Source organism: Ruegeria sp. CDSC042 (genome assembly GCF_059610745.1).
This window is the reverse complement of sequence record NZ_JBXWOF010000015.1, coordinates 1-56,822: the sequence shown is the minus strand read 5'-3', so window position 1 is coordinate 56,822 and position 56,822 is coordinate 1. Positions and strand designations below refer to the sequence as shown.

50 protein-coding genes and 1 tRNA gene (1 of these 51 running past the window's edge) are annotated in these 56,822 nt (G+C 58.4%); 29 read left to right on the top strand and 22 right to left on the bottom strand.

What is annotated here, in order from left to right:
* Positions 1-1,354, bottom strand: partial view of a sensor histidine kinase gene (locus AC2FHX_RS20680; RefSeq protein WP_496703586.1) — the 5' portion only. It extends 44 nt beyond the left edge of the window; the window shows 1,354 of its 1,398 coding nt (coding positions 1-1,354); it begins with the start codon at positions 1,352-1,354; its stop codon lies off the left edge, out of view.
* The gene (locus AC2FHX_RS20675; protein ID WP_281973876.1) at positions 1,347-2,018 is read right to left on the bottom strand and encodes a response regulator transcription factor; all 672 of its coding nucleotides are present in this window, start codon (positions 2,016-2,018) and stop codon (positions 1,347-1,349) included. The genes AC2FHX_RS20680 and AC2FHX_RS20675 overlap by 8 nt, the downstream gene beginning before the upstream one ends.
* Positions 2,019-2,165: 147 nt before the next feature.
* Here AC2FHX_RS20675 and AC2FHX_RS20670 point away from each other — a divergent pair, with 147 nt between their 5' ends.
* From AC2FHX_RS20670 to AC2FHX_RS20650, 5 genes are all read left to right on the top strand, one after another.
* Entirely contained in the window at positions 2,166-3,134 is a 969-nt protein-coding gene (locus AC2FHX_RS20670) for a Bug family tripartite tricarboxylate transporter substrate binding protein (RefSeq protein ID WP_142637503.1), read from the top strand.
* 86 nt (positions 3,135-3,220) lie between these two features.
* Entirely contained in the window at positions 3,221-3,652 is a 432-nt protein-coding gene (locus AC2FHX_RS20665) for a tripartite tricarboxylate transporter TctB family protein (RefSeq protein ID WP_496693124.1), read from the top strand.
* A gap of 10 nt (positions 3,653-3,662) precedes the next feature.
* A complete protein-coding gene (locus AC2FHX_RS20660; RefSeq protein WP_142637508.1) occupies positions 3,663-5,201 on the top strand; it encodes a tripartite tricarboxylate transporter permease in 1,539 nt (512 codons plus the stop codon).
* A 144-nt stretch (positions 5,202-5,345) separates the two neighbouring features.
* Entirely contained in the window at positions 5,346-5,798 is a 453-nt protein-coding gene (locus AC2FHX_RS20655; protein ID WP_142637510.1) for an SRPBCC family protein, read from the top strand.
* A gap of 91 nt (positions 5,799-5,889) precedes the next feature.
* Positions 5,890-6,864 (top strand): hypothetical protein, encoded by a 975-nt coding sequence (locus AC2FHX_RS20650; RefSeq protein WP_496703587.1) that lies wholly within the window; start codon positions 5,890-5,892, stop codon positions 6,862-6,864.
* 41 nt (positions 6,865-6,905) lie between these two features.
* Here the strand turns inward: AC2FHX_RS20650 and nadC are convergent, their stop codons facing one another.
* Genes nadC through nadA form a run of 3 tightly spaced genes read right to left on the bottom strand, consistent with a single transcriptional unit; the run spans position 6,906 to position 10,384 of the window.
* Positions 6,906-7,760: a carboxylating nicotinate-nucleotide diphosphorylase gene (nadC, locus tag AC2FHX_RS20645; RefSeq protein WP_496703589.1), complete on the bottom strand. Its 855-nt coding sequence runs from the start codon at positions 7,758-7,760 to the stop codon at positions 6,906-6,908.
* A complete protein-coding gene (locus AC2FHX_RS20640) occupies positions 7,757-9,325 on the bottom strand; it encodes an L-aspartate oxidase (protein WP_496702958.1) in 1,569 nt (522 codons plus the stop codon). Before AC2FHX_RS20640 ends, nadC begins: the two co-directional genes overlap by 4 nt.
* A 6-nt stretch (positions 9,326-9,331) precedes the next feature.
* Complete coding sequence (gene nadA, locus AC2FHX_RS20635; RefSeq protein WP_496693120.1) at positions 9,332-10,384, bottom strand: quinolinate synthase NadA; 1,053 nt, start codon at positions 10,382-10,384, stop codon at positions 9,332-9,334.
* 575 nt (positions 10,385-10,959) lie between these two features.
* Here nadA and AC2FHX_RS20630 point away from each other — a divergent pair.
* The 10 genes from AC2FHX_RS20630 to AC2FHX_RS20585 all read left to right on the top strand — a co-directional run bounded on the left by AC2FHX_RS20630 (position 10,960) and on the right by AC2FHX_RS20585 (position 22,200).
* Entirely contained in the window at positions 10,960-12,903 is a 1,944-nt protein-coding gene (locus tag AC2FHX_RS20630; RefSeq protein ID WP_496703628.1) for an AMP-binding protein, read from the top strand.
* A gap of 78 nt (positions 12,904-12,981) precedes the next feature.
* On the top strand, positions 12,982-13,800 hold the full coding sequence (locus AC2FHX_RS20625; protein WP_142637523.1) for an ABC transporter ATP-binding protein: 819 nt from the start codon (positions 12,982-12,984) through the stop codon (positions 13,798-13,800).
* 77 nt (positions 13,801-13,877) lie between these two features.
* Positions 13,878-14,864 (top strand): branched-chain amino acid ABC transporter permease, encoded by a 987-nt coding sequence (locus tag AC2FHX_RS20620; protein ID WP_142637525.1) that lies wholly within the window; start codon positions 13,878-13,880, stop codon positions 14,862-14,864.
* A 251-nt stretch (positions 14,865-15,115) separates the two neighbouring features.
* Positions 15,116-15,373, top strand: coding sequence for a hypothetical protein (locus tag AC2FHX_RS20615; RefSeq protein ID WP_496693118.1), 258 nt, complete (start codon positions 15,116-15,118; stop codon positions 15,371-15,373).
* A gap of 3 nt (positions 15,374-15,376) precedes the next feature.
* On the top strand, positions 15,377-16,453 hold the full coding sequence (locus AC2FHX_RS20610) for a branched-chain amino acid ABC transporter permease (RefSeq protein WP_142637529.1): 1,077 nt from the start codon (positions 15,377-15,379) through the stop codon (positions 16,451-16,453).
* 73 nt (positions 16,454-16,526) lie between these two features.
* Positions 16,527-17,810, top strand: a complete 1,284-nt coding sequence (locus AC2FHX_RS20605) for an ABC transporter substrate-binding protein (protein ID WP_271950686.1) — start codon at positions 16,527-16,529, stop codon at positions 17,808-17,810.
* 107 nt (positions 17,811-17,917) lie between these two features.
* Positions 17,918-18,751 carry an ABC transporter ATP-binding protein gene (locus tag AC2FHX_RS20600; protein ID WP_496703592.1) on the top strand — a complete coding sequence of 278 codons (834 nt, stop codon included), beginning with the start codon at positions 17,918-17,920 and terminating at the stop codon, positions 18,749-18,751.
* Positions 18,752-18,770: 19 nt separating this feature from the next.
* On the top strand, positions 18,771-19,991 hold the full coding sequence (locus AC2FHX_RS20595; protein ID WP_496703594.1) for a phenylacetate--CoA ligase family protein: 1,221 nt from the start codon (positions 18,771-18,773) through the stop codon (positions 19,989-19,991).
* Positions 19,992-20,110: 119 nt separating this feature from the next.
* Complete coding sequence (locus tag AC2FHX_RS20590) at positions 20,111-21,778, top strand: ABC transporter permease (RefSeq protein WP_271950692.1); 1,668 nt, start codon at positions 20,111-20,113, stop codon at positions 21,776-21,778.
* Positions 21,779-21,849: 71 nt separating this feature from the next.
* Positions 21,850-22,200 carry a DUF2794 domain-containing protein gene (locus tag AC2FHX_RS20585; protein ID WP_496703596.1) on the top strand — a complete coding sequence of 117 codons (351 nt, stop codon included), beginning with the start codon at positions 21,850-21,852 and terminating at the stop codon, positions 22,198-22,200.
* On the opposite strand, the gene AC2FHX_RS20580 is transcribed toward AC2FHX_RS20585, so the two are convergent.
* The 3 genes from AC2FHX_RS20580 to AC2FHX_RS20570 all read right to left on the bottom strand — a co-directional run bounded on the left by AC2FHX_RS20580 (position 22,197) and on the right by AC2FHX_RS20570 (position 24,766).
* Positions 22,197-22,934, bottom strand: a complete 738-nt coding sequence (locus AC2FHX_RS20580) for a C40 family peptidase (protein WP_496703598.1) — start codon at positions 22,932-22,934, stop codon at positions 22,197-22,199. The genes AC2FHX_RS20585 and AC2FHX_RS20580 overlap by 4 nt on opposite strands.
* Complete coding sequence (locus tag AC2FHX_RS20575; RefSeq protein ID WP_496703600.1) at positions 22,931-24,313, bottom strand: leucyl aminopeptidase family protein; 1,383 nt, start codon at positions 24,311-24,313, stop codon at positions 22,931-22,933. The genes AC2FHX_RS20580 and AC2FHX_RS20575 overlap by 4 nt, the downstream gene beginning before the upstream one ends.
* Positions 24,314-24,376: 63 nt before the next feature.
* Complete coding sequence (locus AC2FHX_RS20570; protein WP_496690522.1) at positions 24,377-24,766, bottom strand: hypothetical protein; 390 nt, start codon at positions 24,764-24,766, stop codon at positions 24,377-24,379.
* Positions 24,767-24,910: 144 nt separating this feature from the next.
* On the opposite strand from AC2FHX_RS20570, the gene AC2FHX_RS20565 reads away from it, so the two are divergent.
* The 3 genes from AC2FHX_RS20565 to AC2FHX_RS20555 all read left to right on the top strand — a co-directional run bounded on the left by AC2FHX_RS20565 (position 24,911) and on the right by AC2FHX_RS20555 (position 27,259).
* Entirely contained in the window at positions 24,911-25,561 is a 651-nt protein-coding gene (locus tag AC2FHX_RS20565; protein ID WP_496703602.1) for a carbonic anhydrase, read from the top strand.
* A 104-nt stretch (positions 25,562-25,665) separates the two neighbouring features.
* Entirely contained in the window at positions 25,666-26,196 is a 531-nt protein-coding gene (locus AC2FHX_RS20560) for an SRPBCC family protein (RefSeq protein ID WP_496703604.1), read from the top strand.
* A gap of 163 nt (positions 26,197-26,359) precedes the next feature.
* Positions 26,360-27,259 (top strand): type IV pili methyl-accepting chemotaxis transducer N-terminal domain-containing protein, encoded by a 900-nt coding sequence (locus AC2FHX_RS20555; RefSeq protein WP_496703606.1) that lies wholly within the window; start codon positions 26,360-26,362, stop codon positions 27,257-27,259.
* 164 nt (positions 27,260-27,423) lie between these two features.
* Here AC2FHX_RS20555 and AC2FHX_RS20550 read toward each other — a convergent pair whose 3' ends face one another.
* From AC2FHX_RS20550 to AC2FHX_RS20540, 3 genes are all read right to left on the bottom strand, one after another.
* A complete protein-coding gene (locus AC2FHX_RS20550; protein WP_496693089.1) occupies positions 27,424-28,446 on the bottom strand; it encodes an aspartate-semialdehyde dehydrogenase in 1,023 nt (340 codons plus the stop codon).
* A 111-nt stretch (positions 28,447-28,557) separates the two neighbouring features.
* Positions 28,558-29,592 (bottom strand): glycosyltransferase family 4 protein, encoded by a 1,035-nt coding sequence (locus AC2FHX_RS20545; RefSeq protein WP_496703608.1) that lies wholly within the window; start codon positions 29,590-29,592, stop codon positions 28,558-28,560.
* 23 nt (positions 29,593-29,615) lie between these two features.
* Positions 29,616-30,788 (bottom strand): MFS transporter, encoded by a 1,173-nt coding sequence (locus AC2FHX_RS20540; protein WP_496703610.1) that lies wholly within the window; start codon positions 30,786-30,788, stop codon positions 29,616-29,618.
* A gap of 141 nt (positions 30,789-30,929) precedes the next feature.
* Here AC2FHX_RS20540 and AC2FHX_RS20535 point away from each other — a divergent pair, with 141 nt between their 5' ends.
* Positions 30,930-32,072: a DUF3095 domain-containing protein gene (locus tag AC2FHX_RS20535; RefSeq protein ID WP_271952612.1), complete on the top strand. Its 1,143-nt coding sequence runs from the start codon at positions 30,930-30,932 to the stop codon at positions 32,070-32,072.
* Here the strand turns inward: AC2FHX_RS20535 and AC2FHX_RS20530 are convergent.
* Both AC2FHX_RS20530 and AC2FHX_RS20525 read right to left on the bottom strand, forming a co-directional pair.
* Positions 32,069-32,836, bottom strand: a complete 768-nt coding sequence (locus AC2FHX_RS20530) for an HpcH/HpaI aldolase family protein (protein WP_281973863.1) — start codon at positions 32,834-32,836, stop codon at positions 32,069-32,071. The two genes, AC2FHX_RS20535 and AC2FHX_RS20530, sit on opposite strands and share 4 nt — an antisense overlap.
* Positions 32,837-32,845: 9 nt before the next feature.
* Positions 32,846-34,258 (bottom strand): pyridoxal phosphate-dependent decarboxylase family protein, encoded by a 1,413-nt coding sequence (locus AC2FHX_RS20525; RefSeq protein ID WP_496693084.1) that lies wholly within the window; start codon positions 34,256-34,258, stop codon positions 32,846-32,848.
* A 228-nt stretch (positions 34,259-34,486) separates the two neighbouring features.
* On the opposite strand from AC2FHX_RS20525, the gene hpaR reads away from it, so the two are divergent.
* Positions 34,487-34,939 (top strand): homoprotocatechuate degradation operon regulator HpaR, encoded by a 453-nt coding sequence (hpaR, locus tag AC2FHX_RS20520; RefSeq protein ID WP_496703613.1) that lies wholly within the window; start codon positions 34,487-34,489, stop codon positions 34,937-34,939.
* Between the two features lie 616 nt (positions 34,940-35,555).
* Positions 35,556-36,254, top strand: coding sequence for a fumarylacetoacetate hydrolase family protein (locus tag AC2FHX_RS20515; protein ID WP_496703630.1), 699 nt, complete (start codon positions 35,556-35,558; stop codon positions 36,252-36,254).
* Here the strand turns inward: AC2FHX_RS20515 and AC2FHX_RS20510 are convergent.
* Positions 36,247-37,461 (bottom strand): winged helix-turn-helix domain-containing protein, encoded by a 1,215-nt coding sequence (locus AC2FHX_RS20510; protein ID WP_496703614.1) that lies wholly within the window; start codon positions 37,459-37,461, stop codon positions 36,247-36,249. The genes AC2FHX_RS20515 and AC2FHX_RS20510 overlap by 8 nt on opposite strands.
* A gap of 3 nt (positions 37,462-37,464) precedes the next feature.
* Positions 37,465-38,490 carry a LacI family DNA-binding transcriptional regulator gene (locus AC2FHX_RS20505; RefSeq protein WP_496690504.1) on the bottom strand — a complete coding sequence of 342 codons (1,026 nt, stop codon included), beginning with the start codon at positions 38,488-38,490 and terminating at the stop codon, positions 37,465-37,467.
* A 115-nt stretch (positions 38,491-38,605) separates the two neighbouring features.
* On the opposite strand from AC2FHX_RS20505, the gene AC2FHX_RS20500 reads away from it, so the two are divergent.
* Positions 38,606-38,682 (top strand) — tRNA-Arg (locus AC2FHX_RS20500).
* Positions 38,683-39,113: 431 nt separating this feature from the next.
* On the opposite strand, the gene AC2FHX_RS20495 is transcribed toward AC2FHX_RS20500, so the two are convergent.
* The 4 genes from AC2FHX_RS20495 to AC2FHX_RS20480 all read right to left on the bottom strand — a co-directional run bounded on the left by AC2FHX_RS20495 (position 39,114) and on the right by AC2FHX_RS20480 (position 43,813).
* Positions 39,114-39,401, bottom strand: coding sequence for an HU family DNA-binding protein (locus AC2FHX_RS20495; RefSeq protein WP_142637567.1), 288 nt, complete (start codon positions 39,399-39,401; stop codon positions 39,114-39,116).
* A gap of 130 nt (positions 39,402-39,531) precedes the next feature.
* On the bottom strand, positions 39,532-40,995 hold the full coding sequence (locus AC2FHX_RS20490; RefSeq protein ID WP_496703616.1) for an AMP nucleosidase: 1,464 nt from the start codon (positions 40,993-40,995) through the stop codon (positions 39,532-39,534).
* Positions 40,992-42,794: an adenine deaminase gene (gene ade, locus AC2FHX_RS20485; RefSeq protein WP_496703618.1), complete on the bottom strand. Its 1,803-nt coding sequence runs from the start codon at positions 42,792-42,794 to the stop codon at positions 40,992-40,994. The genes AC2FHX_RS20490 and ade overlap by 4 nt, the downstream gene beginning before the upstream one ends.
* A 143-nt stretch (positions 42,795-42,937) precedes the next feature.
* The gene (locus AC2FHX_RS20480) at positions 42,938-43,813 is read right to left on the bottom strand and encodes a LysR family transcriptional regulator (protein ID WP_281973952.1); all 876 of its coding nucleotides are present in this window, start codon (positions 43,811-43,813) and stop codon (positions 42,938-42,940) included.
* Between the two features lie 116 nt (positions 43,814-43,929).
* Here AC2FHX_RS20480 and AC2FHX_RS20475 point away from each other — a divergent pair, with 116 nt between their 5' ends.
* Positions 43,930-44,685, top strand: a complete 756-nt coding sequence (locus AC2FHX_RS20475; RefSeq protein WP_496703620.1) for a class II aldolase and adducin N-terminal domain-containing protein — start codon at positions 43,930-43,932, stop codon at positions 44,683-44,685.
* Between the two features lie 12 nt (positions 44,686-44,697).
* Positions 44,698-45,687, top strand: coding sequence for a sterol desaturase family protein (locus AC2FHX_RS20470; RefSeq protein WP_496703621.1), 990 nt, complete (start codon positions 44,698-44,700; stop codon positions 45,685-45,687).
* Here AC2FHX_RS20470 and AC2FHX_RS20465 read toward each other — a convergent pair.
* Positions 45,684-46,625 carry a GlxA family transcriptional regulator gene (locus AC2FHX_RS20465; RefSeq protein ID WP_496703623.1) on the bottom strand — a complete coding sequence of 314 codons (942 nt, stop codon included), beginning with the start codon at positions 46,623-46,625 and terminating at the stop codon, positions 45,684-45,686. The two genes, AC2FHX_RS20470 and AC2FHX_RS20465, sit on opposite strands and share 4 nt — an antisense overlap.
* A gap of 77 nt (positions 46,626-46,702) precedes the next feature.
* Between AC2FHX_RS20465 and AC2FHX_RS20460 the strand changes: the two genes are divergently transcribed.
* Genes AC2FHX_RS20460 through AC2FHX_RS20450 form a run of 3 tightly spaced genes read left to right on the top strand, consistent with a single transcriptional unit; the run spans position 46,703 to position 50,654 of the window.
* Positions 46,703-47,863, top strand: coding sequence for an acyl-CoA dehydrogenase family protein (locus AC2FHX_RS20460; RefSeq protein ID WP_496690501.1), 1,161 nt, complete (start codon positions 46,703-46,705; stop codon positions 47,861-47,863).
* Positions 47,860-49,878, top strand: a complete 2,019-nt coding sequence (locus tag AC2FHX_RS20455; protein ID WP_496703625.1) for an acetate--CoA ligase family protein — start codon at positions 47,860-47,862, stop codon at positions 49,876-49,878. Before AC2FHX_RS20460 ends, AC2FHX_RS20455 begins: the two co-directional genes overlap by 4 nt.
* Positions 49,875-50,654 carry a carnitinyl-CoA dehydratase gene (locus AC2FHX_RS20450; protein ID WP_142637585.1) on the top strand — a complete coding sequence of 260 codons (780 nt, stop codon included), beginning with the start codon at positions 49,875-49,877 and terminating at the stop codon, positions 50,652-50,654. The genes AC2FHX_RS20455 and AC2FHX_RS20450 overlap by 4 nt, the downstream gene beginning before the upstream one ends.
* Before the next feature lie 6 nt (positions 50,655-50,660).
* Here AC2FHX_RS20450 and AC2FHX_RS20445 read toward each other — a convergent pair whose 3' ends face one another.
* On the bottom strand, positions 50,661-51,293 hold the full coding sequence (locus AC2FHX_RS20445) for a class I SAM-dependent DNA methyltransferase (protein WP_142637587.1): 633 nt from the start codon (positions 51,291-51,293) through the stop codon (positions 50,661-50,663).
* Between the two features lie 89 nt (positions 51,294-51,382).
* Here AC2FHX_RS20445 and AC2FHX_RS20440 point away from each other — a divergent pair, with 89 nt between their 5' ends.
* Positions 51,383-52,228, top strand: coding sequence for an SDR family oxidoreductase (locus tag AC2FHX_RS20440; protein WP_142637589.1), 846 nt, complete (start codon positions 51,383-51,385; stop codon positions 52,226-52,228).
* A 4-nt stretch (positions 52,229-52,232) separates the two neighbouring features.
* Here the strand turns inward: AC2FHX_RS20440 and AC2FHX_RS20435 are convergent, their stop codons facing one another.
* Complete coding sequence (locus tag AC2FHX_RS20435) at positions 52,233-53,852, bottom strand: GMC family oxidoreductase (protein ID WP_496703627.1); 1,620 nt, start codon at positions 53,850-53,852, stop codon at positions 52,233-52,235.
* Positions 53,853-54,280: 428 nt separating this feature from the next.
* Between AC2FHX_RS20435 and katG the strand changes: the two genes are divergently transcribed.
* Entirely contained in the window at positions 54,281-56,482 is a 2,202-nt protein-coding gene (gene katG, locus AC2FHX_RS20430) for a catalase/peroxidase HPI (protein WP_496702990.1), read from the top strand.
* Positions 56,483-56,822 lie beyond the last annotated feature (340 nt).

The following is a 56,822-nucleotide window of genomic DNA, read 5'->3' as shown; positions in this document are numbered from 1 at the left end:
CGCGAAACCCGGTTTCATCCCGCCCCATCTCAACTCGGCCGTCAAAGGCCTCAGCGGTGGATTTCACGATGGACAGGCCCAGGCCGGTGCTGTCCTCGCCCGAACCGGTGCTGCGATTGAACCGGTCCCCCAGCTGATCGGCGATTACGGTCGCAGGCCCGGGTCCCTGATCGCGCACCCATAGAACAGCGCGCGCGCCCTCTTGCGCGGCGCCAATACGGACGGGTGGCAGACCATGACGCAGAGCGTTGCCAAGCAGGTTCTTGGCGGCTTCGCCGATCGAAAAGGCATCGCCATTCACAAGAACTGGCGTATCGCCGATTTCCAGACGCACCTCGATGGTGGGGGCCATCAATTCATGATCGCTGTGTTCCAGCACGTCCAGCGCCACTTCGCGCAGGTCGACGGGCAGCCGCGGGGCGCTGTCGATACGGTGGATCACCATGGCGCGCGACAGCAACTGATCCAGCAGCGTGCCCAGTGACCGGGTGCGCCCCAGCAGCCGATCCAGCGCGCGTGTCCGGGCCGGAGGGTCGGGATCATCCTGCGCAATCTCGGCCTGCACCCGAATCGCGGCCACGGGTGTGCGCAGCTGATGAGCGGTGTCGGCAATCAGGTTGCGCATCGTGTCCACTTGCCGGTCCAGCCGCCCCATGAACCGGTTCATTGCGCTTAGCATCACCTGCAATTCGCGTGGCAACCCGTCGCTGGCCATCGGTGTCAGGTCATAAGGATCGCGACGGGTCAGGTCATCGGACAGCGCCTCAAGCGGGCGCAGGGCCGAGCGGGTGACAAACCACGACATGATCAGCAGCAACATCCCGGCCACAGCCATCGGCAGCAAGGCATCCCGCATCAGCCCCACGGTCATGGTTTGACGCGCGCGCAATGTCTGACCGACCAGAATTTCCACCTCACCCGAGAAATCACGCTCGGCAAACAGGCGGGTAACGCGGACGAAACGGGCGGGTTCGTCATTCAGATCAGCGGCGAAATAGACCGGCGTGGTGCCGGTTTGTGGCGGCACCTCAATCACGGTGCCCCGGTCCAGCCCGGTGATGAAGGGGCCATCCGGCACCTGTACCGCATAGAAAATCCGGTCATCCGGCGCCTGTGCCAACAGTTGAAAGGCCGAGACTGGAAGATCGACAAAGGGTTGGCCATCTTGAATGCGAACGGATTCGGCAATGTCACTGGCCGCGCCCAGCAGCAGCCGGTCATAGGCCTGCCGCGCAGCAAGGCGACCATTGGCCCAGATCGACAGACCAACGAGAAACCCGCCCAGAATCAGGATCAAAACCACCGCGCTTAGAACGCGGGCCGTCAGGCTGTGGGGCAGGCGCAGCCTAGTCATTCAGACCGATCCGATACCCCACCCCACGCTGGGTGGTAATGCTGATGGCGCTGCCGGTGAATTTTTTGCGGAGCCGTGCGATATACAGCTCGATCGCGTTTTCCCCCACATCGGCGTCTTCGAACCCGTAAAGCGAGTTATACAGCCGTGATTTCGACAGATACTGACCTTCGTGCCGGATCAGGGCGTCCAGGACCGCCGCCTCGCGCGCGGTTAGGTTCAGGCGTTTACCGTTCAGCGTGGCGCTGCGATCCTTGGCGGCATAGATCAGCGGACCCAGCGTGATCTGTTCGCTTTTGCGATCGGCATCGCGCCGGACAAGGGCGCGCAACCGCGCCTCAAGCTCGCGCTGGTCAAAAGGCTTGCCCAAATAATCGTCGGCACCTTTGTCCAAAGCGGCGACACGATCTTCGACCGAAGTCAGTGCCGTCAGCATTAGCACTGGGGTGCGGTCGCCGCTGTCTCGGATTTTGCCCAGAAAGTTCAGGCCGGACCCGTCAGGCAGGTTTATATCCAAAAGCATCGCGTCATAGGTTTGAACTGCGCGGAAATCACGTGCGGATTCGACAGTGGTCGCCAGATCACAAACGACGCCCGACCGCGCCAGATGAGCTATTACGCCTTCGGCCAGATCTACGGCATCCTCGATCATCAATACGCGCATTGTCCCCCCGCGCCCTGCCCTGAATTTCTGTGACAGGTTCGTGACAGCATTATTCTGTAAACAGTACCAGCCCGCAAGGACAGTCCCTTGCGGGAACAGGTTTCGGTTGCAGGACGCAGCCCAAAAAGACCAGAGGAGGAGACACGAATGAAACTGTTTGGAACAAGCGGCGCGATTGCGGCTGCTGTTTTTGCCCTGTCCGGCGTGAGCGCCAGCGCACAGGAATGTATTGCCCCGGCCAACCCCGGCGGCGGTTGGGATTTCACCTGCCGTCAGGTCGGTAAATCTCTGCAGGATCTGGGTCTGATCGACCAGACCATGCAGGTTGTGAACCTGGCCGGCGGCGGTGGCGGTGTTGCCTTTGCCGAGGTCGTCAACAAGCGCGGCGAGGATAATGAGCTGATCGTAGCGGCCAGCGCAGCCACGGCGACCCGCCTGGCGCAGGGCGCCTATCCAGGCAACACCATGGATCAGGTGCGTTGGCTAGCGGCCATCGGTGCGGATTATGGCGTGATCGCCGTTGCAGCCGATAGCGCGGTTAACACGCTGCCCGACCTGTTGGATCAGATCAAATCCGATCCGACGTCTGTGTCCGTGGCGGGCGGTTCCGCCGTGGGCGGTTGGGATCACCTGAAGGTTCTGATCGCGGCCAATGCCTATGGCATCGAGGACGTACGGTCGGTCAAATACATCGCCTTTGATGGCGGCGGCGAAGCTGTGACCCAGCTGTTGGCCGGTTCGGTTCAAGCCTTTACCGGTGACATCTCGGAAGCCAAGGGTTTTGTCGACTCGGGCGATATCAAAGTCATCGCCGTATTGGCGCCTGAACGTCTGCCCGGCGAATTCGCTGATTTCCCGACGGCCAAGGAACAGGGCATTGATGCCATCGGCGCAAACTGGCGCGGGTTCTACGCCCCTGGCGGAATGAGCGATGAGGCCTATGGCGATTGGGTCGGTAAGATCGGTGATCTTTACGCCTCGGATGAATGGAAAGAGGTCATGGCCGCCAATGGTCTGGCCCCGCTGGACCTGCAAGGCGCAGCTTTCCAGGATTTTGTTGCGCAATCCGTGGGTCAGATCCAGACCATCTCGAAAGAGATCGGTATCATCAAATAAGACCAGCACTCACCTGAGAGCGGGGTGTCGCGCCGGGCGCGCGGCACCCCGACCAGGCCCATACTTCCCTTACATAGGAGATACCCATGAGTGATCGCATATTCGGGGTCTTCGGCATTCTTCTTGCCATCGGCTTTGCCCTGTCAGCGCTGGCGATTGAAGAGAGCTTTCTGTCAGACGCGGTTGGCCCCAAGGCCTTTCCACTGATTGTCGCCGCCATCCTTGGCCTGTCCAGCGCGGTCATCGCGTTGCGCCCGGATGCCGAGCCCGAGTGGCCCGCGCTGGGCCGGCTGGTCGAAGTCGGCGCCGCTGTAGTCGTGATGATGTTCTATGCCGAGCTGTTGCCGGTTCTGGGATTTGTAATCTCTACCGCCTTTGCTGCGGCTTACCTGGCCTGGCGGCTGGGATCTGGTCCGATCGAAAGCGTAATGGTCGGAATCGGTACTTCTGTCGGTATCTACGTCATCTTCCATCTGGTTCTGGGCCTGTCACTGGCTCGCGGACCATTGGGTTTCTAAGGGGAACGTCATGGAAACTCTTGCATCCCTTGGCGATGGATTCGCTATCGCGCTAACATGGCAAAACTTGTTGCTGGCCCTGTTGGGTTGTTTTCTGGGCACGATCATGGGCGCGTTGCCCGGTCTGGGCCCGTCGAACGGCGTGGCCATTCTGATTCCTCTTGCGTTCACGCTGGGGCTGGGCGCGACGCCGTCTCTGATCCTGCTGACCAGTGTTTATTATGGGGCAATGTATGGCGGGAGAATCTCGTCGATCTTGCTGAACATCCCTGGGGACGAGCCTGCGATGATGACCTGCTTGGACGGGCATCCGATGGCCAAAAAAGGCCTTGCGGGCGAGGCGCTCTCGCTGTCCGGTATCGCCTCATTCATTGGTGCGTTTCTGGCCACATGGGGCCTGATCTTTCTGGCGCCGCAGCTGGTCAAGATCGCGCTGCTGTTTGGACCGGCTGAGTATTTCGCCCTGTTCGCGCTGGCCTTCATGACGCTGGGCGGCGTGTCCTCGACCAATCAGGCGAAATCGGCTTTTGCCGCTGCGCTGGGCCTTGGGTTGGCGACCATTGGTGTCGATACCCAGACCGGCGTACCGCGGTTCACCTTTGGTGAGGTGCACCTGTATGATGGGCTGGATTTCCTTGTCGCCATTGTCGGCCTGTTTGCCCTGTCCGAAGTGTTCATCTTTCTGGAAAACCGTCATGGCGGGTCGGATGCCGCTGGGCGCAAGTTGAATATCGGGCGGCTTTACCCGCCGATGTCAATGATCAAGCAATGCATGCCGACCATGCTGCGCACCTCATTCCTGGGCTTTCTGGCGGGGGTTCTGCCGGGGGCCGGGGCGTCTTTGGGCTCGTTTATTTCCTATTCGATGGAGAAACGGCTGGTCGACAAGGACAACACATTTGGCACCGGTGATCCGCGTGGCGTCGCCGCGCCCGAGGCCGGCAACAACGCCGCCGCCGGGGGGGCCTTGGTGCCGATGCTGGCGCTGGGCGTGCCGGGGTCAGGGACCACCGCCGTGCTGCTGGCGGTTCTGCTGGCGTTGAATATCACGCCCGGACCGCTGCTGTTTACCCAGAACCCGGATGTGGTCTGGGGCCTGATCGCTGCGCTCTTCATTGCCAACTTCATGTTGCTCGCGATGAATATCCCGATGGTGGGCCTGTTCACCCGCGTCCTGATGGTGCCTTCGCGTATCCTGATGCCCGTCGTGGCGATGGTCAGCTTTGTGGGTATTTACGGCATCTCGGGGTCCAGCTTTGATCTGCTGGTGATGATTGGGTTCGGTGTCATGGGCTGGGTTCTGCGCAAGCTGGACGTGCCGCTGGTGCCGATCATTCTGGGCACGCTGCTGGGCAACTCGATGGAGAATAACTTGCGCCGCGCAGTCACCATCGACAATGGCAACTGGTGGACGCTGGTTGACAGCCCGCTGGCCATCGGCTTGTGGTCCATTGCCCTGATCGGATTTGTTCTGCCTCTGATCGTAGGCGCGCGTGTCAAAGCCAAGATGCATCAGCGCCGCGACGAAGAGGGCGCGATCAGCGACTGACCGCATTGGGCGTCACCGCAAACCGGTGGCGCCCGATTAGGTAAGATTTGGGGTCGCGTATCCTGATCTGAAACAAAAAATTGAAACATTTGGCAAAAACCGCGTTATTGATAGGCACAAAGCTGTTGTGCGAAGGATGCCAGAATGGAACTCAGTGACGAAATCCGCATCGCTGCCCCGCGGGACGTGGTGTATGAGGCGCTGAACAACCCCGATATCCTGCAGGAATGTATCCCCGGCTGCGAAGAGCTGACCCAATCTTCGCCGCAAGACCTTGAGGCAAAGGTGGTTCTGAAAATCGGCCCGGTGAAAGCGCGATTCGCGGGTCAGGTCACGCTGGATAAATCCAAGGCACCGGACGGATTTTCGCTGCAGGGCGAGGGCAAAGGCGGGGCTGCCGGGTTTGCCAAGGGCGGTGCCGATGTGACCCTGACCGAAGACGGGTCCGAGACGGTTCTTGCCTATACTGCTAAGGTGGATGTCGGCGGCAAGATCGCCCAGCTTGGCAGCCGTTTGATTGCCGGGACTGCCAAGAAACTGTCGGGGAAATTCTTTACCCGGCTCGGAGAGATCGTCTCAGAACAATCCGGCAGCTAGTCAGTTTCGCGCATTTCAGTTGACGGCGACCTCATTCGGCGCAATCACAAGAAAAACTGGCGGGCCAAACCCGAAGCAGGAGGCCAGAGTGATGGATTACGCGCAGCTGGAACGTCTTGAGAAGCGGGTTTCACTCAAGCCCAATGACCGACAGGCCATCCGGCAGCTTGTGACGATGCTGGAATATTCCAACCTGCCGAAACAGCATCTGGGCGCCTACAGCAAAGCGCAGCTTGAGGTGACGGGCGGGTTGAAAAAGGGCTGGCAGGCAGCCCTGGTCGACACCGGACGGCAGACCGCCGCCTATTCCGGTTGGATGAAAGCCCTGGACACACAGAATATCCAGTTGGCCGTGCCCATCGCCCAGATCTATGTGGGTCAAACCATCACCATCAATGGCGAGCATGGGAATTGCGGCCAACGCCTGAATTTCTTTGAAGAAACCAAGGTGATTTGTGGCCTGTGCCACGAGTGCTACAAGGTGCAGATCCTGCCTGAGAACCTTGAGGGGATGTTTCAGGTCTATTTCTTGCTGCTCAACCTGCAGCTGCCCAGGGACAATGCCAGAAAAAGCATGATCGAGCTGCGCGAAGCGGTCAAGTTTCCCTATAAGGCGTATATCTATTGTGAGTCGATCGCAGAGGCGAAAGAGTGTCTTGCGATTTTCCGTGCCGCACAGGCGGAATTTGAGATCACCGGGGTTCACTCAAAAATATCCCACGGATGTTCTGAATACAGTATGGAATACCCCGCGTTTAAGTATTCCGAGGGTGCGGGGGACGACTTTGAAACACCATCCGATTGGAGCGGGATCGAAGAGGCGTATTTCACGGACATTCCGATGCCTGCCCCGGAAAGACCAAGCAATTCCAAACCGATCCTCAGCTTGCGGGACGTTTTTGCCTTTCGCACATGGGTCAGGTTCGCTGAGCTGATCGGTGATAAATCCTGCGAAAAATATGGAACACGTCTCGGCCCGGAGCTGCCTCAGCCCTTCGTCAAGCGTGTACAGGGGCAGGCACGGGACCGGCACAGGGAAATGGTGGAGCTTTGCGCACAGGGTTAGCAGCTGTAGCCCATGTGTCAGTGCTGACGCGCGACCGTGGTCTAGACCGGAAAGTCCAATCCCAAATCCACGGTGCGCGCCGAATGGGTCAATGCACCTGAAGAGATATAGTCAACACCCGTTGCCGCGATTGAGGCGATGCGTTCCAGTTTCACATTGCCTGAGGCTTCGGTCTTGAGCCTGCCATGCACCATCGCCACCGCCTCGCGCAGCATGTCATTGTCCATATTGTCCAACAGGACGACCGAGGCGCCTCCGACCTCAAGCACTTGGGCCAGTTGGTCCAGGCGGTCCACCTCAATCTCGACGGCCATCATGTGGCTGGCATGTGCCTTGGTGGCCTCCAGCACCTGACGCACCCCGCCAGCGGCTGCGATGTGGTTGTCCTTGATCAGGATCGCATCTGACAGAGAGTAACGGTGGTTGAAGCCGCCGCCATGCAGCACGGCCAGTTTTTCAACCAGACGCATTCCAGGGGTTGTTTTGCGGGTGCAGGTGACGCGGGCATTTGTGCCTTTAGTTTCAGCCACGAAGCCGGCGGTCTTTGTGGCGATCCCGGTCAGGCGACCGGCAAAGTTCAGGGCCACCCGTTCGCCCGACAGGATTGAGGCGGCCGATCCCTTGATGGTCATCAGCGTATCGCCTGCCTTACAGGGTTGGCCATCGGCAATATGCGTGGTGATGTCCAATGAGGGGTCGATCAGGCGAAACGCCAGCGCCGCGACTTGCATGCCGGACACGACCGCATCCTCGCGCGCGTTCAGGCAGGCATCATAGGTGGTATCCGCCGGGATCACCGCGCGGGTGGTGACGTCGCCATAGCTGCCAAGATCTTCCATCAGGGCAATGCGGATCATCGGTTCAAGGACAAGATCGGGAACGGTAGAGAAGCTCATGATTGCTCCTTGCAGGCCTGCGCGCGGATGGCGAGTGCTTGGGAAAAGTACATTTCGGACCTTTTGCCGGGTCCGGCCGAGGGGTCGGGAAAATCGGATCGTTCATGCGCGCCGCGGCTTTCTTTGCGTGCCAAAGCGCCCGCGGCGATCAAAGTGGCGGTGGCACACATGTTCAGGAAAGACGGGTTGTCGCTGTTTGCCGCCTCGAGCCGCGCGATGGTGCCAAGCGCTTTGGTCAGGCCCTTGCGATCACGGATAACGCCAACATTGCGAGTCATGGTCTGGCGCAGCTCGGCCACGGCGGCGGGGTCTGACGGAGTGCCGCCGTCCTCGAAACTGATTTCCAGCGGCGGCGTCGCGCCGGTTGCTGGCAAGGTTCCGGCGATGCCTTCCGCGCAGATGCGGGCGTAGACCAGCGCCTCAAGCAGACCGTTCGAGGCCAGACGGTTGGCGCCGTGCAACCCGGTCGAGGATGCCTCACCGCAGACCCATAAGCCGTCGATACTGGCGCATCCGCTGGTGTCGGTCGCGATGCCACCCATGTGGTAATGCGCTGCGGGGGCGACGGGGATGGGCTCCTGCGCCGGGTCGATTCCATTGCGGGCGCAATATTCCGCGACCGAGGGGAACTGAGCCTTGATCTCCTCGCCCAGAACCTCGCGCGTGTCCAGCATGGGGCGGTTGCCCGCCTGAACCTGAGCATAGATGGCGCGGGCGACGACGTCGCGCGGGGCAAGCTCGGCATCCGGGTGGATGGCCTGCATGAACCGCGCGCCATGACGGTTGACCAGAATGGCGCCTTCACCGCGCAGCGCTTCGGTTGCCAGCGGCGCAGGGTCTTCGCCGACATCCATGGCGGTGGGGTGAAACTGCACAAATTCGGCATCCGAAATCAGCGCCCCCGCGCGCGCAGCCATACCGATGACCTGCCCACGGATACGCGGCGGGTTGGTGGTCAGCGCATAGAGCCCACCGGACCCGCCCCCGGCCAGCAACACGGCAGCCCCGCGCAGCATCACTGGGGCTGACCCGCCCTTATCCGCACGCTGAATGCTGACGCCGGTAACACGCCCATCCTCGACATCCAGCCCTAGGGCCATGGTGCCCTCCAGCACCTGGATCGAGGGTGTTTCCCGGACCTGCTCGATCAGGGCGGCCATGATCTGTGCGCCTGCCTGATCGCCCTTGACCCGGACGACGCGGGCAAAGCTGTGCGCGGCCTCGCGCGACAGCACGTAATCGCCGCCCGCGGTCCGGTCGAAAGGCGTGCCCAGCGTGGTCAGGTCCAGAATATAGTCGCGCGCCTGACGCGTCACCAATTCGGCCACCTGCGGGTCAACGGTGCCCGCACCGGCATTTACGGTGTCGTCCGCGTGGCTTTCCGGGCTGTCATGGGCGTCCATCGCCGCAGCCACTCCCCCCTGCGCCCAGGCGGAACTGGCACCGTCGCCCAACGCTTCAGGAGAGATCACCACCACCGGATGCGGGGCCAGTTTCAGCGCAGCATACAGCGCGCCCAACCCGGCGCCCACGATGATAACGCGGTCGGTGGTGAGGGTTTCCATCTCGGATCAGAGACCCAGCTTTCGCGACAGATCGATCATCGCCTGCACCGAATGGCGCGCTTTTTCCGCGATCTCGGCGTCAACCTCGACCTGACCTTCCATCGTGTGCAGCACATAGAGGATTTTTTGCAGCGTGATCTTCTTCATGTAGGGGCACATGTTGCAGGGGCCGACAAAGTCGACTTCGGGCAGTTCATCGGCGATGTTCGAGGCCATCGAGCATTCGGTGATCAGCATCGCCTTTTCGGGCTTCTCGGTGCTGACATATTTGATGATCCCGCTGGTCGAGCCAGAGAAATCGGCCTCGGCCACCACTTCGGGCGGGCATTCCGGGTGGGCAATGAGCCGCGTGCCGGGATTCCATTTGCGAAAGTCACGCAGGTCCTGCGCTGTGTATTGTTCATGCACGATGCACGAGCCGGGCCAGTACACGATGTTCTTGCGGCTTTCATTTGCCACGTTCTGCGCCAGATATTGATCCGGCGTCATGATGACGGTGTCGGATTCCATCGCATCGACGATCTGAACGGCGTTGGACGATGTGCAGCAGATATCGGACGCGGCTTTCACCTCGGCGGTGGTGTTCACATAAGAGACGACCGGCGCGCCGGGATATTTGGCGCGCATCTCCTCGATCCCGTCTGCCGTGATGCTTTCGGCCAGCGAACAACCCGCGGCCATGTCTGGCATCAGCACGGTTTTCTGGGGGCTCAGGATTTTCGAGGTTTCGGCCATGAAATGCACGCCCGCTTGCACGATCACATCGGCTTCAACGTCGCTGGCCTTCATTGCCAGCTGCAAGCTGTCACCCACGAAATCCGACACGCCATGAAAGATTTCAGGCGTCATGTAATTGTGGCCCAGAATGACTGCGTCGCGCTCTTTCTTGAGCGCATTGATCGCCTTGATATAGGGCGCATAGATTGCGAAATCCGGTGGCGCCACCACCCGGTCCATCCGTGCATAGATATCCTGCATATCCGCGACCAATCCGGTCGAAGGTGTCAGGTCATAATGCTGAGAAAGCACATTGGTGATGCTCTGGTGAGTGACATTCATCTCGGCAGTCCTGCCTTGCGTATTGGGGTGGGAAGGGGGTCGGAATTCGTGCTGCCCGACCGTCCAAGAAAACGGTTGATTTCAAAGGCGCACGCCTCTGATCGCACAATTCGAGCGGTTTTGGTCATGCGATCTGGATCATTCCGCATAACCGATGCCTTCGGTCGATACACATGCATAGCAAATCGGCATGAAAAACCGCTCTGAATGTCCTACTCAGTTGCGGGATGCATACGGTGAATTCCAGGCGCGGTAAACATACAAAACCCCAAGCCAATATCGGTATACGCGGATGAATGCGCTTACCTGCTGCAAATTTGCAGTTCGCGGAACAGTTTGTGGTCATCTCGGGCCGGGTCTCTGACGAGGTGTATGGTCCGGGCGGCACGGCCCAACTTGTTACATTTCGTAAGAATTGAGAAAACATCAGGCAAAACTTGACGCTGATCGTGTCGACGTCCCTTAATCGGGGCGTTGGCGTCCGGGCCAGACCTGGACCCGCCATTTCCGGCCCGGGGAGGGGCCGGGTGGGGAGGAGAAAAAGATTGACTCAGACGCAGTCAGGCGCTGAAGGGATGCAGTCTCTTCCGGCGCTGCTACACCGCAATGTGACTCAGTTCGGGGATGCCCCGGCCTATCGCGAAAAGGAATTCGGGATCTGGCAATGCTGGACCTGGGCCGAGGCGGCCAAGGAAATCCGCGCCATTGCGCTGGGGTTTCTTGAGATTGGCGTTGAGAAGGGCGACCATATCGCCGTCATAGGCCGGAACCGCCCGGCGCATTACTGGTCGATGGTTGCGGCCCAAATGGTGGGTGCGATTCCGGTGCCGCTCTATCAGGACGCGGTCGCCGAAGAGATGACATATGTGATGGAACATTGCGGTGCGAAATATGTCGTCTGCGGTGACCAGGAACAGGTCGATAAGGTTATCGAGATTCAGGAAAAAGTTCACCAGATCAAACACATCCTCTACACTGACAAGCGTGGGATGCGGAAATATGATCATTCCCAGATGAACGCGCTGGACGACATCAAGGCCGAAGGCAGCGCAGGTCATGCGCGCTTTGATGCCGAGCTGGACGCGCGTATCGCTGCGATCACCTATGACGACACTTGTGTGATGCTGTATACCTCGGGCACCACCGGCAAGCCGAAAGGCGTGGTGCTGTCGAATCGCAATGTGATCGAAAGCGCCAGAAACTCATCCGATTTTGATCACCTGACCCGGAAGGAGGACATCCTGTCCTATCTGCCAATGGCTTGGGTAGGTGATTTCATCTTTTCCATCGGTCAGGCCTATTGGTGCGGGTTCTGTGTGAATTGCCCCGAAAGCGCTGACACGATGATAACCGACCTGCGCGAGATCGGTCCGACCTATTTCTTTGCCCCGCCGCGGGTATTTGAAACGCAGCTGACCAATGTCATGATCCGGATGGAAGATGCGGGCAAGCTGAAGCAGCGTATGTTCCACCATTTTATGGCCCATGCCAAAAAGGTGGGTGGGTTACTGCTGGATGGCAAAGCGGTCGGGTTTGGTGATCGGATCAAATACGCGCTGGGCAATCTGCTGGTCTATGGGCCGCTGAAGGATACGCTGGGGTATGGCCGGTTCCGGGTCGGTTATACGGCAGGCGAGGCGATCGGGCCTGAGATTTTCGATTTCTACCGCTCGCTGGGGATTAACCTGAAGCAGCTTTATGGGCAGACCGAGGCGACGGTCTTCATCACCGTGCAGCCCGATGGCGAGGTGCGCGCCGATACGGTTGGTGTGCCCGCGCCAGATGTCGAGCTGAAGATCGCCGAAACGGGCGAGATCTACTATCGCTCGCCAGGTGTGTTTGTCGAATATTACAACAACCCGGACTCGACCGCCTCGACCAAGGATGCCGAGGGTTGGGTGGCCACGGGTGATGCCGGGTTCATTGAGGAAAGCAGCGGTCATCTGCGGATCATTGATCGGGCCAAGGACGTCGGAAAAATGGTCGATGGCTCGATGTTTGCGCCGAAATATGTTGAGAACAAGCTGAAGTTCTATCCCGATATTCTTGAGGTCGTGCTGTTCGGGAATGGCAAGGATCGCTGCGTGGCGTTCATCAATATCGACCTTACCGCCGTGGGGAATTGGGCCGAGCGCAACAACGTCGCCTATGGGTCCTATCAGGAACTGACGGCACATCCGCAAGTGTTAGAGACAATCAAGTCCCATGTAGAAGCGGTCAACAAATCGGTCGCCGCCGATGAAATGCTGTCGGGCTGTCAGGTGCATCGCTTTGTGGTGCTGCACAAGGAACTGGATGCGGATGACGGCGAGATGACCCGAACCCGCAAAGTGCGCCGGGGCTTTGTCGAAGAGAAATTCCACGACATCATCACCGCCCTTTACGACGGGTCTTCAAGCGTTTCGACCACGACCGAGGTGACCTATGAGGACGGCCGCAAGGGTTCGATCAGTGCCACACTTGAGATCGTGGATGCGCCGGTTGTAACGGTCGCGCAACACAAGGTAGCGGCGGAATGAAGTCCGGTCCTGCGTCGCTCGACCTATGGTCATCGCCCGCCCGCCATTCCGTGTATTGCGTAAGTCAAGGAGGGGCTGATGTTGGATAGTTCCGAAGGATATGTCACCGAAGACGGCCGCAAGATCGGCGGCGTCGTGATGGAGATGAAGAACATCACTCTGCGCTTTGGCGGTGTGGTGGCGATCAAGGATATCTCGTTCGACATCCGTGAGGGTGAGATCCGCGCCATTATCGGTCCGAACGGGGCGGGTAAGTCCTCGATGCTGAACGTAATCTCGGGGTTCTATGTCCCGCAAGAGGGCGAGGTCTGGTTTCACGGGGCCAAGCGCCCTCCAATGCGGCCCTATGAGGTCGCGCGGCAGGGGATTGCACGAACATTCCAGAACATCGCCCTGTTCGAAGGGATGAGCGTTTTGGACAACGTCATGACCGGGCGCCTGAACTATATGAAGACCAATATCCTGCAGCAGGCTTGGTGGAAGGGTAAGGCCGAGGCCGAAGAGACCGAAAACCGCGAGGCGGTTGAACGGATCATCGACTTTCTCGAAATCCAGCATATCCGCAAGACGCCCGTTTCACGCCTGCCCTACGGCTTGAAAAAGCGGGTCGAACTGGCCCGGGCGCTGGCCGCTGAACCCAAGCTGTTACTGCTGGATGAGCCGATGGCCGGGATGAATGTTGAAGAGAAAGAGGACATGAGCCGCTTTATCCTCGACGTGAATGATGAATTCGGCACCACAATCGCCCTGATCGAACATGACATGGGCGTGGTGATGGATCTGAGCGATCGGGTGGTCGTGATGGATTACGGCAAGAAGATCGGCGACGGCACGCCTGATGAGGTGCGCAACAATCAGGAAGTCATCGATGCCTATCTGGGGGTGAGCCATGACTGATATACGGAACGGGCTGAGAAAATTCGACGAATTTTCCGGGATGACGCGCCAGATGAAATCTGTTCGGAGGACATAGGATGCCTGAACAACTCGTATTTGCGATGGAAGTCATCCTCAACGGTCTTATGGCCGGGGTGCTCTATGCGCTGGTCGCGCTGGGCTTTGTGCTGATCTACAAGGCGTCAGGGATTTTCAATTATGCGCAAGGGGTTATGGCCCTGTTTGCCGCGATGACTCTGGTCGGGATCATGAACGGGCAGGTGCCGTTTGCACATCTGATCAATGCGACTTTCGGGACGCATATCCATTACTTTGGCTGGAGTGTCCCTGCGCTGCTGGCGATTATTCTGACTATGGCGGTGATGGTTCTGCTGGCTTGGGCGGTGCAGCGGTTCGTGATGCGCCACCTGGTTGGCCAAGAGCCGATCATCCTGTTCATGGCCACCATCGGGCTGGCCTATTTCCTTGAGGGCGTGGCCGACCTGATGTGGGGGTCCGAGATCAAGACGCTGGATGTAGGCCTGCCGCAGGGCATCAACCTCTGGCTCGATGAAGCGACCTTTAACGTCTTCGGCTATGGGTTCTTCATCGACAATCTGGACATTGTGGCAACGGTAATTGCGGCGCTGCTGGTGGCGGCGCTGGTTGTGTTCAGCCAATATACCAAGCAGGGCCGGGCGATGCGCGCGGTGGCGGATGACCATCAGGCGGCGCTGTCGGTCGGGATTTCGCTGAACTTCATCTGGATCATGGTCTGGTCTGTGGCCGGGTTTGTAGCGCTGGTCGCGGGTATCATGTGGGGCACCAAGTCTGGCGTGCAGTTCTCACTGTCGCTGATCGCGCTCAAAGCGTTGCCGGTGCTGATGCTGGGCGGGTTTACCTCGATCCCCGGAGCCATCGTCGGAGGGTTGATCATCGGTGTGGGTGAGAAACTGTTCGAGTTCGCCATTGGCCCGATGGTTGGCGGTGCGACCGAGAATTGGTTTGCCTACGTGCTTGCGCTGATCTTCCTTGTGTTCCGGCCGCAGGGTCTGTTCGGTGAGAAAATTATCGAGAGAGTATAGATGGATAAGCTGGCACCCCTTTTCAAATCACTCCCCGTTGTATTGCTGGTTTACGGATTTGCTCGGTCGCTGGGTGATTGCTTCGAGATCGGTCTCTCAGGGTCCAGTATGGCGCTGGTGGGTGATACAGAGTGGGAGATGAGAATGCTGCTTTATGTCGGATATCTCAGGGCTCTGGACTCGCTGTTCTTCTACGCGGCCCTAGCTGGTGTCTTACACTGGCTTAACAAACGCCGGTCTGAGGTGAGCGTATGACTAAACTCATCGCCATTCTCAACGTTATCGCATGGGCCGGGTTCTGGGCGTTTGGGTATATCGCCCTGACCTCGGACGATCTGACCGACAGCCAACTGACGATCGCCGCGATCCTGGCTTTTGCCGGGCTGGTCACCGGCGTCATGGCCTACATGAAACTTGTGCGCGCCTCAGAGGCGAGCGGATATGCCAAAGGCTCCAGCCAACTGAACACTGTCGCCCGAGACCGGGCGCAGGAAGAATGGGGAAAGTAAGACATGTTTTATCGCGAGGCCGGAGATTTCAAAACCTCTTACGTGGAAGACAGCCAGACCTTTCCGATCAAATTTGACCGGTATCGGTACTATGTGGTGCTGGCAGTGGCATTTGGGATCATTCCATTCATCATCAATGACTACTGGGCGAACGCGCTGCTGCTTCCGTTTCTGATCTATGCGATCGCCGCCATCGGTTTGAATGTATTGGTTGGCTATTGCGGGCAGGTGTCGCTGGGTACCGGTGGGTTCATGGCTGTGGGGGCCTATGCCTGCTACAAGCTGATGACGGCCTTTCCCGAAGTCAGCATGTTCATCCATGTCATCCTTGCGGGCGGGATCACCGCCATTGTTGGTGTTTTGTTCGGATTGCCTTCGCTTCGAATCAAAGGGTTCTATTTGGCCGTGGCCACGCTTGCGGCGCAGTTTTTTCTGGTGTGGCTGTTCAACCGTGTGCCGTGGTTCTACAACTACTCGGCTTCTGGGCAGATCAACGCGCCCGAGCGGGATGTGTTCGGCATCATCATCACAGGCCCGAATGCTCCGGCCTGGGCAACTTATCTGTTCTGCCTGATCTTCCTGACCTTCTGCGCCATCATTGCACGGAACCTGACTCGGGGAACGACCGGCAGGACATGGATGGCGATCCGCGACATGGATATCGCGGCCGAGATCATCGGGGTAAACCCGCTTAAGGCAAAACTGACCGCCTTTGCTGTCAGCTCATTTTTTGTGGGTATCGCGGGGGCGCTATTCTTTGCGGTCTATCTGGGCGCGGTTGAGGTTGGCGAAGTCTTTGGCATCCAGAAATCGTTCCTGGTCCTATTCATGGTTATTATCGGCGGATTAGGGTCTATCTTCGGCTCCTTCGCCGGGGCAGCATTCTTGGTATTGTTGCCGGTTGTTTTGAAGGTGGTCGGTGTCGATCTATTGGGCTGGCCCACTGATATCGTTGCGCATCTCAATCTGGTGATCGTCGGCGCACTCATCATCATGTTCTTGATTCTGGAACCGCATGGGCTGGCGCAGCTTTGGCGTGTGGCGAAAGAGAAACTCAGACTCTGGCCGTTTCCGCACTGACGGGCAGGCCCAAAGACAAGACGGGTGCAAAGCCCGAATTCAACATCGGACCAATCAAGGGAGGAGACACCCGATGAAGACGAAACTGGCAACCCTGGCGCTGGGCGCCATGATGGCCGCAGGTCCGGCCATGGCCGACCTTGTGTTCCCGTCGCTCAGCTATCGGACGGGACCATATGCGGCAGGCGGTATCCCGTTTGCTGACGGCTATGCCGATTATTTCACACTGCTCAACGAGCGTGACGGCGGCATCGGAGGTGTTTCGGCCAATGTGATCGAATGCGAAACCGGCTATAACACCGAAAAAGGCGTGGAATGCTATGAATCCACAAAGGGCGAAGGCGCCTTGGTATATCAGCCATTGTCGACCGGCATTACCTACCAGTTGATCCCAAAAGTGACCGCAGATGGAATTCCGCTGCACACGATGGGCTATGGCCGGACCTCTGCTGCGAACGGCAAGGTATTCAGCCACGTGTTCAACTATCCGGCCAACTACTGGAACGGAGCGTCGGGCGCGATCAACTATCTGCTGAGCGAAAACGATGGTGACCTGAACGGTAAGAAAATCGCACTGGTCTATCACAACTCGGCCTATGGCAAGGAACCGATCCGCACGCTGGAGACTCTGGCTGAAAAGCACGGGTACGACCTGACGCTGCTGCCTGTTGACCACCCCGGTCAGGAACAGAAATCGCAGTGGCTTCAAATTCGCCGCGAAAAGCCTGATTATGTAATCATGTGGGGCTGGGGCGTGATGAACCAGGTCGCGGTGCAGGAAGCTGCGAACATCCGCTTCCCGATGGAAAACTTCATCGGTGTCTGGTGGTCTGGCGCTGAATTTGACGTGCAGCCCGCGGGCGACAAGGCAAACGGCTATAAGGCACTGACCTTTACCGGGCTGGGCATGGACTATCCGGTCTATGATGATCTGCAGAAATACGTGGTGGATGCAGGCAAAGCGGCGGGTGCGGGCGATCAGCTTGGCTCGGTTCAGTATAACCGCGGTCTCTATGCCGCCATGCTGGCCGCTGAAGCTGTGAAGACTGCGCAGGGAATCCATAATACCGCTGATATCGACGCATCCATGATGCGCGATGGTATGGAGGCGCTGGAAATGACCAACGCCAAGATGGAAGCGCTGGGCATGACCGGTTTCGGGCCTGAATTTTCGGTCTCGTGCGAAAATCACGGCGGACCCGGCCTTGTCGGCGTTGTGCAGTGGGATGCTGCGGCCGGAACCTGGAACCCGGTTCAGGATTTCCAGCCGACCGATGCAGATGTGATCAACACGTTGATCGAAGAAGATTCTGCAGCCTATGCAGCGGAAAACAACATCACACCCGGGTGTGAATAATGGCTGGCCCCGGTCTTGATCCGGGGCCGCGAAACTGACCAGAGCGGCGGGCAGCCGCCGCTCTACCCCAACGGTCCCTCGCGGGACAGTCATGAGGACACGCGCTGATGCTGGATGCGGCACAAACCACTGACGTGCAGGCGGAAACCCTGCTTGAGGTCAACAATATCGAGGTGATCTACAATCATGTGATCCTTGTGCTGAAAGGCGTCAGCCTAACGGTGCCCAAAGGGGGCATTACGGCCCTGCTGGGCGGCAACGGGGCAGGCAAGACCACCACACTCAAGGCTGTGTCGAACCTGCTGCATTCGGAACGGGGCGAAGTCACCAAGGGATCAATCAAGTATCGCGGGACCAGCGTGCATGAAAGCGATCCTGCAGATCTGGTGGAAAAAGGCGTCATCCAGGTGATGGAGGGCCGCCATTGTTTCGAACACTTGACGGTCGAGGAAAACCTGCTGACCGGCGCCTATACCCGCAAAGACGGTAAGGCCGCGATCCAACAGGATCTGGACCTTGTTTACACCTATTTCCCACGTCTGAAGGAACGCCGCCGCAGCCAGGCGGGTTACACGTCGGGCGGAGAGCAACAGATGGTTGCGATGGGTCGGGCGCTGATGTCGCGGCCCGAAACGATCCTGCTGGATGAGCCGTCCATGGGACTGGCCCCGCAGCTTGTCGAAGAGATTTTCAGCATCGTCCAAGATCTGAACGAAAAAGAGGGCGTCTCGTTTCTGCTGGCCGAGCAGAACACCAATGTGGCGCTCAGGTTCGCACATTACGGCTATATTCTTGAATCCGGCCGCGTGGTGATGGATGGCCCAGCTGCCGAGCTGCGCGAAAACCCCGATGTTAAGGAATTCTATCTGGGCATGTCGGATGACGGCCGCAAAAGCTTCCGCGATGTGCGCTCATACCGCCGCCGCAAGAGGTGGCTGTAGGCGGATGGAGGATTTGGCGATGACGAAATTCTACGATGCGCTAGAAACCCGCACGGCCGACCAGCGCGCCTCTGAACAGGCTGATGTGTTGCAGGTACAGATCACGCGCGCGAACTCGGCTCCGGGGTTTGCAGCGCATATGGCGGCTGTTGATACGGCAGCTGTAAAGTCGCTGGACGACCTTGTGAAGCTGCCAGTTCTGCGCAAGTCCGATATGGCTAAGGCGCAGGCGTCGCGCCCGCCCTTTGGCGGGTTTACCGTCAAACCGGCCCGGCATTTCCATCATGTTTTCCAGTCGCCCGGCCCGATTTATGAGCCCGGCAGCACCGATCACGACTGGTGGCGGATGGGGCGGTTCCTGCACGCAGCAGGTGTCGGGCCCGGAGACATCGTTCAGAATTGCTTTGGCTATCACCTGACCCCGGCGGGCATGATCTTCGAAAGCGGCGCGCGGGCGGTGGGGGCTGCTGTGCTGCCTGCCGGCACCGGCCAAACCGAACTGCAGGTAACCGCCGCGCGCGATGTCGGCTGCACCGCTTATGCGGGCACACCGGATTACCTCAAGGTCATTTTGGACAAGGCCGATGAGATGGGCGTGGCACTGGATTTCGTGACTGCCGTTGTTGGCGGCGGTGCTTTGTTCCCGTCTTTGCGTCAGGAGTACGCCAATCGCGGTATCGCCTGTCTGCAATGCTATGCCACCGCCGATCTGGGCAGCATCGCTTATGAAAGCCCCGCGATGGACGGGATGATCATTGATGAGCATGTCATTGTCGAGATCGTCACCCCCGGAACCGGAAACCCGGTCGCGCCGGGTGAAGTGGGTGAGGTTGTCGTGACCTCACTGAACCCCGATTATCCGCTGATCCGGTTTGCCACCGGTGATCTGTCGGCGGTTCAACCTGGTCAGTCACCTTGCGGTCGCACCAACATGCGCATCAAGGGCTGGATGGGACGCGCGGATCAGACAACCAAGATCAAGGGTATGTTCGTGCGCCCTGAACAGGTCGCGGCGCTGGTCGACAAGCATGATGAAATCGTCAAGGCGCGCGTCATTGCCGCCCGCCAGGGTGAGATGGACACGATGAAGGTTCTGATCGAAAGCGCCGGCGGAGATGACTTGGCCTATGCGAAATCCGTCGTCGAGGTGCTGAAGTTGAAAGGCGCGATCGAAGTCGTGGCGCCGGGATCGCTGCCGAAAGATGGTTTGGTGATCGAGGATCAGCGCGTCTACGAATGAAGGCTGTGCAACTCTGCGGCAGTATGTGTCGCAGATTTGTTTCGCTGCCCACTGGTGTTTCCGAGCATTTTGGTCGATTAAAGACGGACTCTGCGCCTTAGCCAGTTAAAGCCGGGATCATGGCCGATATCGAAATCTCTGAGCACGGAAGGCGCAACCGCGGCGCTGTAGGTACACGCCTCGTCGGCGTGGTGGCCTGCCTTGTGGCGGCAGCCTGTCTGTTGCCGATGCTTGCGGTTGTTCTGGCCGCAACGACGGGCGGCACGGATACGGTTTCGCATCTCCTGGAAACTGTTCTGCCCGGCTATGCGATGACGACACTGATACTGGTCGTGCTGGTGGCCACGGGCACGTTTTCCATCGGCGTGGGCGCAGCCTGGCTGGTGACGATGACGCGGTTCCCCGGCGTGCGCATTCTGGAAATTGCGTTGGTGCTGCCGCTGGCCTTTCCGGCCTATGTGCTGGCCTATGCCTATACATTCATTCTTGATCACCCGGGCATCGTCCAGACCACCCTGCGTCAGGTAACGGGCTGGGGCCCGCGCGACTATTGGTTCCCCGAGATTCGGTCGACCGAGGGTGCGGCAGTGATGTTGATCTTAGTCTTGTATCCTTACGTCTACCTGCTGGCCCGGGCCGCTTTTCTGCAGCAGAGTGCAACGGCCTTTCTGGCAGCGCGCGCGTTGGGCAAAAGTCCGTGGCTGGCCTTTTGGCACGTTTCGCTGCCGATGGCGCGTCCCGCGATTGCGGGTGGCGTGCTACTTGCCATCATGGAAACCATCGCCGATTTCGGCACCGTGGCCTATTTCGGGGTGCAGACATTTGCCACGGGTATCTATACCAGTTGGTTTTCGATCGGTGATCGGGTGGGTGCGGCGCAGCTGGCGCTCTGCCTTCTGGGCTTTGCGCTGGTCATGGCCGTGGCAGAACGGATGCAGCGCGGGAAGGCCAAATACTATCAGGCAGGCAAAAGCCACGCCTCGCTGCCATCCGCTCGGCTGAAGGGCTGGCAAGCGGGCGCGGCTTTTGCCCTGTGTGCCATACCGGTGCTGTTCGGATTTCTGTTGCCGGTGTTCATTCTGGTTCAGATGGGGATGGAGTCCGAACAGAACCTTCTGTCACGGCGCTATCTCGGGTTCATTCAGAATTCGCTGACGCTGGCCGGTGTGGCGGCGGTTGTCACGGTTTTTGCGGCCATCAGCGTTGGGTTCTTTCAGCGATTGCGGCCGGGGAGGGTGTCCTCTGGTGCCGGGTACATGGCGCGGCTGGGCTATGCGGTTCCAGGCGGTGTGATCGCCGTCGGGCTGATGGTGCCTTTTGCCAGTTTCGATAACGCACTGGATGCATGGATGCGGCAGAATTTCGACCTGTCGACCGGGTTGCTTGTTACCGGTTCGATCTGGCTGTTGGTAGCCGCTTATATGGTGCGGTTTCTGGCCGCCGCGCTCAGCGCATATGAGGGCGGGCAGAGCACGGTGCATGCCAATATGGATGCAGCCTCGCGGTCTCTGGGGCAGACGCCGCTGGGGACGTTGCGCCGGGTGCATTTGCCGATTCTGACGCCATCGCTGCTGACAGCGCTGTTGATCGTCTTTGTGGACGTGATGAAAGAACTGCCCGCGACCCTGATCATGCGGCCTTTCAATTTCGATACGCTGGCCGTGCAGGCCTATAGGCTGGCATCAGACGAACGGCTTGAGGGCGCCGCCGTGCCCTCGTTGGTGATACTGGCAGTGGGGTTGTTGCCGGTGATCCTGATCTGCCGACAGGTTGGGCGACAGCGCTAGCACCGACGAAAAAGTCACACCCGATTGCGGATAGGCTTGATTCGAACACGTTTTCCGGCAAGGCTTGGGGCATGAACATGCAGCCTCCCAGCCGGTTTTCTGCAAACTCGACCCAGATGCCCGTCGCGTTCGATCGGCACGAGATGTCCCAAATCCTTTCTGTCTATGGCCGGATGGTCGCCGCCGGAGAATGGCGCGATTACGGGATCTCGAACCTGAGTGATATGGCGGTGTTTTCCATCTTCCGCCGCACGGCAGAGCATCCGATTTATCGGGTCGAAAAAGATCCGCGTTTGCGCTCCCGGCAAGGCATGTATTCGGTGGTCGGTATGGATGGCCGCATCCTAAAGCGCGGCCATGATCTGCGCACGGTGCTGCGGGTGTTGGAGCGCAAGCTGATACGGTCGGTTGACCTGGATTAAAGCCTTTTATGGGCGGTCACGGGCCCATCGCCCTGTTCCAGAATGCGCGTGATTGCAACATCCATCGGCTCAAAGGTCACGTCCATGTGGAACGCATTTGCGTGCAGCAGCATATTGTCGCCGTAGACCCAGGCCACATGCCCTTTCCAGAACAGCAGATCACCGCGCTGAGCGGGTGTGCCAGGGGTCAGCGCCTGACCCAGATCACGCTCCTGGTCGCCACTATCACCGGGGCAGGGCAGCCCACAAGCCAGCATTCCGGCCTGAACCAGACCTGAACAATCCAGCCCGAACCGGCTGTTGCCGCCCCAAAGATAGGGCGTTCCCAGAAACAGTTCGGCCACGGCGACCGGATCGGTCAGGGTTATGTTGATCTGTTTGGCGTGTATGGCCGGGATAAAGCCTAGTTCCGTCTCAATAAATCCATTCTGTTCGGACATTGTCTGAACCTTGCTGCCAAAGCTTAACGAGGTTCGGTCCCGGGATTTCATGTTCGGTTGCTCATATGCATGTGTTGACGGTGCCGTGATCCAGTGGGTGGCAGGCACATCTGGGGCCAGACAGTCTGACCGGACCCAGCCCGCATAGCCATCCTTATTCGCGGTGATCCGGCTCCAGCCGTCACGCTCTTCATCTGTGCGAACGCTATCCCCATACAACAGCTGGCGATCGCGGGGCCCGTCGGGATCACGCATCAGGTCGATGACCGGCTGTATGATGCGGTGCCGGGTCATATGCCCAAAATCTCAGGCAGGGCCTTCAGAAGGGCGCGGGGCCCCTGACCGAACCCGCCCTTGCTGCGTCCGGGTTCCTTGTTGCGCTGCCACGAGAAGATGTCGAAATGCATATAGGGACTGTCACCAACAAATCTGCGCAAGAACAAGGCGGCAGTAATCGAGCCTGCAAAACCACCCGCCGGTGCGTTATCCAGGTCGGCAATGCCGGGTTCAATCAGACCCTCATAGGGGTTATGGAATGGCATGCGCCAGACAGGATCGGCTGCTCTGCCTGCGGCGCGGTTCAAGGCATCAGCCGCGGCATCGTTGTCGGTATAGAATGGTGCAAGATCGGCGCCCACCGCCACACGTGCCGCCCCGGTCAGTGTCGCCATCGAGATCACCAAATCCGGCTCGCCCTCATCCGCCAGCGCCAATGCGTCGGCCAAAACCAAGCGCCCTTCGGCATCGGTATTGTTAATCTCAACAGTCAGCCCCTTGCGCGAGGTCAGGATGTCGCCGGGCCGGAAGGCGTTCCCCGCAACCGAATTCTCAACCGCCGGGATCAGCACCCGCAGTTGCACGGGCAGCTCCAGCGCCATTATCATCCGGGCCAGCCCCAATACATTTGCGGCCCCGCCCATATCTTTCTTCATCAGCCCCATCGAGGCGCCGGGTTTCAGGTTTAGCCCTCCAGTGTCAAAGCAGACGCCCTTGCCGACAAGGGTCAGCTTTGGGCCTGTCACGCCCCAATTCATCTCAATCAGACGGGGCGCTTGTGCTGCGGCGCGGCCAACCGTGTGGATCATGGGGAAGTTCTGCTCTAGCAGGGCGTCGCCCAGAACAACCTCGAAAGAGGCGTCGAATTCCTGTGCCAGGGCTTCGGCTGCGCTATGAAGCTGTTCCGGTCCCATATCAGAGGCCGGTGTATTGACCAGATCGCGGGTCAAGGCCTCGGCCCCGGCCAGAATTTCAAGCCGGGCTGCGTCGATACCATCGGGTGCAACCAATCGGGCCTTGGCCGGGGATTGGCTGGCATAGCGGTCAAAGGCATAACCGGTCAGCAACCACCCCAGGCATTCAGTTTCCAGATCAGCTTGGTCTATGCCCGACGCGATGTGATATGCGCCTTCGGGCAGGGCTTCGGCGGCGGCGGCCAGCGGAAACCGCTTGCGGGACCGGCCAGTGGCTGTGCCATACCCCGCCAAAGCAGACTGTACCGCACCGTCAGGCCCTGGAATCAGCAAAACCTGACCCATCGCACCGGTGAATCCGCTGATCTTGGCCCAGGCCGTCACTGTTTCGGGCTGACCCGTCAGCCAGTCGTCCAGATCCGGCTGGGCAATGACGTGAAGGGGGACAGATGCGTCCGACGATGGTGCGAAAGACAGGGTCATGAAAATCTCGACTGTTGTGGCTTATGCCCAACCTAGCCGTCCATGGACCGTCCGCAAGCCCTGTCAGACCGAAAGATCTTGCTGATCCCAGATCACGGTCAGCGATTTCTCACCCACCCTGATCAGCCGCGACAGCGTGGCCCCGGCGGCGACCGAGTCGCCCGCGTCCACATTCTGCGCCACATCATTCGCCACACAGGCCAGCGCCATCATTCCGATCTGTTCGGCAATGGCCACAATGGATCGTGCACATTTGCGCAGCCCGGCCCAGTCACGCTGTCTCCAGAACCGCTCGCAATTCGACAGGCGCACCGCCAATTCCTCGACCGTGCGACACAGCACGTCCAACGCGTTTTTCTCACCCAGTTGTCGATACAGCCCATTCAGACGATCCGAATCCAGCCGCACTGTTTCTTTGTGTTCAAGCGTGACGATCTTTTCCACCACATTCACCCCAATTCTATACGCCCCCACGGCATAGCCCGAATGTGGTGCGCAATTCCTTTGCAAAACCTTGCCATGGGGCAGGATAATGGCTCGAATTTTCTTCGAATTCAGGTTACAGCAGTCCACCGAGACATGAACAGGGACACAAGAATGGACTTCGCCAAACCTTTGCCAAACTATCTGGTCAATCGGTATCATGGCTGGAAAGCCACCACATATTCGGAAAACCAGGTCTGGTATCGCCGTCTTGCCACCGAAGGGCAGCGTCCGCGGGCCATGGTGATTTCCTGTTGCGACAGCCGGGTTCATGTCACCTCGATTTTTGGGGCGGATCAGGGTGAGTTCTTTATTCACCGCAACATTGCCAATCTGGTGCCGCCTTATGCGCCGGACGGCGATCATCACGGCACCAGTGCTGCCATCGAATACGCGGTGACCGCGCTGAAAGTGGCGCATCTGATCGTGCTGGGCCATTCCCAATGCGGTGGTGTGCAGGGCTGTATCGACATGTGCAAGGGCCAGGCACCACTGCTGGAAGCCAAAGAAAGCTTTGTTGGTCGCTGGATGGATATCCTCAAACCAAAATATGATCTGGTTGCCGATATCGAAGACAGCACCGACCAAGCGCGCCAGTTCGAACGGCAGGCGGTTGTTGCTTCGCTCGAAAACCTGATGACCTTCCCCTTCATCTCCGCGGCGGTAGAGAGCGGCTCGCTCAGCCTGCACGGTTTGTGGACAGATATCGGTGAAGGTGGCCTTCAGTGTTATGATCCCGGCGAAAAGAAATTCGTGGTCGTCTGACCCGGCGGATTTTCGACAATTTCAGGCAGCGCGGATCAGACTACTGATTCCGCGCTGTTTTTTTGATAAGTTTGGGATGTCATTTTAGGGATTCGGAGCATTCCATGCGATTGATCAAACGTGTTCTTGTCACCGTGCTAGTCTTGATTCTGGTTCTGGTAGGGGTGTCCTTTATATTGCCAGGCAAGGCAGAAGTTTCGCGTAGCATCACGATTGATGCCTCGCCCGAGGTCATCTTTCCTTATGTCAACTCCATGCAAGAGACCGAGAAATGGTCGCCATGGTTATCTCGTGATCCCGAGACGAAGCTGACCTATGGCGGGCCTGATTCTGGGGTCGGGAATGTGCTGAACTGGTCGTCGGATCACCGGCAGGTCGGCACCGGTTCGCAAGAGATCACCGAAAGCGTTGAAAACCAGATGGTCAGAACCGCCTTGGATTTTGGTCCAATGGGAACTGCCATTGCCATGTTTGAACTGCAGCCGGAGGGCAGCGGCACCAAAGTGACCTGGGGGTTTGAATCCGAATTGGGTATGAATCCCATGTCCCGCTGGATGGGGCTGATGATGGATAAATGGGTTGGCGGAGATTACCAGCGCGGGTTGGATAATCTGAAATCGCTGGTCGAAGGGTAAACGAGGTCAAACCCTTGACCGGAGTGATCAGCCGAGGGCCGGATTGGCCAGTTGAAACTCAAAAAGCCACCATTATTTCATTTTCTGAACACCGTGTTGGGACATTTAACGCGCTTTTTCCTCGATAAACACATGTTAAAGCAGCAGGGTTAGGTAGACCGCCATGAGTATCAATCGTCGTGTTTTCGCCTCCGGAGCGTTGGGAATCGGGCTAACGGCATTCTTACCGGTTGGGGGCTATGCGTTGGCTATGGCCGCGGGTCAGGTCGCGCACCGAATTCTGGCCGCTGAAAAGCTGAGCTTTCTGTCCGAGAAGGTCGCCAAATCCGCAGTTCTGGTCAGCATCGGCGGAGCAGTTGATCGGAACCTGAGTGAATTGCAGCAGGCGCATGATGAATTTGACGATATCCTGCTTGGCTTCAAAGAAGGCAAAGGGTCGTCCGGTATTGACCGGGAAAGATTCTATTCCGTCAACAAAGCGCTTGAGGAAGTCGCCAGCGTTTGGGTGCCATACCGGACCGCGGTCGAAGACATCGTTGCTAACAAGTCGATCAACGAAGCGCAACTGAACATGATCGTGGGCAATGTCGAGGCACTTGAAGAATCCTGCCACGCCGTGGTCCGCAAGCTAGAAGCGGCCTATGGCGAGGTCGATATTGAACCGTCGATGGCGCTGGCATTGGAATTCGTAGGTCGTCAGCGGATGATCACCCAGAAGATCTGCAAAGAAATTGCGCTGGCCGCCACCGGAAAAGAAACCGCAGAACACCACGAAAAGTTCAAGAAGAATGCAGCCAAGTTTGGCAAGATCGTCGATGCGTTGATTGGCGGCGGCAATGACTATCTCAAGATGTCTGAACCGCCCAGCGATGCCTCGCTTGAGGCGCTGAAACAGGTAAAGGCCCAGTGGAACGATCTGCAGCCAACCGTCGAGGCCCTGAACGCCGCAGAGGTGCCAAGCCTGGAGGACGTTGTGCAATTCTGTGCAAAAATGGATGTGCTCGAGAAAGAATCCGAACGTGCGGTTCTGCTGTACGAGGATGCGATCAAGATCGCCTCTTGATTGGGGCTGCGCCGTACCGGCGGGCTACACGAACACCAATCACTTTAATCTGATCCGGGTCCACTACAGAGATGGGCCCGGATTTTCTTTTGCGGCCTAAGAAAAAACAAACCCCGCAAGCGGCGCTGCGGGGTTTGGTCAATCACATAAAGAAAGGGTATCAGTTATCCCTTCTTCAGGACCTCACGGCCCAGCAATTCGGCGATTTGTACCGCGTTCAGCGCTGCGCCCTTGCGCAGGTTGTCACTGACGCACCACAGGTTCAGGCCGTTCTCGATGGTTGAATCCTGACGGATGCGGCTGATGAAGGTGGCGAAATCACCCGCGCATTCGATCGGCGAGACGTAGCCGCCCGGTTCGCGCTTGTCGATCACCATGATACCCGGCGCCTCGCGCAGGATGTCACGGGCCTCATCTTCGTCCAGGAATTCCTCGAACTCGATATTCACGGCCTCGGAATGGCCAACGAAGACCGGAACGCGGACGCAGGTCGCGGTGACCTTGATCGACGGGTCGATGATCTTCTTGGTCTCGACAACCATCTTCCACTCTTCCTTGGTCGAGCCGTCTTCCATGAAGACGTCGATCTGCGGAATGACGTTGAAGGCGATCTGCTTCTGGAACTTGTTCGGCGGAACTTCGGTGGTAGGGTTATAGATGGCTTTGGTCTGATCCCACAGCTCATCCATCCCTTCTTTGCCCGCGCCGGAAACCGACTGATAGGTCGACACGACGACGCGCTTGATCTTGGCGCGATCATGCAGCGGTTTCAGCGCGACAACCATCTGCGCGGTCGAGCAGTTGGGGTTGGCGATGATGTTCTTGTTCTTATAGTCGTGGATCGCCTCGGGGTTACATTCCGGCACGATCAGCGGAATTGCAGGGTCATAGCGATACAGGGACGAGTTGTCGATCACCACGCAGCCAGCCGCCGCCGCCTTGGGGGCGTAGACCTTGGTCGCCTCGGATCCCACGGCAAACAGCGCCATGTCCCAGCCGGTGAAATCAAACGTGTCCAGGTCTTTGGTCGTGAGTGTCTTGTCGCCAAAGCTTACTTCGGTTCCCAGCGACCGACGGCTTGCCAGCACGGCAAGTTCATCGATGGGGAACTGGCGTTCTGCCAGAATGTTCAGCATTTCGCGGCCCACATTACCTGTGGCGCCGACGACTACGACGCGATAGCCCATTTCATGTCTCCAAAGTTAAGGACGCGCGTTCATAGCCGCGTTGCAGCAAAGAAAAAAGAGGTTTCGCGGGATATTTCCCCCAATGACACCGATTTGACGCGGTGCATCGTCTCAGGCGTCGGTCAGAAGCCGTTCATAGAGCGCCACCAAGGTCTTTGCCTCGCCGTAGATGTCGAAATTCTGTTCCACATGGACGCGGGCGGCGCTGCCGGATTGCGCCAGCGACTCGGGGTTCGACAGCATTTCAGCGGCGGCATCAGCCAGGGCGGGAATGTTCCCCGGTTCGACCACAAGGCCCAGTGAGGGGTCGGTCACGATCTCTGCAAAGGCACCGACATCGGTTGCCAGCACAGGCACGCCGCAGGCCATCGCCTCGAGCGGGGTCAGGCCAAAGCCTTCCCAGCGTTGCGGCGCGATGAACAAGTCCAGCACCTGGTACCACTCGGCGATCTGATCCACCGTGACCTCGGGTTTGAATAGGATGCGGTCAGACAGGCCCGCCTTGGCGACCTTGTCTTTCAGCTCGGCCAGAAAGCCGGTGTGTTTTTCGGTCGCGCGGCCCATGACGATGCCATGGACGTCTTCGAAACGGCCACAAAGGTCGATCATCGCATCGACGAAAGCATCGGTGCCTTTCTGGTGCCGGATACGGCCATAGCACCCAAGCAGCAGACCACTGGGCAGGCCGAGTTTGCCCCGCAGGGCGTCTTTGTCCTCGGGCGGGGTGAAATCCTGCAGGTTGATGCCATGCATGATGACCTGCGCGTCCCGCTCAAGATATCCGGCGGTTTTGCGCGATGTGGCGACTACCGCGTCCATTTTGTCGATCAGCCATTTGCTATAGCCCGTATGCGACCGCTGCGAGGCGCTGGTGAATAGCAGTTTCAGGCGCAGACGAAAGACATTGCGCAGGAACAGGCCCAACAGCATCTCGGTATTGCGGCGCGCATGCCAGACGCGCGTGGTCTTGCGCGACAGAAAGGGCAGGCGGCCCAGCGGGATATGGGGCAGGTCGGCCGGTAGGCCCGGTCCGGTTGCGGCGATGTCGATCCATTGCACCTGCAAAGGCACCAGCCGCGCAATCGTCGCGGTCACGCCGGACAGCCTGCGTTTGAGGTTGGGTGCGATGACAACAGGGTCGGACATGGGCTCTCCCGATGGTTCCAGCGTCAGTCAACGCTGTCGCGGCTGAATAGGTAAATCACGCTTCCAATGGCAAGCGTGACTGCAAAAAAGCCGAATATCGCTGTGTAGGGCGCGGTTGGACTGATGTCCACTGTCGCGGCATGGACGCGGCCGGTGACAAATTGCGCCAGACCCACTCCGCCGATGCCGAACAGATTCAACAGGGTCATGCCACGCCCGACCAGATGCGGCGGCACGAAGGCGCGGCCATGGGCCATGATGACCGGAAAGCTGGCGCCCATGAAACCGATCACCGCCATCAGACTTACTGACACCCAGACTGCCATGTCGATCCACAGGCACAACAGCCCCAGCGCCGCCGCGCCCAAGGCATTGCCGCCAAAGATCACCCATTTCCGTGTGCCCAAAAACCGGTCGAGCGGCCCATAGGCAAAGGTGCCGGCAATCATAGCCGCCCCCATGACCAGCGTCGCGGTTCCGATCTGCGTGGTGCTGAGGGCGAAAACGTCGTTCAGATATGGACCTGCCCACAAGCCTCGTGTCGCAGCCGCGGGGGCGTAGGCCACCAGCATCAGCGGCAGGATGGCCCACAGGGCAGGTTCTTTCAGCAGGTCCAGAACTGACCCGCGATGCTCGGTCTCAACCGGTTTGGGGTCGTGAACGTTGATCCAGATGCCCGCTGCGATAATGGCCGAAACGACGGCCAGTGTAGCCATTGTGGCGCGCCAGCCCATCAGTTCGACCGCAAGTGCTGTGGGGTAGGAGGCCACCAGATTGCCGACCGACCCAACGCCCAGCATGATGGCTGCTAGCGTGGCAAAGCGGGCGGGCGGGTATTCGCGGGCAAAGATGTAATAGGATGCCATCAGAACGGGCGAGCACCCGACTCCGATCAGCCCCATCGCGACTGCGATATGAAACGGGGTGCTGGCCACTGCAAACAACGCAGCGCCGCCCGCGCCACCTGCCAGCAACAAAACCGCAGCCGTCAAACGCGGCCCGATCCGGTCCAGCGCCCAACCCACTGGCAGTTGCATGGCGGCAAAGACCAGAAACCAAAGCCCCGAGGCAAAGGCCAGATCTTCGGGCCTTGCCCCGATGTCACGCCCCAGATCGACGCTGAGAACGGCAAGAAAGGCGCGAAAAAATTGGCTGAGCACATAGCCCAGACACAGAACCACCAGTCCGGTTTTCATGAGACGCCTCTTTCGCCCAACCCGCCAGCAAATGCTTGGCATGTCCCCGTGATATGTACAAGCGCGTGTGCTATGATGTTTTCAGCGGACATCGAACAAATTTGGGCTATCTGAAGGTCTATTCATATTGTCGAGGAACCAATGAAAGATGCACAGGCCGCATTTTATGACAGCCTTCCGCTGTTGCGGGATTTTAACAATCTGACCGATCCTGAACGCTTTACCGCGGTGCCGACGGAATGGGTTCTTGGTGTCGCAGATGTCGTGGATTCCACCGGTCAGATAGAGCGGGGACGATACAAGGCCGTGAACATGGTTGGGGCCGCGGTGATCTCGGCCATGATCAATGCGCTTCGCGGGCAAGAATTTCCCTATGTCTTTGGGGGTGATGGTGCCGGGTTCGCCGTACCGGCAAGCGCGGCAGAGGCAGCACGTAGCGTTCTGGCCGATTTGCGGCGCTGGGCAGAAGAAGAGTTCTCGATCGCGTTGCGTGGGGCCGTCGTGCCCGTCACCGAAATCCGGCAGGCGGGCAAGGATCTTCGGGTTGCGCGTTACGCGCCATCCGAGGGGGTGGATTATGCAATGTTCTCGGGCGGTGGTCTGGCCTGGGCCGAGGCCGAGATGAAAGCAGGCCGGTTTGAGGTTCCGTACGCAGCCCCTGGTGCGCTGCCGGATTTGACCGGGCTGTCCTGCCGCTGGTCCAACAGCAAGGCGCAGAATGGTCAGATTGTCTCGGTGGTGGTTCAGCCAACTGCCCGCGCTACCGAGACCGATTTCGCCGACCTGTCAAGGGCTGTTCTAGTGGCCGCTGAAGGATTGGACCGGTCCGGCCACCCGATGCCGGAAAGCGGCCCTCCGATCCGCTGGCCTCCGCCTGGTTTGGCGCTGGACGCCCATGTGTCCCGTGCGGGTCGCAATCTTTTGCTGCAGAAAATCAAGCTGTTGGCGCAGAATTTGATGATCGGGCTGCTGTTCAAATCCGGCAAGCGATTGGGGAATTTTGAGCCGGAACACTATAAGCGCACGGTCAGCCGCAATGCGGATTTCCGCAAATTCGATGACGGGCTGAAAATGACCCTGGATTGTGACCCGGCCACCCTGAACCAGATTCAGACCGTTCTTGAACAGGCCCGGAAACAGGGCAGGATCCGATACGGGCTGCACGCGCAGGATGAGGCGATGATGACCTGCTTTGTCCCCTCAGCCACCCGTGACGATCACGTCCATTTCGTCGATGGTGCCTCGGGCGGGTATGCTCAGGCGGCCTCGGCGATGCGGGCTTAGGCCTTCCACCTTGCGGCCAGGGCACGCGCCGCCTGTGTCAGCAGCATCACGTCGATCCCCACCGCTTGGAACTGGGCGCCCATGTCCTTATAGGCCTGCGATGCCTCATCCGTGACACCAAGAATGCCCGGGGCTTTGCCTGCTGCAACGATGCGCTTCATCGCGTCGGCGATCACCGCCTGGACTTCGGGCGCGGCGCTGTTTCCCTGAAAACCCATGTCAGTGGACAGGTCAGACGGACCGATAAACACGCCATCCACGCCTTCTACCTGTGCAATGGCATCCAATGCGGCGATACCGGCGCGGTTTTCCACCTGTAACAGCAGACATATCTGATCGTCTGCGGTCTGAATGTAGTCCTGAACCGTTCCATATTGCGTTGCGCGTGAGGCCATCGCGCCGACGCCTCGCACACCTTGGGGCGGATAGTGGCAGGCACGTACCAGATCGCGCGCCTGTTCGGCACTTTCCACCATCGGTACCAGGATTGTCTGAGCACCTGCGTCCAGTACCATCTTGATCAATGCGGTGTCGCCCACCGGGATTCGCACGACGGGATGTGTCGGACTGGCGGCCAGCGCGATCAGCTGATCCCGGATGGACCGGATATCATTCGGCGCGTGCTCACCGTCGATCACCAGCCAGTCGAATCCGGCAGTGCCCATGATCTCGGCTGTTACCGCCTCAGCAAAGCTGGACCAACACCCAATCAGATGGTCGCCGTTTTTCAGGGCTTGTTTGAACGTGTTGACGGGTGCGGACATGTGGAACCTCTAGTTTAGCGAGCGGGCGATTTCAGTGATCACGTCAAATGCCATTTGGACGTCTGCCTGCGTGGTCTCAAACTGACCGGCCTGAAAGCGGATCACCAAGTCGCCATCAACGCGGGTTTGAGTCAAGTAAATGCGGCCATCATCATTGATCGCATTGACCAGCCGTAGGTTCAGATCGTCCAGATCGGTTGACCCAAGGGGGGCATAGCGGAATGTCCACAATGACCACATAGGGTTAGTGGTGATTTCGAAATCGGATTCAGCTTTCAGCCGGTCATGCAGAGCCACTGACCATGTTATATGATTGCGCAACCTTTCACGTAGCCCTTCCAGACCATAGGCGCGGATGACGAACCACAGTTTCAGGGCTCGGAACCTGCGGCCCAGCGGTACCGACCATTCAGAATAATTTATGATCCCGTCCTTGCCGTGGGTCTTCAGGAATTCCGGGCTGATCGCGAGTGTCCGTACCAGATCATCGGGGTCCTTCAGAAAATGGGCGCAGCAATCGAACTGAACGCCCAGCCATTTATGCGGGTTGAACACGATGCTGTCGGCTTGCTCGACTCCCTCCCAGTAATGGCGGTATTCGGGGCATATCATGGCCGAGCCAGCCCAAGCTGCATCGACATGCGAATATAGCCCGTATTTTTGCGCAATCTTCAGACATTCCTCTACCGGATCGGCCGCGCCGGTTCCGGTGCCGCCGACGCAGAGGATCACGCCGGTTGGTTGATAACCAGAGTCTAAATCGGCTTGGATTGCTGTTTCCAGCGCCTGTGGGTCCATCCCGCGCCAGTCGCCTTGTATGGGCACCCGCACCAGATTTTCCTGCCCGATCCCCGCAACCCATATGGCACGATCAACCGAGGTATGGACCTCGGCCGAGCAATATACGCGCAGCGGTTTCTGTCCGAACAACCCTTGTTGGTTGCCCTGCCAATTCAGCGCCTTTTCCCGCATGGTCAGCACAGCGGCTAGGGTCGCGGACGAGGCGGAATCCTGAATGACACCTGCAAAGCCCGTGGGCAGATCCAGGGCCTGCCGCAACCAATCCATCATCCGCGTCTCCATCTCGGTCGCGGCGGGGGATGTCTGCCACAACATGCATTGCGGAGCGATGGCGCTGGTTAGAAACTCGGCCAGAACCGACGGGGCCGAGGCGTTTGCATTAAAATAGGCAAAAAAGCGAGGATGTTGCCAATGGGTAATCCCAGGCATCACGATCTGTTCGAAATCGTGAAAGATTTCCTCCATCGCCTGGGAGCGCTCGGGAGGGCGCGCGGGTAAGGCGTTAAGAATATCACCGGGTTCCGTTCTGGCCCGAACCGGATTGTCGCCGACAGTCAGATGGTAATCCTGTGCCCACTCAGCAATCTTGGCGCCCCAATCCGAGAATTCATCCCAGTTCATTTTATCTTCCAATCTTCTCTGAACACCGCTTTCGATCCTGTGCCAGTGATGAATATCCGGGTTGAAACGTCAACGCCCTTTGCAGGAATCCAGTGGTCTGAGGTTTTTCTGAATATGTTTTCGCAGAGAGAAATGGAATAATTTAGGCTCTAATAAGCGATAAATGCCTGGAATTCCAAACACGGAAAGGTCAGTTGAAGAATGAACCGAATTCGGCCAGAATTTAACATGGCTCATGAAATTCCATTGACGTCCCGGTCTTTGCCTATTGCGCTGCTGCGCGCGAGGGAACGGGTTATGGGGCCTATCCGTAGAATGCTTGTAGAGGCGGGCGTAACCGAACAGCAATGGCGGGTTCTGCGGGTGCTGGAAGAGGAAGGCCCGCAAGAGCCCACCCATATTGCTGACCGTGCCTGTCTGCTTTTGCCCAGCCTGACCCGCATTCTGCAAAAGCTTGAGGCCAAGGGCCTTGTCGTGCGGAAAAGCCATCCGGTCGACAAGCGCAGGCAGATTGTTGAGATCACGGTCAAAGGGGCAGGGATTATCCGGGATAACATCGACTATACGTTGCTTTTGGCTGAAGAAATCCGCAACACGCTGGGACCAGAGCGGCATGAGGCGTTGCTGGATCTTCTCAACGATCTGCACGAGTTGAAATTACAATCAGATTTTCGGGACTAACAGTGTGTTGGCCCCGCCAGAGGGCCTTTGTGACCTCTCTGACGGAGTGGCCAGGCCCGAGTGGACCATGTGCCTGGCCTACAGCCGGATATGAGGGGTGTTCAAACGATCCGGCAACGTTTCAGAGAACATCAGACCCCGAAAATCGGGTTTTCTCAGGCGCAAACTTACCCAGGGGGATGGGTGTTTGGCCGTGGTCCTCTGAATACTCGCACCCGGATTTCAGCGATTTCTGCCGTCCACGCGGGTGTCTTCGCAAGAAGGCGGAGGATTGGTGGTCCGCCGCCTTTGTGAGTGGTGACGTCTCAGTGCTGAACGCTTTCTGTTAGCAACAAGCTAGCGCGATACAGCGGTTTTCCAAGGTTTGACGGCTAAAATCTGAATGAGCTGTCGCAGTGTTTTCAGTCGCATGTTGAAAGTAAGCCCAGCGCCATAAGTAGCCATGTCTGCGAATTTTGAAACACGTGCAGGCTTACCGGTTCGATTTGGGCAAGCCTGTGCCGAATTATCCCCGAATTGTCGGCAAAAACCGGCGTGCGGGTTTCCAAGGATTGCGACTTGCTCTGGTTTATGCCCTTTAATATCCACTTTAACTAACCTGTGTTATGGCGGCATGATGATGGGTAGCCTGTTCTCTATTCCTGATCCGATCGCTTTGCCGGTTACCGGCGAGGACGACACATACCCGGTTGGGCGAATCTTTTGTGTGGGCAGGAACTATGCCGCACATGCGGCTGAAATGGGACATGAGGTCGACCGTGAGGCCCCTTTCTATTTCACCAAGTCCGCTGCAAACGCGGTCCTGTCTGGGGTGACGACGGCTTACCCTCCGGGGACCGAAAATTTCCACCATGAGATGGAGCTGGCTGTTGCAATCGGAAAGCCGGTTTTTCATGCTGATACTTCTCAGGTGCAGGAAGCGGTGTTTGGCTTTGGCTGCGCCCTGGACATGACCCGACGTGATCTGCAAATTCGCGAGCGCAACAAACAGCGCCCTTGGGATCTTGGAAAAGATTTCGAGAATGCAGCCGTATTTGCCCCTCTGACCCGCGTGAGCGATTGGCAACCCGACCCGCAAAAACGCATCATTTTGCGCGTTAATGGCGAAACCCGGCAGGACGCAACCTTGGATGAGCTGATCTGGTCGATTGACGAGATCATAAGTCACTTGTCCGGCTATTATCATCTGCGACCAGGGGATTTGATTCTGACCGGAACGCCGGCTGGTGTAGGGCCGGTTCAGCCCGGAGATTCACTCGAGGGTGAGATTGACGGGTTGCAGCCGGTCAAATTGAGTATATCAGACCCTAAATAGGGTCTTTTTGCCAATTCTCAGCAAATTCTATGTCATCCAACCCGGCAAAGCGACGAACCCGGTCCAGTTCGGCCTGTAGGCGGCGCGTGCGGGCATCTGACCACCGTACTGTTCGTTCTGGCCACAGGGCGCTGACCCGCAGCACCGACTGATCGCGATGGGCCTTCATGTCGATCCGGCCAATCAGCCGGTCGCCTTCGAGAAGCGGGAAAACATAATAGCCATAGGTGCGTTTCGGGGCGGGGACAAACACCTCGATCCGGTAGTGAAACCCAAACAGCCGTTGCGCGCGGTCACGGTCCCGCAGCATCGGGTCAAACGGGCTCAGCACTCTGATCCGACCCGGCGCAGGGGCGATCTGCGCGGCTTGTTCAGCAACACCCGGGCGTGCAAACAGTTTCCTGACCTGACCATTGGCACATTCGATCTCGATCTCTTCGACATGGCCTTCGGTCAAGGCGGTTTTGCACCAGTCTCGGGCTTCTGCGCTGCTGACCGTATCCCAAAACGCCGCCAATTCGCCCGAGGTCGCAAACCCCTGCCGGTCAAGTGCCGCATGGCACAGCCAATCCACGGTATGTTCGGCGTCATAAGGCATATTGCCGGGGCAAAGATGCGTTTCAATCACCCGTTCGGTCAGGTCATAGCGTTTCTGGAACCCCTGCCTGCCGATCACGGTCAGCGCGCCCGAGCGCCAGAGGAATTCAAGCGCGGTTTTCGACGGGTGCCAATCCCACCATCCGCCCGAGCCCTTCTTTTCGTCTTTTCCCACATCCGACGAGGAAACTGGCCCATGATCGCGTATATGCTGCAATACGGTTTCAAATTGCTGCTCAAACCCATCGCGACGCCAGTTTTTCCAGCGCGATTTCAGCAGGTCAGCGTCGCGCTGAAACCGTAGATGCCAATGGGGGTAGAACTCCATCGGAATGACTGCGGCATCATGGGTCCAATGTTCGAACAGCCCACGATCACGTTCATACACATGCTTGAGGTTTTTGGCGCGATAGGCGGGCCTGCGGGAAAACAGGATCATGTCATGGGCGCGGGCGACCGTGTTGATACTGTCCAGCTGAACAAATCCCAGACGCCTGATCAATTCAAGCAGGTCAGGCCCTTTCGCAACCCCTGACGGCTGTTCTGCCAGCGCGTGCCGGTCCATGAACAGGGCGCGGGCCGCCCGATTGTTCAGCCTTTGCATCGCCATGGGTCAGCGGCGTTTCAGCGTATCGCCATAACTGATCTTGGGGGTCAGAGTTATGCGGTTTTCGACCTCGGAAGCGGGATCGGAAAGCTGAACGGCGATTATCTCGGCTGCCTTGCGCCCAATCTCGTGTCGACATGCATCCATTGTGGCCAGCTTGCGCGGCAGACCCTGTAACAGTTCGACATTGTTGAACCCTGCCAAACCGATCTGGCCTGGAATGTCTATCCCCTGGTCCAACAGATACAGCAATCCACCAGCACCAATCATGTCGTTGGAATAATACAGGAAATCCAGATCCGGTGAGCGTTCCAACATGGCTTGAGTCATCTCGCGGCCTTTGGCCAAGGCCGAGCCCCCGGAATAAAACTCGCGGTCTTCGATCTCGATCCCATGCTTGCCCAGCACTTCGGTAAAGCCTTCGAACCGTTTCCGAGCGCGGTGATCCAGGGGCATTTTGGTGCCCATAAAGCCGATATGTTCATAGCCCGCTTTCAGGATCGCCTGTGCCATCTCACGTCCAGCGCGGCGATGGGAAATCCCGACCATCGCGTCCACCGGCTTACCATCGGTGTCCATGATCTCGACCACCGGAATCCCCGCCGAATCCAGCATGGCGCGTGCGGCATCGGTATGTTCCAATCCGGCGATGATCACGCCCGAGGGCCGCCACGAGAGCATCTCGTACAGGACTTTTTCCTCTTTTTCGGGCAAATAATCGGTGACGCCGACCACTGGCTGTAGCTCGGTATCCTCAAGAATCTGATTGATCCCGGTCAGCACCTCGGGGAACACCATGTTCGACAGCGAAGGGATGATCACCGCCACAAGGTTCACCCGGCTTGAGGCAAGCGCACCAGCGATTTTGTTCGGCACGTATCCCAGCTCTTTTGCTGCGGCCAGAACGCGTGTGCGGGTCGCATCCGACACGTCACCCCGATTGCGCAGAACCCGGCTGACCGTCATCTCAGACACTCCGGACGCTTCAGAAACATCACGAAGGGTGAGCGGGCGTTTGTTTTCTGTGGTCACGGGGTGCACCTGCGTTGTTGTTTTGTCCGATGGTAGCGTGAACAGGACGCATTTTACAACTGTCCTTCAAAGCCGATGACAACCCGAAAAAACCACGCTACAGAGAGTTTTGCGCGGCCCCGTGGCTCAACTGGATAGAGCAGCCCCCTCCTAAGGGGCAGGTTGCAGGTTCGAATCCTGCCGGGGTCGCCAAGATATCTAATGAAATCTTTTATTTTCCGAACTTTAGATAATTCACTCGCTTCGAAAGGTGACACATGACTAAAAATTGGTTCGGATGAGCCAATCAAAACATCCATCGCCGAGAATGAATTTCTTTTGGGGCGAGTGCGGCAAAACAAATTACTGGTCCGAAAGTCGACCGGATATTGTCCGTTCTTGCTCTGTGACGGGGCCAGCCTCGCGAATTTGTGGCATTCGCCAGCTTAGGCCACCGGTCCTGTTGCGCACCCAGCCAATGAGCGCGGCGCTAGATTTATTCTTCGCTGATCTCAGATTGCATAACACCAGTCTGACCACGGCCGGCCTCCCAAAGCCTTATAAAAAACTGGCTTCAATAGGGGGGTAAAAGAAAAAGGGCCCCCAAGCGGCGGCCCTTGATCGTTTTGCAGTGAAAGCTGGGATCAGCCGTTCACGCTGTCCTTCAGCGCCTTCGCAATGGTCATTTTGACCACTTTGTCGGCTTCTTTCTTGAACTGCTCGCCGGTGGCAGGGTTACGCACCATGCGCTCGGGGCGCTCGCGACAGTAGATTTTGCCGACACCAGGCAGGGTCACCGCGCCGCCCGCCGACACTTCGCGGGTGATCAGGCCGGTCATGGCCTCCAGCGCAGTGTTCGCAGCTTTCTTGTCGGTTCCCATTTCCTCAGCGAGAGCAGCAACCAGCTGAGTCTTTGTCATAGGCTTTGCCATTTCTTGGTCTCCTTAACGTGCCCGATAAATAGGGCCTCACCGCGTAACTGTAACGGGATATTGTAGGTGAACACAACGAATAGTAGCGTCGAAAACCCTAAAAATAGGGGGAATTCGTTGCTTTTTTGCTTCAGAGAAAGGCCGTTTCATCAAAGGAACGCAATTTCCGGCTGTGCAGGCGCTCCAGCGGCATGCCCCTCAGGTGCTCCATCGCACGAATTCCGATCGCGAGATGGCGGCTGACCTGCGTGGTATAGAAGGCAGAGGCCATGCCAGGAAGCTTTAATTCGCCGTGCAACGGCTTGTCTGAAACACAGAGCAACGTGCCATAGGGAACACGGAACCGATAGCCGTTGGCGGCAATGGTCGCGCTTTCCATATCCAGCGCGATTGCCCGTGATTGGCTGAGTCGCTGTACCGGGCCGGATTGGTCGCGCAGTTCCCAGTTGCGGTTATCGACCGAAGCGACGGTGCCTGTGCGCATGACCCGTTTCAGCTCATAACCTTCCAGCTCGGTGACCTCGGCTACAGCCTGTTCCAGCGCAACCTGAATCTCGGCCAAAGGCGGAATCGGCACCCAGACCGGCAGGTCATCATCCAGAACCTTGTCTTCGCGCAGATAGGCATGGGCCAGAACAAAATCGCCCAATGCCTGTGTGTTGCGCAGCCCGGCACAGTGGCCAACCATCAGCCAGGCATGCGGGCGTAGCACGGCGATATGATCGGTCGCGGTTTTGGCGTTCGACGGACCGACGCCGATGTTGACCAGCGTGATACCCGATCCATCCGCCCGCTTTAGGTGATAGGTCGGCATCTGCGGCAGCTTCAGGGGTTGTTCCAGCGTTCCGCCTTCGGTGGTGATCTCGACATTTCCGGTCGAGACAAAGCTGGTATAGCCACTGTCTGGTTCGGCCAGCTGCGCGCGTGCATAGTTTTCGAATTCCGAGACGTAGAACTGATAGTTGGTGAACAGCACATGGTTCTGGAAATGACTGGGATCAGTCGCAGTGTAATGTGCCAGACGGGCCAGTGAATAGTCGACCCTTTGCGCAGTAAACAAAGACAGCGGGCCGTCTTCTTCCTCGTGGTCATGGACGCCATTGACGATGTCGTCATGGGTGGTTGTCAGGTCCGGTACGTCGAATACATCGCGCAGGGTAAATCCGGCGGCGCCCTGATGCGGAACGATCAGATCAGGATTGTTGGCCACGGCGAAATGAACCGGAATGGGTGTGTCCGAAGCCCCGATCGTGACCGGCTGGTCATGGTTTCTGATCAATAGGGCAATCTGTTGGGTCAAATAGAACCGGAACAGATCTGGCCGCGTTACAGTGGTCGAGTGGATGCCCGGTTCCGAGACGTGACCAAAACTTAGCCGGCTGTCGACCCGCGCATAGGAGGAGGTTTTGATGCGAATTTCCGGGTAATAGGCTCTGAAGCGTTCAGTTGGTGCTCCGTGCTCGATCACATTAGCAAAGTTCTCGCACAGGAAGCTGGTGGCTTGCTCGTACAGTTCTTCCAACCTTGCGACCGCGGCCGCGGGATCGGTGAAGTTCTCGGGCGCGGGGGCCTTAGGTGCTCGTATTATTGTCATGCAAGGGGTTCCAAAAGATCGATCTTTTCAAATTTGCGCACATCCACCAGCCCGACATCCGAGATCCGCAATTCCGGGATCACCACCAGGGCCAGCAATGAGTGCTGCATATAGGCGTTGTTCAGTTTACAGCCACAGGCCTGCATGGCCCGAACCATTTGTTCGGCTTTGGCGGCCACTTCGGCTGCCGGGCTATCAGACATCAGTCCAGCGATGGGCAGTTCCACCAGCGCCAGTTCCTCACCGTCTCGGAAAATCGTGATGCCACCGCCGATCTCGGCCAGCCGATTTGCGGCAAGGGCCATCTGTTCGCGGTCGGTCCCAACAACAATCATATGGTGACTGTCATGGGCAACGGTCGAAGCCATTGCCATGCGCCCCTGATATCCAAACCCCGAGACAAAGGCATTTGTGACCCCGCCCGTTGCGCGGTGGCGTTCGACAAGCGCAATCTGGCAGACCTCACCCTCGGCTTCAACCAGGCCGCCAATGATGGGCAGTTCGGCCTTTAGCGCTTTGGTCGGGGCCTGGTTTTCGACCACACCAATCACATTGGCCTGAACGCGGTTCGCCCCTTTAGGGGCCTCGATCTGAAAATCCGCGCTGGTCAGGGCATGGCCCAGATGCACGGTGTTTCGAGCGGCTGCAGGCCAATTCAGATGCGGGCAGTCCACAGTGATCTTGCCGTCCTCTGCCACGATTTGGCCGCGCGCTATGACAAGCTCGATGGGCAGGTCCTTCAGGTCCGAGCTGAGGATGATATCCGCCCGGCGCCCGGGCGTGATCGAGCCGATATCGCGCTCCAACCCGAAATGCGTAGCTGTATTGATCGTTGCCATCTGCAGCGCCACCAAAGGGTCACAGCCACAGGCAATCGCATGGCGCACCACGCGGTTCATATGCCCTTCATTGACCAGGGTACCAGAATGGCAATCATCCGTGCACAGGATGAAGTTTCGAGAATCTAACCCTTTCTCGGTGATGGCGGTAATCTGAGTTTCCACGTCATACCAGGCCGATCCCAATCGCATCATCGACCGCATCCCTTGACGCACCCGCGCGATGGCATCGGCCTCGCAGGTGCCTTCGTGGTCGTCGGCAGGGCCGCCTGCGACATAAGCTGCGAAATCAGGCCCTAAATCAGGCGAAGCATAGTGCCCGCCAACGGTTTTCCCTGCCCGTTGGGTCGCGGCAATCTCGGCCAGCATCTTGGGATCGCCATGAATGACGCCTGGGAAATTCATCATCTCGCCCAGTCCGATGATGCCCGGCCAGTTCATCGCCTCGGCCACGTCTTCGGGGGTGATCTCATAACCGGTGGTCTCAAGCCCTGGCGCCGACGGCGCGCAAGAAGGCATCTGGGTGAAAATGTTAACGGGCTGCATCAGCGCCTCGTCATGCATCATTCGAACGCCGTCCAGGCCCAGCACGTTGGCTATTTCGTGCGGGTCAGTGAACATGCTTGTCGTGCCATGAGGGATAACGGCCCCCGCAAATTCGGCCGGGGTCAGCATTCCTGATTCGATATGCATATGCCCGTCGCACAGGCCGGGCAGCATATACCGCCCCTCTGCCTCGATGATCCGGGTGTTCGGGCCGACGCAGTGCGAAGCATCGGGGCCAACATAGGCGATACGTCCATCGACAATCGCGATGTCATGATCGGGCAGGGCTTCGCGGCTGTGCACGTTAACCCAGATCCCGCTGCGGACAACAAGGTCAGCGGCTTGACGCCCTGCGGCGACAGCGATCAAACGGGGGGCGGTATCGGGCCAGCTTGGGAAAGGTGTGAATTCCATGGCCCAACTTTCCCGAACGCACGGAAAGGTGCAACCCCTGCTCGGCAGTTATCATGATTCCGTCATGCAGCGCGTCAGCGGTGTTGTGCCTAGCCCCGTGAAGGTCCCGTAAGAGCCGCTATGCTAGGCAGGAGAGCCACGGCCTAGCCAGGGAACGTTTTCGCAATCTCGCGCCGGACCCATTCGGCAAAGGCAATCGCTCCTGGTGACTCTTCTGCCTGAGGCGACAGCAACAGGTAATAAGCCTCTGGTACAACTGCGCGATATTCGAATGGTGCAACCAATCGACCTTCATCAATCAAGTCGCGCGCGATTGTGTCATGCGTCAGGCACAAGCCACCCCCGGCCATCGCAACCGACAGGCTGACCAGATAGGTGGTGGAATATGTGATCGGAGGATTTTCCCAAATTAGCCCCTGATCTTCGATCCAATTCTGCCAGTTCGACAGCAGGTTTGAGCAGTCATACAAGGGGGTTCGCTGTAGTGTATCCAGCGACACCTCATAGCCCGGCGCGCAAACCGGATAATAATGATCGGATCGCAGCAGTTCGGTTCGCACCGTGTCCGAAGGTCTGAGCGAAAATCGAATTTCTACCGCAGCCCCCTCCGCCATTTCCCGGGGCTCCCACAACTCGGTGAATATGTTCAGCTGTACAGACGGGTGTTCGGCCTGAAACATTGGAAGGCGGGGAGCCAGCCAGTTGACCGCAAAAGTAATGTTGCATTGTACCTGCACCGCGTTCTGCTGGGCCCCGGTCACGGCCCGCGTTCCGCGCAGTAATGTGCGAAATGCCTCACGCACGACAGGGAGATAGCTGATCCCGGCCCCGGTCAATTCAAGTGCGCGGGGACGGCGCAGGAAAAGCGGTTGGCCAAGATAGGCCTCAAGCGACTTGATTTGCTGGCTGACTGCACTTTGTGTCATGTTCAGGTCGTGCGCTGCCGCGGTAAAGGACAGGTGGCGGGCCGCGGCCTCGAAAGTCCGAAGCCAACCCAACGGGGGCAGCTGTTTTTGCATGGGCATAACCTGGCCATTAGTTCAGCTTATGAAATAGACGCGATTTTTTCGTTGGTCAATTTTTTCTACTGCGGGCACGATTTTCCAATCAAGCAATCTGCTGACAGGAGACGGAAATGAGCGTTGCCAGCTTGCGCCCCAATATTGACCATTGGCCTGAACGTGTGGATTTGGCGGCCACATTTCGATGGGCTGAACGTCTGAATATGCACGAAGGGGTCGCAAACCATTTTAGCTTGGCGGTGAATCAGGACGGCACACAATTCTTGATGAACGCCAATCAGATGCATTTTGCACGAGTTAAAGCATCGAACCTGCTTTTTCTGGATGCCAAAGACGCTGATGTCATGACCCAACCCGGCGCACCGGACCCAACTGCCTGGGGCCTGCATGGTTCGATTCACCGGCACTGTCCTCATGCCCGCTGTGTAATGCATGTGCATTCCATCTTTGCCACGGTTCTGGCCTCGTTGGCCGACAGCACATTGCCGCCGATCGATCAGAACACCACTACGTTTTACAACCGTTATGTGGTCGATCACGAATTTGGTGGACTTGCTTTCGAAAGCGAGGGGGAACGTTGCGCAACCATGCTGGCAGACCCAAAAAAGAAAGTCATGATCATGGGTAATCATGGGGTTTTGATTTTGGGCAGTAACCCGGCAGATGCCTTTAATAGACTCTATTATTTCGAGCGCGCTGCCGAAACGTATATCCGTGCCTTACAGACGGGCCAACCCCTGCGCGTTTTGTCAGACGAGATTGCGGAAAAGACCGCGCAGGAGTTGGAAGATTATCCCGATCAGGCCAAGGCACATTTGCGTGAGATCAAAGCGCTTTTGGATGCTGAAGGCTCGGATTACGCAAGCTGACGAGATACCCGGATGACGGACTCTGATCAAAATCCCGAAGCAGCCCGCTGGCACTATCACCCTCAGGGGCCGGTGGCCTTGAACCCGTTGTTCAACTGGCCACCCCGCCCGTCTGCTGTGTTGAAATGGTATGGCGGCGCCTGGCTTCAGGTCACCGCCCTGACACTGTGCCTGGGGCTTGCGGTGGCGGTCTATGCGCTGTTTTACCCTGGTTTAGAGACTATGAAGACCTTTCAGCCCGGCTGGATGTTCCGAATCTGGTTGCTGAACATGGTGCCGCAAATTCTGGTCGCGGGCGGGCTGCATTGGTGGCTGTACATGCGCAAAGGGCAGGGCATGTACAAGAAATTCGACCGCCGGGATCTGACCCGGGACAACGGGACCTTCACTTTTCGCAATCAGGTCTGGGACAATATCTGGTGGACCCTGGGCAGCGCCATGAGTGTCGCCACGATTTACCAATGGGGGATCTATTGGGCGATGGCCAATGGCTATGTGCCCACGGTCACATGGTCCACCGCGCCGGTCTGGTTTGTGGTCTGGATGTTGCTCATCCCCATGTGGTCGGGGCTGCATTTCTATTGGGTGCATCGGCTGGAGCATCACCCGAAGCTCTATAAACATGTCCACGCCGTGCATCACCGCAACGTCAATATCGGGCCGTGGTCGGGGATATCAAATCACTGGTTTGAGAACCTGTTGTACTTCACCACCTATTTCATCCACCTGATCGTGCCGTCGCACCCGATACATTTGTTATTCCACGCCTATTTCCAGCAGGTCAGCCCGGTTCTGTCCCATTCCGGGTTCGAAAAGCTGAAAGCCGGGGAGACCGAGGCCGCCCGCGCAGGCGATTTTTTCCACCAGCTGCATCACCGGTATTTCGAGTGCAACTATGGCACCTCAGAGATCCCGTTCGACAAGTGGTTTGGCACCTATCATGACGGCTCGGCCGAGGCGACAACGCGCACGCGGGCTTATAAAAAGCAGATGTATACCTAGCCGACCCGTAAGGCACGGGGGGTGATCCCGAATTCGGCCCGGAAGGCGCGGGTCAAGGCGCTGGGATCGTCGTATCCGGCCCGCAGGGCGATCTCGCTGACAGTCAGGTCGGTTTCTGCCACCAGCTTCCGCGCCAAATTCAGGCGCAAGCGGCGATAGACCTGAGCCGGACCCGCACCCAGTTCGGCCTGCATTCGTGTCGACAATGCCTTGTGTGAGCGCCCGACCTGTCGGGCGATATCCGTAATGGGCAGCGGGGTTTCAAGATTTTCCTGCATCAATGCCAAGGCCTTGTTCACATACCCACTGGTTGCCCCGACCCCTCCGGAATGCGACCGAGCGGAATCGCGGGTCATGAACAACTGCGCGACTTCCAGGGCCAGTGCCTGCCCCTGGTCATGACCGATCAGATGCAACACAAGATCAAAAGCTGCCATGGCGCCGGAACAGGTAATGCGATTCCGGTCTAGGACATACCGCTCGCGCCGGGCGTCGATCTCGGGGAACCGCTCGGTAAAGCCGGTCAGCTCTTCCCAATGGATGGTGGCGCGATACCCGTCCAGCAGTCCGGCCAGCGCCAGCAGCCAGCTTCCGGTGTCCAGCCCAGCCAGAACGTCATAGCGATTTGCGGCGGATCGCAATCCGGTCAGCGTCGGCCAGCCGCCATGCGCGCGAAACCCATATGATGGCATCACCATCAATGTACCGCCGCGGGCAGATTGCAGTCTTGCGTGCGGCGTAACCTGCAACCCCGAGGATGATGTGACCGGCCCTTCTGTCAGCGACAGGAATTCCCAGTCATACAGCTTTCGTCCAGCCAGCGAATTGGCCGCGCGCAGGGGTTCGACGGTGTTGGCAAGGCAATGGTTTGAAAACCCATCAAAAAGCAGAACCCCGAATTGCTGCATCGCGGCAGGCGATTTTGTCCATCTTCGCATGGTTAACGTCTATTTCTGCACGATGAACTTTGCAACCCGCGCCACGATATCGCAAGCCCTAGATGTGGAGACCGCAGATGCAATATGGCCTGACCGACGAGCAAGAGATGATCGCCGCGACTGTTCGCAGTTTCGTCGAGAAAGAGATCTATCCACATGAAGAGCTGGTTGAACGTACCGGCGAAGTTCCGCAGGAAATAGCGGATGAGATCAAGCGCAAGACAATTGAATTGGGTTTCTATGCCTGCAATTTTCCCGAAAGCGTCGGATGTGCCGGGCTGAACCATCGGGAATTTGCACTGGTCGAGCGCGAACTGGGCCGGGGATCGATGGCCTTGAACCACTTCTTTGGCCGTCCGCAAAACATCCTGATGGCCTGCGAGGGCGAGCAAGTCGAACGCTATCTGATGCCCGCAGTTCGGGGCGAAAGGATGGATGCACTGGCGATGACCGAACCAGGTGCAGGTTCGGATGTGCGTGGTATGAAATGTGCCGCAGTTCGAGACGGCGGAGATTGGGTCGTCAACGGGACCAAACATTTCATCTCGGGCGCGGAGCATGCCGATTTCATCATCGTTTTCATCGCGACGGGTGAAGATCAGACGCCAAAAGGTCCAAAGAAACGGATCACAGCCTTTCTTGTGGATCGCGGCACGCCGGGATTCACCATCCGGGACGGGTATAAATCGGTCAGCCACCGGGGCTATAAGAACATGGTCCTGGATTTTGACGATTGTCGCCTGCCCGACAGTCAGGTGTTGGGCGAGGTCGATGGCGGGTTCGAGGTGATGAATACCTGGCTATATGCCACCCGCATCACCGTGGCGACCATGTCGGTCGGACGCGCACGTCGCGCCTTTGACTATGCGCTGGACTATGCAGCCACGCGTGAACAATTCGGTCAGAAAATCGGCAAGTTCCAGGGCGTGTCATTCCAGATCGCCGATATGATCACCGAAATCGATGCCGCTGACCTGTTGACACTGGCAGCGGCCGACCGGCTGGACAAAGGGCTGCCTGCAAACCGCGAGATTGCCTCGGCCAAGCTCTATGCGTCCGAAATGCTGGCACGGGTGACTGACGCCGCGATTCAGGTGCATGGCGGCATGGGGCTGATGGACGATTACCCGCTGGAACGGTTCTGGCGCGATGCGCGTGTCGAACGCATCTGGGACGGTACAAGCGAGATTCAGCGTCACATCATCAGTCGTGAGCTGTTGCGGGCACTTGGCGCATGACAACGGCGCTGGCACGGGCGTTGAACCCCAGCTCCATTGCTGTGATCGGTGGTGGGGCTTGGTGCGCGTCAGTCATTCAACAGGCGCGCAAGTTCGGGTTTCAGGGCGATATCTGGCCGGTCCATCCCAAAGCCGCCGAGGTCGCCGGAGAGCGCGTTTTTGCGCGGCTCGAGGATTTGCCCACAGCCCCGGATGTGGCCTTTGTGGGCATCAATCGTCATGCAACAATCGAGGCGGTTCAGGCGCTGGCAGCGATCGGGGCAGGGGGTGCGGTTTGTTTCGCGTCGGGGTTCACCGAGGCGCGAGCCGAGGATGATCTGGGCGCCGATCTGCAGGACCAGTTGATTGCAGCCGCCGGGGAAATGCCTGTTCTGGGTCCCAACTGCTATGGTTTCGTCAACGGGCTGGACCAAGTCGCAGTCTGGCCGGATCAGCATGGGATGCAACCGGTGGAACGAGGCGTAGCGATCCTGACGCAAAGTTCGAATATTGCAATCAACATGACCATGCAACGCCGGGCCCTGCCGATGGCGTTCATGCTGACCTGCGGGAATCAGGCGCAGACACATCAGGCTGACGTTGCCTCAACACTTCTGGACGACGACCGGATCACCGCTATCGGTGTTCATATCGAGGGGTTTGGCGATCTGCGAAAATGGGAGGCTTTGGCCGACAAGGCACGCAGACGGGGCGTATCGGTCGTTGCTTTGAAAATGGGCCGCTCGTCCCATGCGCAGGCGGCGACGATTTCGCATACCGCGTCTTTGGCAGGTGGTGATGCGGGCGCGCAGGCGTTTCTGGACCGGTTGGGAATCGCACGGTTGGACGACATTCCCAGCTTTTTGGAATGTCTCAAGCTGTTGCATGTTACGGGGCGATTGCGCGGCAGCGGGTTGGGTACCATCAGCTGCTCGGGCGGTGAGGCCAGCCTAGCCGCAGATATGTCCGAGGGGCGCGATCTGCATTTCCCGCCATTGACCAAGGTGCAGCAAGCTGACCTGCGCGCAGCTTTGGGGCCCATGGTGGCGTTGGCGAACCCGCTGGACTACCACACCTATATATGGCGCGATACCGAAGCGATGACCCGCGCGTGGTCGGCGATGACCGGGCCGGAACAGGCCATTACCATTGCGATTGTCGACTATCCTCATACCGACGCATCGGATTGGGAATGTGCCACCCAAGCGGCGTTGAACTGCGCCGCCCAAACCGGGCGACCTTTTGCCGTTGCCGCGACCCTACCAGAACTTTTGCCAGAGGAAGTGGCGCAGCGCCTGCTGGTCGGCGGTGTGGTGCCTTTTGCCGGTCTGCATGAAGCCTTGGCTGCGGTTGAGGCCGCCGCGCGGCCGGTTGCGGCACCGGCTGATCCGGTACTGTTGCCCTCGCAGGCTGAGGCAAACCATGTCTTGACCGAAGCAGAGGCCAAACGGGCGCTGGCAGATCATGGTCTGCGGATTCCTCAATCCGTAGTGACGCGTCCGGACAAGGCTGCGCATGCTGCATCGAATCTGACGGCTCCATTCGCGGTCAAGGGCGTCGGGCTTGCGCATAAATCCGAACACGGTGCGGTGCGCCTTGGCGTCGGCTTGGACGATCTGAGCGCGGTTGCGACCGAGCTTGGAACCGACGAAGTTCTGATCGAAGAGATGGCCCAAGGCGGTGTTGCCGAGTTATTGATCGGCGTCACCCGTGATCCGGCCCATGGCTATGTTCTGACGCTAGGGGCTGGAGGCGTGCTGACCGAAATTCTGCGCGACAGTGTTTCAGTGCTGATCCCGTCATCCCGGGACGTGGTCCGTCAGGCGCTGGGCAAGCTGAACTGTGCGCCGTTGCTTGCGGGGTATCGCGGTAAACCGGCGGCGGATACCGAGGCGATCCTGAATGCAGCCGAGGCTGTGCAAGCCTATGTTATTGCCAATGCAGCCCATGTCAGCGAAGTTGAAATCAATCCACTCATCTGCAATCCCGATGGCGCTGTGGCCGTGGATGCTCTGATCCGAAAGGCACGTATATGAACCCGGTTAAAACCAAGCGCGATGGCGCGATTCTGCAGGTCACTCTGGACCGACCCAAGGCAAATGCCATTGATCTGGCCACCAGCCGGGTCATGGGTGAAGTGTTCCGCGAATTCCGCGATGATCCTGAGTTGCGCGTGGCCATCCTGACCGGTGGTGGCGAAAAGTTCTTTTGCCCGGGGTGGGACCTGAAGGCCGCCGCGGACGGAGACGCCGTGGACGGAGATTATGGAGTCGGCGGTTTTGGCGGGCTGCAGGAATTGCGGGATATGAACAAGCCTGTCATCGCCGCGGTGAACGGGATTGCCTGTGGTGGAGGGCTGGAACTGGCGCTGAGTGCGGATATGATCATCGCTGCAGAGCATGCCAGCTTTGCCCTGCCCGAAATCCGGTCGGGCACCGTGGCCGATGCGGCCAGTGTAAAGCTGCCAAAACGCATCCCCTACCATATCGCGATGGAACTGCTGCTGACTGGCCGCTGGTTCGATCCGGTTGAGGCAAAAGGTTGGGGCCTGATCAACGAGATCGTCCCAGGTGATCAGCTTTTAGACCGGGCATGGGAACTGGCCCGTTTATTGGCCAGCGGCCCCCCGCTGGTTTACGCGGCGATCAAAGAGATCGTGCGCGACGCCGAAGATTCCAAGTTTCAGGATGCCATGAACCGGATCACCGGGCGGCAGTTGCCGACGGTGGACATTCTATATGGTTCTGAAGACAACCTCGAAGGCGCGCGCGCCTTTGCCGAGAAACGCGACCCGGTCTGGAAAGGGCGCTGAGCGGGTTCAGATCTTCTCGAACATTGCGATAAGGGCGGTATCGTCCCGGTTGGGCCCGGCAGCCAGGTCGCCGTAGATTCGAACTTCGGGCAGGGACAGGTTTTGTATCTGCCCATGGGCAAGCTGGTGCAGTGCGTCAGCAAATCCCAGAGATTCGTAGTGTTTCGCGTTAATCGACAGAGCGAATTGCGCGCCTGTCCGGGCCACGTTCAACAGCGCGGGCAGGGCCTCGGGGCCGAGATGGCCATGGGTAAATGTGCCCGAGGACACAATGCCCGAATAGCTGTCGCGCGGCACCGGGATGCCCTGGTTCAGGTCAGCCTCAATCGCGTCGCGGTAGATGTCTTTGCGCAGGGCCTGATCCAGCATCTCGGCGCTGATATCGGTGGCGTCGATCGGACCAACGCCCAACCCGGCCAGTACCGCACCGCAAAGCCCGGTGCCTGCACCGACATCCAAAACCGGACCCTGTCCCCCGGCGCTGACAAAGGCGCGGGCGGTGTGGATATGCAACTGATAGTCCTCGCGCGCCGCAAAACCGTCATCATAGTCGCCGGCCCATTCGGCATAAAGCCGTTTGTGGTCCTCGGGGCTGTCTAGCGCATAAGCTGCATGCAGGTCGGGCGATTTTGTACTCATGACTCATGAAAGGCGTATGTGGGGATTCGAATCAAGTATCCAGTGGCGGGTGCTTGCATCTTGGACCATTGGCGATCATCAAGAAGGATATGGTTAAGACACTCTTTTCATTCGGTCACGGATATTCGGCGCAGGCCCTGTCGCGGCATCTTGAACCGGCGGGTTGGCGCGTATTCGGAACTACGCGCGATCCGGCGCAATCGGGTGCGGTCCGCGCATCCGGTGCCGAACCGGTGATCTGGCCCGGTCAGACGGTTGATTTGGACGGGGTAACACATCTGTTGATTTCGACCGCGCCGAATGCGGGCGGAGATCCAGTGCTGGCGGCGCTTGGCGACAAAATCGCTGACCGCGCAGGTCAGTTCGATTGGGTCGGATACCTTTCCACAACCGCAGTCTATGGGGACCACAAAGGCGGTTGGGTGGACGAGGCGACCCTTCCTTCACCAATGGCCGAGCGCGGCAGGTGGCGCGTCCGGGCCGAGACACAATGGCAAGACATTCCGGGCCTGCCCGTCCACATCTTTCGCCTTGCCGGGATATATGGCCCCGGGCGCGGCCCATTTTCCAAACTTAAACGGGTGGGAATGCGCCGCATAATCAAACCGGGGCAGGTGTTCTCGCGCATCCATGTGGCGGACATCGCGCAGGTGCTTGCGGCGTCGATGGCATCGCCAAACCCAGGTGCGATTTACAATGTCTGTGACGATGAGCCGGTGCCGCCACAGGATGTCATCGCCTATGCGGCTGAGCTGCAAGGCCTGCCTCTGCCCGCTGCGGTTCCGTTCGACCAGGCCGATATGTCCCCGATGGCCCGAAGTTTCTATAATGAAAACAAGCGGGTCAGGAATGACCGGATCAAGGATGAACTGGGTATCCGGCTTTTGTATCCGGATTACCGCGCTGGACTGCAGGCCCTGATGAAGGACGGCTGAGCCCTTATCGGGCGGTGGCTTTGATCAGGTCCGCGGCTTTCTCGGCGATCATGATGGTTGGGGCGTTGGTGTTTCCCGAAACCAGAGTAGGCATGACCGATGCATCGACCACGCGCAGCCCCTCGATCCCGCGCACGCGCAGTTCGGGGTCAACCACGGCCATCGCATCCACACCCATTTTGCAGGTTCCGACCGGGTGATAGATCGTATCGGCGCGAGCGCGAATATGGTGCTCCCAATCCGCATCGGTCTGAGCGTCATCCATGCCGTACATCGCTTTGTGCCGGAATTTACTGAAGGCCGGCGCGTGCAGAATGTCTTTGGTCATACGCGCGCCCTTGATCAGCGTGTCCAGATCGCGGTCATCGGACAGGTAAGCCGGATCAATGGCCGGAGCGGCAAAAGGATCGGCGCTGTGCAGCCCGACCGTGCCACGGCTTTCGGGGCGCAATTTGCACACATGGCAGCCGAACCCATAGCCATAATGCAGCTTCCTTGCATGATCATCGGCCAAGGAAATGACAAAGTGCAGCTGGATGTCGGGGCGATCCAAATCCGGGGAGGTTTTCAGAAACGCGGCGCCCTCGGCAAATGGTGTGGCCGCCATCGACTTGCCGGTCTTACGCCAGCGCCAAATATGCCTTGCCAAATTCAATGCGGCAGCGGCACCGATGCCGAATGTGTTGGTGTCCCGGGTTTTATAGAGCAGCGTGAAATCCAGATGGTCCTGCAGGTTCTTGCCAACGCCCGGCAGGTCGTGCCGCACCTCGATCCCATGTTTGACCAGATCATCAGCGGCACCAATCCCGGATAGCTGCAACAACTGCGGAGTTTGAAGTGCACCGGCGCAAACCAGAACCTCGCGCCTGGCGGAGACAGTGATATCCGCACCTTTGGCCTTTTTCCTGTACACCACACCGGTGGCCCGCTTTCCTTCAAAGGTCAGCTCTTTGGCATGGGCGTCGGTAATGACCGTCAGGTTCGGGCGGTCCATGACCGGAAAGACATAGGCCGCCGCTGCCGAGCATCGCTCGCCATTCTTCGACGGGTCGTGAAACTGTGTGACCTGATACAGACCAACGCCCTCGTTATCGCCCCGGTTGAAGTCACGGCTTCGGCGGTGCTGCATCTGTTCGGCAGCTTCAATAAAGGCAAGCGTGATCGGGCGCGGCTGTTTCTGGTTTGACACGTGCAGAGGGCCGCTGTCGCCGTGATGGTCGTCGGCACCATCTTCGTTATGTTCGGACATCTTGAAATAGGGAAGGAGGCTGTCCCAGTCCCAACCGGCACAGCCCAGTTCAGCCCAGCCATCATAGTCCTGACGCTGACCCCGGACGTACAACATTGCGTTAATCGCGCTGGACCCGCCCACCGTCTTGCCGCGCGGCTGATATCCTTTGCGGCCGTTCAGCCCCGGTTGGGCCACGGTTTCAAATGCCCAGTTGTTGATTTTCGGCCGCCCCGGCAGCGAGGCCACTGTTGCCGCGGGCAATCTGGTAAGCATGCCGTTGCCGCCGTTTCCGGCTTCAAGAAGGCAGACACGTATTCCAGGATCTTCGCTCAGACGACCGGCAAGAACCGAACCGGCGGATCCTGCGCCGACAATTACATAGTCAAATTGCATTCAGACTCCAAAAATTTTCGGAACCGGCAGTCAAATACGCCGGTCAATCTGTATTAGGCGCGGATCCGAACAAAAGAACCCGCGCTCGTGTCGTTCATAAAGACAGTGGTCGCATACGGATGAAAAACAAGGGCTGTGGTCTGTATGTGACCCAAGGTTATTCAGGGATTTGAAAATAGTTCCCATTGCGCGGGATCCGGGGATGTTCTCCTCATAATTATTTCCTATGGTTTTCATCATTAAACAAAACTTTTATGCATGAATGCAATTTGCTATTTCTGACTAGGTCAGGACTTCAGGAACACCGATACCCTTGCCAGATGCTCAGTGTATTTGGATGGGGAAGACGTGTCTTGAATCTGTGTTCTTGATTACCACGAATTTCACTGCGCAAGATCGCCGGATATTAGCTAGGATTGGAGACCGATATGGACGGAAGTGATAACCCCAAAGCAGGCGGATGCCCTGTGATGCACGGCGCTGGAACCCGTTCCAACCGGGATTGGTGGCCGAACCAGCTAAACCTGTCGATCCTGCACCAGCACGGAGCGGCTTCGAACCCTCTGGGTTCGGATTTCGACTATGCTGAAGAGTTCAAAAAGCTGGATATGAAGGCGCTGAAAGAAGACCTATATGCGCTGATGACCGATTCACAGGAGTGGTGGCCGGCGGATTATGGCCATTATGGTGGTCTGTTCATTCGGATGGCCTGGCATAGTGCAGGCACCTACCGGACGGCAGATGGCCGTGGCGGGGCCTCGACCGGGAACCAGCGTTTTGCGCCGCTCAACAGTTGGCCGGACAACGGTAACCTCGACAAGGCGCGTCGTCTGCTGTGGCCGATCAAGCAAAAATACGGAAACCAGATTTCCTGGGCTGACCTGATGATCCTGGCAGGTAACTGCGCCATCGAATCCATGGGTGGCAAAACCTTTGGTTTTGCCGGCGGCCGTGCCGATATCTGGGCCCCCGAAGAAGACATCTATTGGGGAACCGAGACAGAATGGCTGGCCCCGACCGACAATCCGCAGAGCCGGTATTCCGGTGAGCGCGATCTGGAAAACCCTCTGGCCGCAGTGCAGATGGGCCTGATCTATGTAAACCCTGAAGGTCCGGACGGAGAGCCCAACGTTCTGGCTTCGGGTCGTGACATCCGCGACACCTTTGGCCGGATGGCAATGAATGACGAGGAAACCGTTGCTCTGGTTGCTGGTGGTCACACCTTCGGCAAGGCGCATGGCGCGGGCGATCCCGATCTGGTCGGCCCCGAACCCGAAGCGGCCCCGATCGAAGAGATGGGCTTTGGTTGGATCAACAAGTTTGGGTCCGGCAAGGGTGACGATACCACCACTTCAGGGGTCGAGGGCGCCTGGACCGCAAATCCGATCCAATGGGATAACGGCTATTTCGACCTGCTGTTCGGATATGACTGGAACCTGACCAAAAGCCCTTCGGGCGCGTGGATTTGGGAACCGGTGAATGTCAAAGAAGAAGACATGGCCCCGGCGGCGCATGACGCGTCGAAGAAGGTCAAAACCATGATGACCACCGCCGACATGGCGATGCGCATGGACCCGATCTATGGTCCGATCTCAAAGCGTTTTCACGAGAACCCGGAAGAATTCGCTGACGCTTTCGCCCGTGCATGGTTCAAACTGACCCACCGCGACATGGGCCCGCGTTCGAATTACATCGGCGAGGAATCTCCGGCCGAGGAACTGCTGTGGCAAGACAATGTCCCCGCCGTGGATCACGAGCTGATCGGTGACGCGGATGTGGCCGAGCTGAAGGCTAAGATCGCGGCCACTGGCCTCTCGGTGTCCGAGCTGGTTTCGACCGCATGGGCTTCTGCCTCGACCTTCCGCGGCTCGGACAAGCGCGGCGGTGCCAATGGCGCACGTATCCGTCTTGCTCCGCAGAAAGACTGGGACGCGAACGAACCGATGAAGCTGGCCAAGGCACTGACCGCGCTTGAGGGCGTTCAGGCGGCGTTCAACGGCGCACAATCCGGGGGCAAGAAAGTGTCTCTGGCCGACGTGATCGTTCTGGCCGGTAATGTGGGTGTCGAGCAGGCCGCCAAGGCCGGCGGTCAGGAGGTTGAGGTTCCGTTCACCCCGGGCCGCACCGATGCGACGCAAGATCAAACCGATGTGGACAGCTTTGCCGTGCTCGAGCCCGAGGCCGACGGCTTCCGCAACTATCAGAAGACGGATTATTCGGTTTCGCCCGAAGAGCTTCTGGTCGACAAAGCCCAGCTGCTGACGCTGTCGGCGCCTGAAATGACCGCGCTGGTTGGCGGTCTGCGCGTGATCGGCGCCAATTTTGGTGACACCAAGCATGGTGTGTTGACCGAACGCGTCGGCACGCTCAGCACCGACTTCTTCACCAACCTGTTGGACATGGGCACCGAATGGAAACCCGCGGGCAAAGGCGTCTATGAAGGTCGGGACCGCGCCAGCGGTGAGGTCAAGTGGACCGGTACCCGCGTCGATCTGGTCTTCGGCTCCAACTCGCAGCTGCGGGCTCTGGTCGAGGTCTACGGTCAGGCAGGCGCAGAAGGCAAATTTGTCTGCGACTTCGTCTCGGCCTGGAACAAGGTCATGAATGCAGACAGGTTCGATCTGAAGTAAGCCTGCGACCTTCGCAGAATTTGCGCCGTCCGAGGAGACTCGGGCGGCGTTTTGTTTGCCCCGGTTCCGAGCGCATACCCAGCATTGGGTACGATTCCGCCCAGGGGCTGTTCTTTCCCCCGTTCCGTGCTGTCCGTTACCGGCTCGGAAGAGAGAATTATTAAGCTAACCTGTTGTTTTCATTAACCTAGAGAAGTTTCTGTTAAGAAATGCAAAGTTTTTTCAGATTGGGGGTTGCAGGTCCCAGACCTAATCCGTAAATACCCCTTCACCGGCGCTGCTGAGGCGCTTGTGACACACTGGAGAGACGGTGGGACGGGTTGGAGAGACGGCCGGACGC

Excerpts from the sequence above, each read along its gene's own strand:
- AC2FHX_RS20510 (WP_496703614.1), bottom strand. The coding sequence starts at position 37,461 with ATGGCGATGCAAAGGCTGAACAATCGGGCGGCCCGCGCCCTGTTCATG.
- AC2FHX_RS20540 (WP_496703610.1), bottom strand. The coding sequence starts at position 30,788 with ATGAAAACCGGACTGGTGGTTCTGTGTCTGGGCTATGTGCTCAGCCAA.
- AC2FHX_RS20555 (WP_496703606.1), top strand. The coding sequence starts at position 26,360 with ATGAGTATCAATCGTCGTGTTTTCGCCTCCGGAGCGTTGGGAATCGGG.
- AC2FHX_RS20460 (WP_496690501.1), top strand. The coding sequence starts at position 46,703 with ATGCAATATGGCCTGACCGACGAGCAAGAGATGATCGCCGCGACTGTT.
- AC2FHX_RS20655 (WP_142637510.1), top strand. The coding sequence starts at position 5,346 with ATGGAACTCAGTGACGAAATCCGCATCGCTGCCCCGCGGGACGTGGTG.
- AC2FHX_RS20480 (WP_281973952.1), bottom strand. The coding sequence starts at position 43,813 with ATGCAAAAACAGCTGCCCCCGTTGGGTTGGCTTCGGACTTTCGAGGCC.
- AC2FHX_RS20590 (WP_271950692.1), top strand. The coding sequence starts at position 20,111 with ATGGCCGATATCGAAATCTCTGAGCACGGAAGGCGCAACCGCGGCGCT.
- AC2FHX_RS20535 (WP_271952612.1), top strand. The coding sequence starts at position 30,930 with ATGAAAGATGCACAGGCCGCATTTTATGACAGCCTTCCGCTGTTGCGG.
- AC2FHX_RS20565 (WP_496703602.1), top strand. The coding sequence starts at position 24,911 with ATGGACTTCGCCAAACCTTTGCCAAACTATCTGGTCAATCGGTATCAT.
- AC2FHX_RS20545 (WP_496703608.1), bottom strand. The coding sequence starts at position 29,592 with ATGTCCGACCCTGTTGTCATCGCACCCAACCTCAAACGCAGGCTGTCC.
- AC2FHX_RS20525 (WP_496693084.1), bottom strand. The coding sequence starts at position 34,258 with ATGAACTGGGATGAATTCTCGGATTGGGGCGCCAAGATTGCTGAGTGG.
- AC2FHX_RS20660 (WP_142637508.1), top strand. The coding sequence starts at position 3,663 with ATGGAAACTCTTGCATCCCTTGGCGATGGATTCGCTATCGCGCTAACA.
- AC2FHX_RS20620 (WP_142637525.1), top strand. The coding sequence starts at position 13,878 with ATGCCTGAACAACTCGTATTTGCGATGGAAGTCATCCTCAACGGTCTT.
- AC2FHX_RS20585 (WP_496703596.1), top strand. The coding sequence starts at position 21,850 with ATGAACATGCAGCCTCCCAGCCGGTTTTCTGCAAACTCGACCCAGATG.
- AC2FHX_RS20595 (WP_496703594.1), top strand. The coding sequence starts at position 18,771 with ATGACGAAATTCTACGATGCGCTAGAAACCCGCACGGCCGACCAGCGC.
- AC2FHX_RS20665 (WP_496693124.1), top strand. The coding sequence starts at position 3,221 with ATGAGTGATCGCATATTCGGGGTCTTCGGCATTCTTCTTGCCATCGGC.
- AC2FHX_RS20675 (WP_281973876.1), bottom strand. The coding sequence starts at position 2,018 with ATGCGCGTATTGATGATCGAGGATGCCGTAGATCTGGCCGAAGGCGTA.
- ade (WP_496703618.1), bottom strand. The coding sequence starts at position 42,794 with ATGGAATTCACACCTTTCCCAAGCTGGCCCGATACCGCCCCCCGTTTG.
- AC2FHX_RS20475 (WP_496703620.1), top strand. The coding sequence starts at position 43,930 with ATGAGCGTTGCCAGCTTGCGCCCCAATATTGACCATTGGCCTGAACGT.
- AC2FHX_RS20560 (WP_496703604.1), top strand. The coding sequence starts at position 25,666 with ATGCGATTGATCAAACGTGTTCTTGTCACCGTGCTAGTCTTGATTCTG.
- AC2FHX_RS20650 (WP_496703587.1), top strand. The coding sequence starts at position 5,890 with ATGGATTACGCGCAGCTGGAACGTCTTGAGAAGCGGGTTTCACTCAAG.
- AC2FHX_RS20670 (WP_142637503.1), top strand. The coding sequence starts at position 2,166 with ATGAAACTGTTTGGAACAAGCGGCGCGATTGCGGCTGCTGTTTTTGCC.
- nadA (WP_496693120.1), bottom strand. The coding sequence starts at position 10,384 with ATGAATGTCACTCACCAGAGCATCACCAATGTGCTTTCTCAGCATTAT.
- AC2FHX_RS20435 (WP_496703627.1), bottom strand. The coding sequence starts at position 53,852 with ATGCAATTTGACTATGTAATTGTCGGCGCAGGATCCGCCGGTTCGGTT.
- nadC (WP_496703589.1), bottom strand. The coding sequence starts at position 7,760 with ATGAGCTTCTCTACCGTTCCCGATCTTGTCCTTGAACCGATGATCCGC.
- AC2FHX_RS20610 (WP_142637529.1), top strand. The coding sequence starts at position 15,377 with ATGTTTTATCGCGAGGCCGGAGATTTCAAAACCTCTTACGTGGAAGAC.
- AC2FHX_RS20550 (WP_496693089.1), bottom strand. The coding sequence starts at position 28,446 with ATGGGCTATCGCGTCGTAGTCGTCGGCGCCACAGGTAATGTGGGCCGC.
- AC2FHX_RS20630 (WP_496703628.1), top strand. The coding sequence starts at position 10,960 with ATGCAGTCTCTTCCGGCGCTGCTACACCGCAATGTGACTCAGTTCGGG.
- AC2FHX_RS20575 (WP_496703600.1), bottom strand. The coding sequence starts at position 24,313 with ATGACCCTGTCTTTCGCACCATCGTCGGACGCATCTGTCCCCCTTCAC.
- AC2FHX_RS20440 (WP_142637589.1), top strand. The coding sequence starts at position 51,383 with ATGGTTAAGACACTCTTTTCATTCGGTCACGGATATTCGGCGCAGGCC.
- AC2FHX_RS20490 (WP_496703616.1), bottom strand. The coding sequence starts at position 40,995 with ATGACAATAATACGAGCACCTAAGGCCCCCGCGCCCGAGAACTTCACC.
- AC2FHX_RS20495 (WP_142637567.1), bottom strand. The coding sequence starts at position 39,401 with ATGGCAAAGCCTATGACAAAGACTCAGCTGGTTGCTGCTCTCGCTGAG.
- AC2FHX_RS20455 (WP_496703625.1), top strand. The coding sequence starts at position 47,860 with ATGACAACGGCGCTGGCACGGGCGTTGAACCCCAGCTCCATTGCTGTG.
- AC2FHX_RS20640 (WP_496702958.1), bottom strand. The coding sequence starts at position 9,325 with ATGGAAACCCTCACCACCGACCGCGTTATCATCGTGGGCGCCGGGTTG.
- AC2FHX_RS20580 (WP_496703598.1), bottom strand. The coding sequence starts at position 22,934 with ATGACCCGGCACCGCATCATACAGCCGGTCATCGACCTGATGCGTGAT.
- AC2FHX_RS20450 (WP_142637585.1), top strand. The coding sequence starts at position 49,875 with ATGAACCCGGTTAAAACCAAGCGCGATGGCGCGATTCTGCAGGTCACT.
- AC2FHX_RS20615 (WP_496693118.1), top strand. The coding sequence starts at position 15,116 with ATGACTAAACTCATCGCCATTCTCAACGTTATCGCATGGGCCGGGTTC.
- AC2FHX_RS20605 (WP_271950686.1), top strand. The coding sequence starts at position 16,527 with ATGAAGACGAAACTGGCAACCCTGGCGCTGGGCGCCATGATGGCCGCA.
- AC2FHX_RS20530 (WP_281973863.1), bottom strand. The coding sequence starts at position 32,836 with ATGTCCGCACCCGTCAACACGTTCAAACAAGCCCTGAAAAACGGCGAC.
- hpaR (WP_496703613.1), top strand. The coding sequence starts at position 34,487 with ATGGCTCATGAAATTCCATTGACGTCCCGGTCTTTGCCTATTGCGCTG.
- AC2FHX_RS20600 (WP_496703592.1), top strand. The coding sequence starts at position 17,918 with ATGCTGGATGCGGCACAAACCACTGACGTGCAGGCGGAAACCCTGCTT.
- AC2FHX_RS20470 (WP_496703621.1), top strand. The coding sequence starts at position 44,698 with ATGACGGACTCTGATCAAAATCCCGAAGCAGCCCGCTGGCACTATCAC.
- katG (WP_496702990.1), top strand. The coding sequence starts at position 54,281 with ATGGACGGAAGTGATAACCCCAAAGCAGGCGGATGCCCTGTGATGCAC.
- AC2FHX_RS20445 (WP_142637587.1), bottom strand. The coding sequence starts at position 51,293 with ATGAGTACAAAATCGCCCGACCTGCATGCAGCTTATGCGCTAGACAGC.
- AC2FHX_RS20515 (WP_496703630.1), top strand. The coding sequence starts at position 35,556 with ATGATGGGTAGCCTGTTCTCTATTCCTGATCCGATCGCTTTGCCGGTT.
- AC2FHX_RS20465 (WP_496703623.1), bottom strand. The coding sequence starts at position 46,625 with ATGCGAAGATGGACAAAATCGCCTGCCGCGATGCAGCAATTCGGGGTT.
- AC2FHX_RS20625 (WP_142637523.1), top strand. The coding sequence starts at position 12,982 with ATGTTGGATAGTTCCGAAGGATATGTCACCGAAGACGGCCGCAAGATC.